The organism is Brevundimonas sp. FV1ye4L (assembly GCF_058681255.1).
On record NZ_CM178734.1, the window covers coordinates 1133732 to 1189479 of the forward strand.

Consider the following 55748-nt stretch of genomic DNA (forward strand, 5'->3'; position numbering starts at 1 on the left):
CAGCCTGCAGAATCGCGGCGGCGTCTGGGTCTGCGACACCTGCGGCGACGCGCGGGCGGTTCACGGCGGCGATCAGGGCTAAGTTAACGGCTGGGGTATAGGCTGCCGCCACGCGACGTTTTCGCTGGAGCGACCCCATGTCCCGCCTGACCGCCCTGTCCATCGCCGTCGTCATGCTGGCGGCCGCCGCGAGCCCTGCTCTGGCGCAAAACGCCGGCCAGATCGCCAATGTGAAACGCGGCGCCTCCTGCCCCGGCTGCAACCTGTTTCAGGGCGATTTCTCAGGGCTAGAGGCGCGCGGCCTGAACCTGACCGGGGCGCGCCTGCGCCAGGCGGACCTCAGCCTCAGCGTGATGAACCGCACCCGCTTCTCCAACGCCGACCTGCGCGACGTCGAGGCCTATGGCGGCGTCTTCTCCAGCTCCAACTTCTCGGGGGCCGACCTGACCAACGCCAGTTTCGTCGGGGCCTATCTGCGGGGCGCAAGCTTCTCGGGCGCCAAGCTGACTGGAACCAACCTGTCCGGCGCGGACCTTTCGCGGGCGACAGGACTGACCCAAGGTCAACTTAACCGCGCTTGCGGCGACTCATCGACGATTCTGTCCGGAAACCTACGTATTCCCGCCTGTTGATTGCCTTTCACCTTGCCTCGTTTTAACGAAATTACCTCGATTTAAGTAGGTATGCCCAGCGTTTCGGGGCATTCAGACTGCGTGAAACAGATCGCCCGCCTCACCCCCATCCGGTTGAAAACCGCCCTGATCGCGGCGGCCGGTTTGATGCTCGCCACCCCCGCCTTCGCCGGGGTCGAGATGTCTATGCAGGATCGCGACGTGGCCCGATCGGTGTCCCTGGGCGGGTCCTGCAACCGCTGCGAACTCTCCGGCCGCAACCTGACAGGGGCCACCTTCACCGGCGCCAGCTTCATGAACGCCACCCTGGTCGGGGCCAATCTGCGCGGCGCGGAAATGGTCGGTTCGAACTTCACCGGCAGCGATTTCAGCCGGGCAAATATGCAAGGCGTCGAGATCGTCGGCGCCAACTTCACCTCGGCCAACTTCACCGGCGCCGTCCTGACAGGGGCAGAGGCCCAGGGCTCATCCTTCGTTCGCGCCAACCTGTCGCGTGCGGATCTCTCGGGAGGAGAGCTGCACGGGGTGAATTTCAATGGCGCGACCCTGGCCGGCGCTGACTTCTCGGGCAGCGAACTTTTCGGGGCGACCCTGGCCAATGTTCACGCCGTCGGGGCCGACTTCAGCGACGCCGAGATCAATGCTTCCAACCTGTCCGGCGGCGACTTCTCGAACTCTTCCTTCCGCGACGCCAGCCTGGACGGCGCGCGCCTGACCGGTGGAACCTTCGCACGGGCGGACTTCAGCGACACCTCGATGCGACGCACCGACATCCGGGGCGCAGACCTTTCTGGCGCGCGCAACCTGACCCAGGACCAGATCAGCGAAGCCTGCGGCGACGGCTCCACCCGCCTGCCCGGCCGGCTGACGGCCCAGGCCTGTCGTGGGACCATCCGGGTTATCCGCACCCCGCCGGCGCCGCCGGCTCCCCCTGCCGTGCGCCACATCGTCAACGCCGACAACTAAGCCGCACCCGAACGCGAACCGCAAAAAAGGGGACGCCTCGCGGCGTCCCCTTTGTCGTCTTCGGCCATGTCAGCCCATCACACCTTGATCGGCACGGCCGTGCGAATGTGGACGTCCTTCAGCTGGCGCTCTTCCGCCTCGGTCGGGGCGTTCATCAGCAGATCCTCGCCCTGCTGGTTCAGCGGGAAGGCGATGACCTCGCGGATGGCCGTCTCGCCCGCCAGCAGCATGACGATCCGGTCGATGCCGGGGGCCAGGCCGCCGTGCGGCGGGGCGCCGAAGCGGAAGGCGTTCAGCATGCCGCCGAACTGCTCCTCGACCACCGAGGCGTCGTAGCCGGCGATCTCGAAGGCCTTCAGCATGATCTCGGCCTTGTGGTTCCGGATCGCGCCCGAGCACAGCTCATAGCCGTTGCAGACGATGTCGTACTGGAAGGCGCGGATGGTCAGCGGATCCTGGGTCTCCAGGGCCTCCAGCCCGCCCTGCGGCATCGAGAAGGGGTTGTGGCTGAAGTCGACCTTCTTTTCTTCTTCCGACCATTCGAACATGGGGAAGTCGACGATCCAGCAGAATTTGAACTGGTTCTCGTCAATCAGCTTCAGCTCCGTGCCCACGCGGGTGCGGGCCAGGCCGGCGAACTTGGCGAAGACCGAGGGCAAGCCGGCGGTGAAGAAGGCGGCGTCGCCCTTACCCAGGCCCAGCGAGGCCATCAGGGTCTCGGTCGGCTCCTGACCCAGGTTCTTGGCGATGGGACCGCCCCAGGCGCCCTGGTCGTCCGACCAGAAGATATAGCCCAGGCCCGGCTGGCCCTCGCCCTGAGCCCAAGAGTTCATGCGGTCGCAGAAGGCGCGGCTGCCGCCGGTCGGCGCCGGAATGGCCCAGACGGCGTTCTTCTCGTCCGCGCCCAGGATCTTGGCGAACAGGCCGAAGCCGCCGTCGCGGAAGTGGTCGGAGACGACCTGCATCTTGATCGGGTTGCGCAGGTCCGGCTTGTCCGAACCGTACCAGGCCATTGACTGGGCGTAGGTCAGGCGCTCGAAGCCCTTGTGCTCGAACGTTTCGCCGAAGTCGTTGGTGAAGGTGTGGACGCCGTCGATGGGCGAGACCGGCTTGCCCTCGCCGAACTCCTCGAACACGCCGTGCATCAGCGGTTCGATGGCGGCGAAGACGTCTTCCTGGGTCACAAAGCTCATCTCGACGTCGAGCTGGTAGAATTCCAGCGAACGGTCGGCGCGCAGGTCCTCGTCACGGAAGCACGGCGCGATCTGGAAATAGCGGTCGAAACCCGAGACCATCAGCAGTTGCTTGAACTGCTGCGGCGCCTGCGGCAGCGCATAGAACTTGCCGGGGTGCAGACGCGACGGCACCAGGAAGTCGCGCGCGCCCTCCGGCGACGAGGCGGTCAGGATCGGGGTCTGGTATTCCAGGAAGCCCTGGGCGACCATGCGCTGGCGGATCGAGGAGATGACCCTGGAGCGCAGCACGATGTTCTTGTGCAGCCGCTCGCGACGCAGGTCGAGGAAGCGGTTGGCGAGGCGGATATCCTCCGGATACTCCTGCTCGCCGAAGACCGGCATCGGCAGTTCGGCGGCTTCCGAAAGAACCTCGACGCCCTGGACGCGGACCTCGACCTCGCCGGTCGGCAGGTTGGAGTTCACCACCGAGGCGTCGCGGGCGACGACTTCGCCGTCGATCTTGATCACGCTCTCGGCGCGCAGACGCTCGACCGCGGCGAAGCCCGGCGTCTCAGGGTGCAGCACCAGCTGGGTCAGGCCGTAGTGGTCGCGCAGATCGATGAACAGCAGGCCGCCGTGATCGCGCTTACGGTGCACCCAGCCGGACAGGCGGACGGTGGAACCGGCGTCGGAGGCGCGCAGGGCGCCGCAGGTATGGGAGCGGTAGGCGTGCATGAACAGACCGTCTGGAAATCTGGCGGTGGAATCCGACGCCTCAGGCGCCTGAAATCGAAGCGGCGTAGGGCGCATCATCGCCCCGGAAAGTCAAGGTTTCAGCCGTTGCAAACCCCGCCTCCGCGCGCGATAGCGGTTCAGTCATCCGTTCGAGGCCGCGCCATGTTCATCGTCACCATCACCTACACCCAGCCCATCGAGGCCATCGAGGCGAAGACGGTCGAGCATCGCGAGTGGCTGGACATCCATGTCGCCAGCGGCCTGATCATCGCCGCCGGCCCCATGGTTCCGCGCACCGGCGGCATCCTTGTCGTGCGTAGCGGCGGCACGAAGGAAGCGCTGGAAACCCTGCTGAAGGACGATCCCTTCCAGGTCCACGGTCTGGCCGACTACAAGGTCACCGAGTTCAAGGCCGGCAAGCTGAACCCCGCCCTGGTCGAATTCGCCTGATTTCATCCACAGTGGGGACTGTCCCTCCCCGCTACCAACAGGTCCAGCGTGACGCGGTTCGTCCGGGCCTCTGCTATGACAGTCCCATGTCCGCGCAGAGCGCCCTGATCCGACCGAACGCCGAACAGTTGCGCCTGCCGCTGGAACGCCCGCTCGTGGGCGAAGCCCTGGTCGCGTCAGACAGCAACGCCGAGGCCGTGCGTGTCCTGTCCCGCTGGCCGGACGGCGCCGGGCCAGTCCTGGCCCTTTACGGCCCTGCGGGCTCGGGCAAAAGCCGGATCGCGGCCGACTGGGCCGAACGGGTCGGCGCCGTGCCGCTGAACGGCGTCGAAGCCGCCCTTGTCGATCCGCTGGAGCTGGAGGGCCGGCCCATCCTGCTGGATTGCGCACGCGACGCCGACGACGAGAGCCTGTTTCACCTGATCAACCTGGCCCAGGCCGGCGGGGGCGCACTGCTGCTGGTGGGTCGCGCGCCGCCCAGGGCCTGGTCGGTGGATTTGCCCGACCTGCGCTCGCGCCTCGACGCGGTCCGCACTGTCGCGATCGAAGCGCCCGACGACGTGGTTCTGTCCGCCATACTGCGCGCGCGCTTCGCCGAACGCAGTATCACGCCATCCGACGATGTCATCGACTATCTGGTGCGTCGTCTGGATCGCTCCGCTGACACCGCCGCGACTGTAGTCGCCCGCCTCGACGCGCTCCACCGCCCCGTCACCCGTGTTCTGGCCCGCCAGGTGGTTGACCAGATGGACGCTGACGCCGGAACGGACTGACGCTCGTCAGGCGCCCCGCCTCCGCCGACGCTTCCATTTGCGATAGATGCGCTTCGGCGTCGGCTGTCCCAGCATGTCCCAGCCGATCACGAGAGCCGCCGTACCGACGACCAAGGCTATGAACATCAACGCCACGAAGGCCTCCACGTCGATCCGCTTAACGGGAGCCCAAATCTTAACCACAAGTTCGCAGTTGCGAGAACCCCCTTCGCACTTGCGAAGGACAGCTCATGAAAATGTCAGAGCCCGCTTGCGGCCGTCACAGTGGCGCGCGAGAACCGGATCATGACCGACGCCGCGATCCACGACGCCACACGGGGTGAAGAAGTCCCCGCCTCCCGCGCCCCTCAATTGGCGCTGAATGAGGAGCTGATGGCCTCGCCTACACGGTTCTTCAACCGCGAAATCTCCTGGCTGGCCTTCAACGAGCGCGTGTTGGAGGAAGCCGCCAATCCGAACCATCCCCTGCTCGAACGCCTACGGTTCCTGTCGATCTCGGCCAACAATCTGGACGAGTTCTTCATGACCCGCGTCGCCGGCCTGAAGGGCCAGTTGCGCGAACGTGTGCGGGTACTCTCCGCCGACGGCCTGACACCCGCCGAACAGGTGGAGCGAATCAATATCGCAGCCGGCGAACTGATGGCCGAGCAACAGGTACGCTGGCGCCTGTTGAAAAAGGAGCTGGCCGCCGCAGACATAGAAGTGGTCGATCAGAACCGCCTGACCAAGACCGAGAAGGAAAGGCTGGAGCCCGAGTTCCTGAACCAGCTCTTCGCCGTTCTGACCCCTCTGGCGATCGACCCCGCCCACCCCTTCCCCTTCTTGCCCAATCTGGGCTTCTCCCTCGCGCTGAAGATGAGGCGAAAGGGCGAGGCCAAGACCTTCTACGCCCTAGTGCCGGTGCCGACTCAGGTGCGGCGCTTCTGGGAGCTGCCGACCGACGGCCGCTCCGCGCCGGGTCGCAAGCGGTTCATCACGCTGGAAAACGTGCTGCTTCTGTTCATAGACCACCTCTTCCCCGGCTGCGAGGTTCTGGAGAAGGGCCTGCTGCGCCTGATCCGCGACAGCGACATCGAGATCGAGGAAGAGGCCGAGGATCTGGTGCTGGAGTTCGAAGAGGCGCTGAAACAGCGTCGCCTGGGCTCGGTCGTACGGGTCAAGATCGAGGCCTCAATGCCCGACGATCTGCGCGATTTCATCATCGGCGAACTGCACGCCAAGCCCCAGGACGTGGTGCTGGTCGATGGCATGCTGGGTCTGGCCCAACTTTCAGACCTCATTCCCGGCGGCCATCCCGACCTGAAATTCAAGGGCTATGAGCCCCGCTATCCCGAGCGGGTCCGCGACAACGGCGGCGATGTCTTCGCCGCCATCCGCGAGAAGGACATGTTGATACACCACCCGTTCGAGAGCTTCGACGTGGTGGTGCAGTTCCTGCGTCAGGCGGCGCGGGATCCGAACGTCATCGCCATAAAACAGACCCTGTATCGCACCTCCAAGGACAGCCCCATCGTCGCCGCCCTGATCGAGGCGGCCGAAAACGGCAAGAACGTCACCGCCCTGGTCGAGCTGAAGGCCCGGTTCGACGAGGAGGCCAACCTGCGCTGGGCCCGGGCCATGGAGCGGGCGGGGGTCCACGTCGTCTTCGGCTTCGTCGAATACAAGACCCACGCCAAGCTGAGCGTCGTGGTGCGGCGCGAGGGCGAGGCCCTGCGCACCTACTGCCACTTCGGCACCGGCAACTATCATCCGGTGACGGCCAAGATTTACACCGACCTGTCGCTGTTCTCGTGCGACCCGGTCCTGGGCCGCGACGCCAGCCGGGTGTTCAACTACATCACAGGCTACGCCACGCCGGACGAGCTTGAGGCCCTGGTGGTCTCGCCGCTGAACATGAAGTCCACCCTGATCGAGCTGATCGGCAAGGAGATGTCGGCCGCCGCCATGGGCAAGCCGGCCGCCATCTGGGTCAAGCTGAACTCGCTGGTCGATCCCGAGATCATCGACGCCCTGTACCGGGCCAGCCAGTGGGGCGTGCGCATCGACCTGGTCGTGCGCGGCATCTGCTGCCTGCGGCCGGGGGTCACGGGCCTGTCCGAGAACATCCGCGTCAAATCCATCGTCGGCCGCTTCCTGGAGCACAGCCGCATCGTCTGTTTCGCCAACGGCAGGGACCTGCCGCATGACAAGGCCAAGCTCTTCATCTCCTCGGCCGACTGGATGACGCGCAACCTGGACCGCCGCGTCGAGCTGATGACCCCGATCCGCAACGCCACCGTCCACGACCAGGTGCTGGACCAGATCATGGTCGCCAATCTGAAGGACGACGCACAAAGCTGGGTGCTGGACGCCGAAGGGCGCTATACCCGCGTCATCCCCGCCGATCCGGAGCGGCCGTTCTCGGCCCACAAATATTTCATGACCAATCCCAGCCTGTCGGGCCGTGGACGCAAGGTGAAGACCCTGCCGTCCGTTCTCAGCTACGAGCGTCCCGGCCGCTGATGCCGGATCTGGCGCTCATCGGCCGCGACGTCGCGGCCATCGACATCGGCTCGAACTCGGTCCGTCTGGTGCTCTACCGGCTGGAAGGCCGCGCCATCTGGACCGTGTTCAATGAAAAGGTCCTGGCCGGCCTGGGCCGCGACCTGCCGACCACCAACAGACTGTCCGCCGAAGGCGTGGTCATGGCCATGACGGCGCTGCGCCGCTTCGCCGCCGTTCTGGAAGGGGTCCGTCCCGACGCCACCCTGATCGCCGCCACCGCCGCCGTGCGCGAGGCCCAGGACGGGCCTGAATTCTGCCAGCGCGTCGCGGCGGAAACCGGCCTGCAGATCCGCGTCCTGTCCGGCGAGGAAGAAGCGAAATACGCCGCCATGGGCGTGCTCGCCGGCGCGCCCGACGCCCGCGGCGTCTCGGCCGACATGGGCGGCGCCAGTCTGGAACTGACGCGCCTGAGCGGTGATGGGGTGGAACATGGCCTGACCCTGCCGCTCGGCCCCTTCGCCCTGGCCGAGGGCAAGGGTTTCGACGCCGACCGGATCAAGGCCCGCATCGACGAGCGGCTGAAACCCGTCGCGGACCGGTTCCAGAGCGACCGCCTCTACGCCGTCGGCGGCGCCTGGCGCACCCTGGCCCAGGTCCATATGGCGCTGAAATCCTATCCGCTGAAGGTCGTCCACCAGTACGAGATGACGGCGGACGAGGCGCTGGAGACCGCGCGGCTGGTCGCGCACCAGTCGGCGGCCGGACTGGCGAAGCTGCCCGGCGTGTCCAAGAAACGCGCCGAGACCCTCCCCTACGCCGGCCTCGTGCTCGAGGGTCTGATCAAGCATCTGAACCTGAAGCGGATCGAGATGTCCGCCTGGGGCGTGCGCGAGGGTCTGCTGTTCGACACCCTGGACGAGGAGACCCGCGCCGCCGATCCCCTGCTGGCGGGATGCGCCGCCCTGGGCGGACGACAGGGCATCGACCCGGCTCTGCCCGGCGCCCTGAAGGGCTGGATGTCGGATATCACCGCCGCCCTGCCAGGGGCCTTCGGCGAGACGCGGGACTCCGTCCTGACCGCCGCCGCCTGTCGTCTTTCCGACCTGGGCGCCCGCCTGCACCCCGACCACCGGCTGGAGCTGGCCTTCGACCAGGTGCTGCGCGCGCCCGTCGCCGGCGTCAGCCATGCGGAACGCGCCTTCCTGGCCGCAGTGATGAACGCCCGCTACGGCGGGGGGGCGGCGACGCCGCAGCCCGAGGTCATCGGCCGCCTGCTGGACGAAAACGCCGTCAAACGCGCCCGGGCCCTGGGTCTCGCCATTCGCCTGGCCTGTGACCTGTCGGGCCGATCGTCCCAGCTCCTGGCCAATGCCACGGCGACGGTGAAGGGCGGCGATCTGAACCTGACCGCGACGGACGGCTACGCCGACCTCCTGCTGGGCGAACAGACGAAGAAGCGCGCCAAGGCCCTGGCCGAAGCGATGGGGCTGGGTCTGTCGATCTAGACAGCTGGCCGAACAGAGTTCAGCCTCTCGTCGAACGAGGGGAACACTCATGTCCGTAACCGGAATCGGCGGCTTCTTCTTCCGCGCCCAGGATCCCCAGGCGCTTTCGGCCTGGTACCTGAAACACCTGGGCGTCGGCGCGCCCGAGGGCCAGTTCCTGTGGGATCAACAGGCCGGCCCCACCGTCTTCTCGCCGTTCAAGGAGACGACAGATTATTTCGCCCAGGACAAACGCTGGATGCTGAACCTCCGCGTCGAAGGCCTGGACGCCCTGCTCGCCGCCCTGAAAGCCGCCGGCGTGGAGGTCGTCACCAAGGAAGACTGGGACGCCAGCCCCGAGGTCGGACGCTTCGCCCGCATCCACGACCCCGAGGGCAATCCTATCGAACTGTGGGAGCCGCCAGCCGGCGCCTAGCCTTCGATCTCGACGACCTCGACCCGCGCCCCGCTCAGCACCAGGGCGATCTCGCCCCGCTTCAGCTTCAGCGCATCCTCGCCGAAGATCTGGCGACGCCAGCCCTTCAGCGCATCCACATCGGCGTCGTCGCTGACGGCGATCTTCTCCAGATCGGCGACGGTGGCGATCAGTTTGGACGCCACGCCTGCGTTGTCGCTCTTGGCCTTCAGCAGCACCTTCAGCAGTTCCACCACCGACGGCGGCGCGGGCTGACGATGCGCCGGCCGCTCCATGTCGGGGGCGTGTGATTCGGGATCGGCCAGGACACGCTTCAGTTCCTCCGCCAGCTCCAGGCCCAGGCGCGAGCCGCCGAAGCCCTTGGGCACCGAGCGCAGGCGGTTGAAGGCCTCGGGGTCCGTCGGGGTCTGTTGCGCGACCTCGTCGATGCCCTCGTCCTTCAGGATGCGGCCGCGCGGCTGGTCGCGTTCCTGGGCCGCACGCTCGCGCCAGACCGCGACGGCCTTGAAGGCCGCAAGATATTTGGCCGAGAATTTCTTGGGCTTCAGACGCTTCCAGGCGTTCTCGGGGTTGGTGTCGTAAAGGGCCGGATCGACCTGGCTCTCCATCTCGGACATCACCCAGTCCAGCCGGCCCTCCTTCTGGAGACGGTCGCGCAGCTTGGGATACAGGGCCGCCAGATGGGTCACGTCGCCCAGGGCATAGACCAGCTGGCTGTCCGACAGCGGGCGTCGCGCCCAGTCGGTGAAGCGGCTGCCCTTGTCCAGTTCGACGCGCAGCATCTGCCGCACCAGCGAATCATAGGCGACCTGTTCACCGAACCCGGCGGCCATGGCCGCGACCTGGGTGTCGAACATCGGCTTGGGCATGGCGCCCAGACGCACGAAGATTTCGACGTCCTGTCGGCAGGCGTGGAAGACCTTGATGATGTTGGGATCGCGCAACAGGTCCAGGAACGGCTCAAGGTCCAGGCCCTCCGCCATCGGATCGATGATCCCGGCGTGATCGGCGGACGCGGCCTGGATCAGGCACAGCCTGGGCCAGTAGGTCGTTTCCCGCATGAACTCGGTGTCGACCGTGATGAACGGGGCGGTGGCGAGGCGGGCGCAAAAATCGGCCAGCGCCTCATTGGTGGTGATCGGCGTCATTCCGATGCTATAGCCCCCCGCAACCCACCTGTGGCAAGAGCCGCGCTGCATTTCCGCCCCGATTCCAGGCCTGATCACTATGAGCGACACCCAAAAGCCTCTCGAAAACGGCCTGACCTACGCCGATGCAGGCGTGGACATCGACGCAGGCGAAATGCTGGTCGAACACATCAAGCCCCTGGCCAAGTCCACGGCGCGCCCCGGTTCGGAGCCCTCGCTGGGTGGATTCGGCGCCCTGTTCGACCTGAAGGCCGCCGGGTTCCAGGATCCGCTGATCGTCACCACCACCGACGGCGTAGGCACCAAGCTGAAGATCGCCATCGAAACCGGCCGTCATGACGGCGTCGGCATCGACCTGGTCGCCATGTGCGTCAACGACCTGTTGGCCCAGGGCGCCGAGCCCCTGCTGTTCCTCGACTATTACGCCACCGGCCGTCTGGAGATCGACGCCGCCCGCCGCGTGGTCGCCGGCATCGCCGAGGGCTGCCGCCAGGCCGGCTGCGCCCTGGTCGGCGGCGAAACCGCAGAAATGCCGGGCATGTACACCGACGGCGATTATGACCTGGCCGGCTTCAGCCTGGGCGCCGTCGAGCGCGGCCACGCCCTGCCCTATCTGGATCGTCAAGCGGCCGGCGACATCATCATCGGCCTGGGCTCCACCGGTCCGCACTCGAACGGCTATTCGCTGGTCCGCAAGGTGGTCGAGAAGTCCGGTCTGGCCTGGGGCGACGACGCCCCCTTCGCCAAGGATCGCTCCCTGGCCCAGGCCCTGATGGAGCCGACCCGCATCTATGTGAAGCCGGTCCTGCCCCTGATGAAGGCGGGCCTGATCAAGGGCGCGGCCCATATTACCGGCGGCGGCCTGATCGAAAACCCGCCCCGTTGCATCGCCGAGGGGCTGAAGGCCAGCTTCGACTGGAACGCCTGGCCCATGCCCCACGTTTTCCAGTGGCTGGCCGAAACCGGCGGCATCAGCGACCACGAGATGCGCCGCACCTTCAACTGCGGCGTCGGCTTCATGCTGATCGTCTCGCCCGAGAATGCCGAACCCGTCCTCGCCGCCCTGCTCAACGCGGGCGAGGTCGCCTTCGTCTGCGGACAGCTGGAAGCGGCCTGATCCCGTGAAGACGCGCGTCGCGGTCCTGATCTCCGGGACCGGCTCCAATATGGCGGCCCTGATCGACGCCAGTCAGGGCGCCGACAGCGGCTATGAAGTCGCCCTTGTCCTGTGCAACGTCGAAGGCGCGGGCGGCCTAGCCATCGCAGCCGCCAAGAACGTCGAAACGGTCACCATTCCGCACAAGCCCTTCGGCAAGGACCGCGAGGCGCACGAGCGCGTCGTGGACGAGGCTCTGCGCGCCGCCAGGATCGAAGTCATCGCCCTGGCCGGCTATATGCGCATCCTGACGCCCTGGCTGGTGCGCGCATGGGACGGTCGGATGCTGAACATCCACCCCAGCCTTCTGCCCCTCTATCCCGGCCTTGACACCCACGCCCGCGCCATCGCCGCCGGCGACGCCGAGGCCGGCTGCACCGTCCACCTGGTCACCGAAGGCATCGACGAAGGCCCGATCCTGGGCCAAGCCCGCCTGCCCATCTTGGCCGACGACACGCCCGCCAGTCTGGCCGAACGGGTCAAGACGGCGGAACACACGCTGTATCCACAGGTGCTCGGGGGCTTCTGCAAGGGTTTGGCGCGGATATGAGGCTCGCTCCCGCACCCGCCTAACAGCCCGTCATCCTAGGCTTGTGCCCGGGATCACGATTGATGGGACGCGGCTGTTTCCGCCTTTCGCCTGTCTGCCCAGGCGATCAGCTCGCGTCGCGGCCAAATCATCAGCCACGACCGCGCGGTGTATTCGCCGCTGTCGATCAGCGCCTTGCGCGACGCCGAGGCGGCGCCGGCCCTTTCCGTGTGGATATCACCCGGCCCCTGGTGAACCATAAAGGCGCCGCCCTTCAACGGATTGAGCCGCAGGTGCGCCAGACGCGGACTGATCTCGGTCAGGGGCGGGTCATAGAACCAGCTGGAGCCGATCATGCCCGCCAGCTCCGGTCGCGTCCGGCAGAGTTCCGCCGCGGTGGCCCAGGCCTCGTTCCAGCCCTCTTCATTGAAGCCGCGCAGCCACCGGCTCTCGGTATGAACCTCCAGCCACGGCTCCCGCTTGGCGCCCGCCGCCAGATAGCGAAACAGAGGACCAAAGCCCCAGCCGTCGCGCACATGTTTGACGATCTGGCCCGGCCCCACCGGGGAACTGAGGTCGATGACCTGACTCTTGGCCGCCGGCACGCTGAGCGCCAGGGTGAAGCGAACATCCTTGGCCCAGTGATCGAAGTCATAGCCGCCCTCGGCCTTGATCAGAAAAGCGGCCAACTGTTCGATCCAATAGGGATAGAGAGCCAGAACCTCAGCCGGCAGCGCCATGGCCGCGACCCGATCGGGCAATTGCAAGGCCCAAGAGGCAATCAGGCCGCGCCGAACCTCGTCCGAAGCCCCTGCCCCCAGCACGGCGTCCACGGCCTTGGCCGGCATTTCGAAATCCCAGTGCGGCGCGGCCTCCGCAGCCTTGGCCGCAGCGATCGTGGCGGCGGCGTCGACACGCGCCCAGTCCTCGGAGGAAAGGCGCGCCAGCACGGCCTGGAAGGCGGCGACGTCGGGGGTCAGGTGCAGATCCATGGCGACGATCATACGACGGCGCGATTGGCGAAGACTTAAGACGCCGACGGGTGACGCCGCCCTTGCGCCGCGCTAAACCGCCGACAAGATCAAGGAGCCTCCATGACCATCGAAGCCCGCATCGCCGAACTCGGCATCACCCTGCCGGAACCCGCCAAGGCGGTGGCCAACTATGTGCCCTTCGTCCAGACGGGCGCGGTGGTCCATATTTCTGGCCAGCTGTCGAACGACGCCTCGGGCGGGATCAAGGGCACGGTCGGCGTGGACGTGACGCCGGAACAAGCCAACGCCGCCGCCCGCCTGTGCGGGATCAATCTGCTGGCCCAGATCAAGGCCGCCTGCGACGGCGACCTGGAGCGGGTGGTGCGGATCGTGAAACTGGGCGGCTTCGTTCAGGCCGGTCCGGACTTTGAAGCCATTCCCGCCGTCATCAACGGCTGCTCGGACCTGATGGTCGAGGTGTTCGGCGACGCCGGTCGCCACGCCCGCTCTGCCGTCGGCGTCTACAAACTGCCCCTCGGCTTCGCGGTCGAGATCGACGCCATCGTGGAGATCCGTTGACCTTCACCCTCACGGTCCATGACGGGATCGCCGACATCGGCCGCGAGGCCTGGGACGCCTGCGCGCGTCCCACCGGCGATCCCTTTGTCTCCTACGACTTCCTGCACGCCTGCGAAGCCTCCGGCAGCGCATCCCTCCAAGAAGGCTGGGCGCCGCGCCATCTGGCCCTGCGAGACGAGGACGACGCCATCCTCGGCGTCATGCCCCTCTATCTGAAGGGCCACAGCCAGGGCGAATACGTCTTCGACCACAGCTGGGCCGACGCCTATGGACGCGCCGGCGGCCGCTATTATCCCAAGCTGCTGGGCGCCGTGCCATTCACCCCGGCGACCGGGCCGCGTTTCCTCAATCATCCCGACACAGACGCCGCGACGGTGCGGCAGGCCCTGCTTCAGGGCGCCCTGACCCTTGTCGAGCGCCTTGGCGTCTCATCCCTGCACATCAACTTCCCGACCGAGGTCGAGTGGACGGACATGGCCCAGGCTGGCCTACTGCCCCGCCAGGACATCCAATACATCTGGCGCAATAACGGCTATCGGACCTTCGACGACTTCCTGGCCGCCCTGTCGGCCAACCGGCGCAAGACCATCCGCCGCGAACGGCGCGACGCCCAGGCGGATCTGAACATCCGCGTCCTGACCGGCGCCGAGATCACCAAGGCCCACTGGGACGCCTTTTTCGCCTTCTACCTGGACACGGGCGACCGCAAATGGGGGCGGCCCTATCTGACCCGGGACTTCTTCACCCGTGTCGGCGCGACCATGGCGGACCGCATCGCCCTGGTCATGGCCTTCCGAGATGGAACGCCTATCGCCGGCGCCCTGAACTTCATCGGCCGCGATGCCCTGTACGGTCGCCAGTGGGGCACGCTGGAAGAGGTGCCCTTCCTGCATTTCGAGCTTTGCTATTATCAGGCCATCGAATTCGCCATTGCGCGCGGCCTGTCCCGCGTCGAGGCCGGGGCCCAGGGCGAGCACAAGATCGCCCGGGGCTATCTGCCGTCGCCTGTCTATTCGGCCCACTTCATCGCCGACCCCGCGCTGCGCGGTCCGGTGGCCGACTATCTTCGGCGCGAAGGCCCGGCTGTCGAGGCTCAAAGGCTGGAGATGACCGAGGAACTGTCGCCCTTCAAAAAGGACGGCTGACGTCCGCCTCTAAGCCGGCTTCTGCGCCCACAGATGGTACATGCCGGCGAACAGCTCGGGCCGCCGCGCTTCCAGCCGATCCCATAGGCCGAGGTCTAGCGGATCGGCCGGCCCGAACGCCGCTGCAAACGCCGCCCTCGCCTCAGGCGACGCCTCGAAGCCGACCAATCGAAGCCCGGATCCCGCGATCAGTTCGCCGAGCTGGGTCGGAGTGTAGCGGTGCTCCTGAACATGGAAGACCAGATCACGACAGCCGCTGAGGCTGTAGAAGTCCGCGCTCTCCTTCAGCGCGGCCAAGGGCTCCACATCCGGCTGAGCCAGAACATAGGCGCGAAACGCCCGAATGTCCGCCTCGACCGGCGTCCAGCCGCGCGCCCGGATCAGGTCATGCGCGGCCTTCACCACCGCCCGCGCCCGCTCGCTGTAGAGCCCCAGCCGCACCACGCCGCCCGGCCGCAAAACACCCGCCAGCCGCGCCAGCCCGTCCTCGGGACGCGCCATATGGTGGATCACCCCGGTGCTGGTGACGACGTCGAACCGCACCTGAACCTTGTCCAAGGCTAGTATGTCGCCCTGGACGAACCGCACCCCGCTCAGCCCCAGATCTTCCGCCACCCGCATGCCGTGGGCCAGGCTGGCGCGGCTCAGGTCCATGGCGGTGATCGCCAGCGAAGGGTCCATCCGCGCCATGTCGATAGGCTCGAACCCCGTGCCGCACCCCGCGACCAGGACAGACTCCGCGCGGCCTCCGAGAGCCTTACCGTCAAGCCCCGGCAGGGCCGCGATCGCATCTGAGAGTCTTCGCGGCGTTGGCGCGGGGGGCGCTGACCAGCGCGGATAGGGGTTGGCCTCGTACTGATCCTTGACCGCTTCGGAAATGGCGTCGGCGCCGTCGGGCGTCAAAGCTGGCACGGACATGGCCAGGGCGCGCTCCCGCGCGGGTTCGTCAATGGCTCGACGGATCAGTTGCGCCTGGATCTCACCCTCGCCCAAGGCCGCGGCCTCTGACCGGGTCGGCGACCGGAACAGCAGGGCGACCGCGCCATCAGTTGCCTGTACCGGTGCAACATATTCGGACGCGAGGCCGCTGATCCCAAGGGCGGCGACCAAGTCGCCAACAGGAGATTCAAATGCGCCGGCCGCCTCGACCACCGCCGTTCGCACTGCGTCGAGACGCATCTCCATGGCGGCGCTGACGTTCAAGCACCGCGACAGGAAGGCCAGCCACAAGGGGTCGCGCCCCATGGCCTCCAGCATCGCCGACGTTCCGTCGAACCGCCCCTGTTTCAACAGCAGGGTCTCCGCCGTGACGCGCGCCAAGGTCTGCGGATCTACGGTGTGCGAGGTCAGACAAACGAGCAGATCGCGGTCCAGCGCCGGATCCCAGGCGCTGGGCTTTAGCCCTTCCAGCAGGCGCGCGAACGCCGGCGCGACCCGCACCCGGACCGCCGCATCCCCCTCCGCCATCGCCTGGCTCAGAAGTTGGGCCGCCGTTCCCGGATCGCCGTGCTCAGCGAGGAACAGACCCATGCCCGCAAGTCCGGGCGCAAAATCGGGCGCCGCCTTCAGGCACGCTTTGTTGGCCGCGAAGGCACCGTGCAGATCCCCATCCGCCAGCCGCCGCTCCGCCTGAACGAGCAATGCCGCCGCCAGATCAACCTGTTCCGTCTGCCCCATCGGTCCAGTATGCCGCCCCCGAACGCCATCCGCATGAAAAAAGGCCCGGGCGTCTCCACCCGGGCCCTCAGTTCATTCTGGATCAGGCCCGATCAGGCCGTCTCTTCTTCCTCCGACTTCGCAGGAACGCCGCCGGCGCTCTTGATGTCGAAGTCGATCTTGCCGTCCTTCAGCTGGACCTTGACGTGTCCGCCGCGCGTCAGACGCCCGAACAGAATGTCGTCGGCCAGCGGCTTCTTGATCGAGTCCTGGATGACCCGCGCCAGCGGACGCGCGCCATACAGTTCGTCGAAGCCGTTCTTGGCCAGCCAGTCGGCCGCCTCGTCGGTCAGTTCGATGGTGATGTTCCGGTCCGCCAGCTGAGCTTCCAGCTGAAGGATGAACTTGGTCACCACCGAGCGGATCGTGTCGGCCTGCAGCGGCTTGAAGGCGACGATGGCGTCCAGGCGGTTGCGGAACTCCGGCGCGAACAGGCGTTGGATGGCCTTGTCGTCCTCGCCCTCGACCTTGCCCCGGCCGAAGCCGATGGAGGCGCGGGCGTTGTCGGCGGCGCCGGCGTTGGTGGTCATGATCAGGATGACGTTCCTGAAATCGACCTTCTTGCCGACCGCATCGGTCAGCATGCCGTTGTCCATCACCTGCAGCAGGATGTTGTAGACATCCGGGTGCGCCTTCTCGATCTCGTCCAGCAGCACCACCGAGTGCGGGTGCTGATCGACGGCGTCGGTCAGCAGACCGCCCTGGTCATGGCCGACATAGCCGGGAGGGGCCCCGATCAGCCGGCTGACCGTGTGGCGCTCCATATATTCCGACATGTCGAACCTCTGCATCTCGATGCCCAGGGTCGCTGAGAGCTGTTTGGCCACCTCGGTCTTGCCGACGCCGGTCGGACCGCTGAACAGGAAGCTGCCGATCGGCTTGTTCGGGTCGCGCAGACCCGCCCGCGCCAGCTTCATCGCCGCTGACACCTGTTCGATGGCCTGCTCCTGGCCGAACACCGCCCGCTTCAGATCGACGTCCAGCTCACGCAGGCTCTCGGTGTCGGACTTGGACACCGACTTGGCCGGGATCCGGGCCATCTTGGCGATGACGGTCTCGACCTCTTTTTGGCCGATCACCTTCTTGCGCTTGGACTCGACCACCAGCATCTGCGACGCCCCGGCCTCGTCGATCACGTCGATCGCCTTGTCCGGCAGCTTGCGGTCCGTCATGTACCGCGCCGACAGTTCGACCGCCGTTCTGATGGCGCTGTCGGTGTAGCGGACCTTATGGTGCTGTTCGTAATAGGTCTTCAGACCCTTCAGGATCTTCACCGTATCCTCGACCGTCGGCTCATTGACGTCGATCTTCTGGAAGCGGCGCACCAGGGCGCGGTCCTTCTCGAAGTGCTGGCGATATTCCTTGTAGGTCGTCGAACCCATGCACCGCAGCGAACCCGAAGCCAGAGCCGGCTTCAGCAGGTTGGAGGCGTCCATCGCCCCGCCTGACGTCGCGCCGGCGCCGATCACCGTGTGGATCTCGTCGATGAAGAGCACGGCGTTGTCGTGGCTCTCCAACTCCTTGACCACCTGTTTCAGGCGTTCCTCAAAGTCGCCGCGATAGCGGGTGCCGGCCAACAGGGCGCCCATGTCCAGCGAATAGATGGTGGCGTCCTTCAGGACGTCAGGCACCTCGCCGTTGACGATCTTGCGGGCCAGACCTTCGGCAATGGCAGTTTTGCCGACGCCGGGATCGCCGACCAGCAGCGGATTGTTCTTGGTGCGGCGGCACAGGATCTGGATCGAGCGTTCGACCTCGGCCTGACGGCCGATCAGCGGATCGACCTTGCCCTGGCGCGACTTCTCGTTGAGGTCGACGCAATAGGCTTCCAGCGCCTCCCCGCCCGACTTGACCGCCGTGGCGTCTTCGGACTCTTCGGGCGAAGCGCCCTTGGCCGGCCGGGTCTCTCCGCCGCCCGCCTTCTTGGCGATGCCGTGGGCGATGAAGTTGACCGCGTCATACCGGGTCATGTCCTGCTCTTGCAGGAAATAGGCGGCGTGGCTTTCGCGCTCGGAGAAGATGGCGACCAGCACATTGGCGCCGGAGACGTCCTCGCGACCGGAAGATTGAACATGGATCACGGCGCGCTGGATGACCCGCTGGAATCCAGCCGTGGGCTTGGCGTCCTCGCCGTCAGCCGTGGCCAGGGCGGCGAGATCATTATCGACATAGAGGGTCAGCGCCGCCTTCAGGGCGGTCAGATCGACGTTGCAGGCGCGCATGACGCCCGACGCATCAGGATCGTCGATCAGCGCGAGCAAGAGGTGCTCAAGCGTCGCATACTCATGCCGGCGCGCGTTGGCGTAGCCGACGGCGCGGTGCAGGGTTTCTTCGAGAGGACGGGAAAATGAAGGCATAGGGAGGTTCCTCTCAGTCCTTTTCCATCGTGCATTGCAGCGGGTGCTGGTGGCGGCGCGCGGTTTCGATGACCTGCGCGACCTTGGTCTCGGCGACCTCGTAGGTGAAGACGCCGCAAACCCCCACGCCGTGCTGATGCACATGCAGCATGACGCGGGTGGCCTCTTCCCGGCTCTTTTGGAAGAACCGCTCCAGCACGTAGACGACGAATTCCATGGGCGTGTAGTCGTCGTTCAGGATCAGCACCCGGTACAACGAGGGCTTCTGAAGCTTCGGCTTGGTTTCGGTGATGGTGGCGGCGCCTGCGCCGCCCCCGGTTTCACCGGGCCTTTGTATGGGCATTCGTATTCCGTAATCGGGGAGTCGTCTTGGCTATCAGATAGGGAATGATGGCCTGAATTGAAGCGGCGTCCAGTCACAGGTTTCGTGAAACCCAAACCCTTGTCGCCAAAACGAAAAAAGCCCCGGGGCGACCCCCGGGGCTTTCAGATCATTAATGATGCGGCGATCAGCGAGCGGCCTGGAAGGTCTCGACCGACTCGGTCACGCGTTCGTTGATCGGCTTCAGGCTGTCCTTGACCGTCGAGGTGAGGATCTCGTTGGTCTTGGTCAGTTCGGCCATGTAGCGTTCCATGGACTTCTTGGCCCAGGTGGTCTGGAGTTCGAAGAACTCCTGCACCGAACGGGCGGTCGACAGTTCCTTGCTGGCGGCGACGCCGTCTTCCCAGGACGTCTTGGCGAAGCCGAGAGCCTGCTGCGAAAGGGCTTCGGCGCCCTTTTGGGCGACCGTGGCCGACTCGACCATGGCGTCCAGGTTCTTCTTGCCGTGAGCGTTCAGTTCGCTCAGCGAAGCCACCGACTTGTCGATGCCTTCGCGCAGCGCCTTGGCGCCCGCGACTTGGAAGGTCTCAGCCTGGGCTTTCGCCTTGGCGGCGGTCTGCTCTACGGTCTTCTTCACGGTTTCGACGCTGTCGGCCATGGTCGTGTCTCCAGAGTTATGAGCCTGCAGGGGAATAAGGCACGGCGGCATTCAATCACGAGGCGAACCTCGTTCGGCCGTTTTATGCTGCAAGCGCGAAGAGCAATCAAGTTAATTTTGTGCGCCGCAACACGCGAACACCGATAACCCGGTTCTTCGCTTCAAATTCGCGTTGACGACCGGTTAACCACCATGAAACCCCCAGTTCCTATGCTAGGTCTTCAATCGCGTAGGCCGGGGGGCCTGTCGCACCCTGAGTTCCAAGCGAGGGTCGTAACCGCCCATGATTTCCTTCGTCCGTCGCGGCCTATTCGCCCTGCTCGCGCTTTCCATAGCCCTGGGCGCCAACGTCCGCTCGATCGAGGCGCAGTCGCAAGAAAATAGCCGCTACGCCGCCATTGTGATCGACGCCGCCTCGGGCGAGGTCCTGTTTGCGCGCCACGCCGACAGCCGTCGTTATCCGGCGTCCCTGACCAAGATGATGACCTTGTATCTGGCCTTCGAAGCCCTCTCCCAGGGCAAGGTCAAGGCCGACGACGTTCTGACCGTATCCTCACGGGCGGCTTCGGAACCGCCGTCCAAACTGGGACTGGCGGCGGGCCAGACCATCACCCTGGACGACGCCATGCGCGCCACAGCCGTGCGGTCCGCCAACGACATGGCCGTCGTCATCGCCGAACATGTCGGCGGGTCGGAAGCCCGTTTCACGACCTTGATGACCCAGAAGGCGTCGCAGCTGGGCATGACCCAGACCCGCTACTACACCGCCAACGGCCTGCCCGACGCGCGACAGGTCACGACGGCGCGCGACCAGGCCATCCTGGCGCGGGCCATCATGCGCGACTTCCCCCAATATTACAGCTACTTCGGCCTGCACGACTGGGCCTACAACGGTCGCAACTATCGCAACACCAACGGCCTGCTGCCGACCGGAAACGGCTATGACGGCATGAAGACCGGCTACACCAACGCCTCCGGCTACAATCTGGCGGCCTCTGCGGTGCGCGACGGCCGTCGCCTGATCACGATCGTGCTGGGCGGTCGCTCCAGCGCCAGCCGCAACGCCCATGTCGCCGAACTGATGGACACGGGCTTCGAGGTCGAACGCCGCCGCAGCCAGGGCGAAAACATCCAGATCGCCCAGTCCTTCTTCGAGCAACGCGGCTTCGGCCTGGGCGAGACCAGCGCTCCGATCGCCTATGCTTCGCTCGGCAATGACGACGAGGACGGCATGGGGGCGGAGTCCAGCGCCGTCGCCTACACGGCGGCCGCGGCGCCGGCGGTTCTGCCGAACCGGGTCACCCCCTCCCCGTCCGAACGCACTGCGGCCGCCAGCCAGCGCGCGGCGGCAACGGCCCAGGCGGCCGGAACGACCCAACGCGCGCCCGCCAACGTCACCGCCTCTCTGAACGGCGCCCCGACCGGCGCCGCGGTCGGCGCCTCCACCACCCCACGCCGCGCGACGCCCCCGCCCGCACGCGAGCCGGCGCGCGCCGCCCGTCCCGCCGGCCGCTGGGCGGTCCAGGTCGGCGCCTTCAAGGATGAGAAGGTCGCCACGGACTGGCTTACGGAAGTCAATCGCCGCTTCCGCACCCAGTTCGCTAGCGCCGAACGCAATGTTCAGACGGCCGGCGACTGGTACCGGTCGCGCTTCACGGGGCTGACCGAGGACGCCGCCAAGGCCGCCTGCGACGCCCTGTCCCAGCGCCGCGTTACCTGTATGGTCGTTCGCCCGGACTAAGTCTCAGGCCTTGGCGATCCGGCCGCCGCCGCCTTCTATGGCGTCCAGCAGATCCATCACGTCCTCGATGGTGTTCGCCTCGCGCGCCGGCTTGTCCCAGCGGATCCGGCTGATCCGGGGAAAGCGCATGGCGACGCCTGACTTGTGCCGAGTCGATCTCTGCAAGCCTTCGAAGGCGACCTCCAGCACCAAGCCGAAATCGCGCGCAGCCCGAACGGATCGCACCGGTCCGAACCGCTCGACCGTGTGGTCGCGCACGAACTTGTCCAGCTGCTTCAGTTCCTCATCGGTGAACCCGAAATAGGCCTTGCCCACCGGCGTCAGCGCGCCCTCGGGGGTCCAGACGCCGAATGTGTAATCGGAATAGAAGCTGGATCGTTTGCCGTGCCCCCGCTGGGCGTACATCAGCACGGCGTCAATGATGTGGGGATCGCGCTTCCACTTGAACCACGGCCCCTTGGGACGTCCCGCCAGATACGCGCTGTCCCACCGCTTCAGCATCAGCCCTTCGGCAGCCGCGCCGACCGGCGGATCGGCGCGCAGCCGGGCCAGTTCCTCCCAGTCGCGATAAGGGACAAGGGGCGACAGGTGCAGGCGCGTTCCTGAATGTCCCTGGACCAGCGCCTCGAGGCGCGCCCGCCGAGCCCGCAAAGGCAAGGCCCGCAGGTCCTCGCCCCCCTCGGCCAGGATGTCGTAGGCGACCACCGCCGCCGGGAAGGCCGCCATGGCCTTGGCGTCAACCGTCTTGCGGTTCAGCCGCTGCTGCAAGTCGCCAAACGGCGCGATCGCGCCGTCACGCCAGACGACCAGTTCGCCGTCCAGCGCGCCTTCAAAGGCCAGCGCCTCCACCACGTCGGGGAAGGCGGCCGAGATTTCGTCGCCGGTGCGGGACCACAGTTTCCGGACGTCGCCCTCGACTACCGCCTGAACGCGGATGCCGTCCCATTTCCATTCTGCGGCATAGTCGTCCGGGTTCATCTTCGGAAAATCGACCGCCTCGTCCACGGCGACCGCCAGCATCACGGGGCGGAAACGTCCCGGCGCATCCGGGCTGGGTCGTTCCGCCCTGCCCTCCAGCCAGGCGAACAGATCGCCATAGGGCGGCGGGACCGCATGCCAGACCTCCTCAATGGCCGAGACATCGACCGGCTCGAGAACCACGGTCGCCTCGGCGCCATCCGGCGAGGGAGCTCCGGTGATTTCCGTGGGCCGGATCATCGCCGCCGCCGTCTTGGCGAGCCGCGCCGACAAGCCAACGCGCAGGCCGCCGGTCATCAGCTTCAGCAGCGCCCATCGTCCCTTGGGCTCCAGCGTATCGAGCCAGCCCTCCAGCAGCGCCTTGACCTCGGACCGGCCTGCCGTGCGCAGCGCCTCGACCACCTCCGCCAGTTCCGGCTCGCGGTTTGGCCGGAGGTCGGGCGGGGCCGGCCAGATCAAAGCGACCGTCTCCGCCAGGTCGCCGACGTAGTCATAGGACCAGCCGAACAACACTCCATCCACCCGCACCTCGACCGCCTTGCGGATCATGGCGGGCTTGGCCGCGTCGAAGGTCAGGTCGCCAGTCAAGGCCGCCAAGGCCCAGCCCCGGTCGGGATCGGGGGTCGCCCTCAGGTAATCCCTGAGCAGCACCAGTTTGGCGTTCCGCGAGGCGGTCAGCGACAGACGATCCAGAAGCTCGGCGAAGGCGCGCATGATGATCCATCTTGGGCGTCCGCAGCGTCGCCGTCAGCCCAGAACGAAAAACGCCCCGGAGGTTTCCCTCCGGGGCGTGTTCGATCGGTCGGGGATCAGACGGGGGATCAGTTGAACAGGCCGGCGATGACGGCGGTGATCAGCCCGCCGGCGACCGCCGCCAGCACCACATCGTTTCCGCTGCGGACATATTGATAGCCGCGCGGCGGCGCGCGCAAACCGTAACGGCCGTAGTCGTTCACCACATAGGCGTTGGAACGATAGTAAGACGGCATCCGCTGGCCGTAGCTCCAAGTCCGGACCGTATAACCCCGGGGAGGCGCGTATCGCGGCGCATTATAGCGACGCTGGGCCTGCTGCCAGCGGGCATACTGACGCTGATCCTGACGCGCTTCCTGGCGCTGGTGCTGGCGATAGTCGCGCCGCTCGTCGCGACGGTCATCTCGCCTATCGTCGCGTCTGTCCTGACGCTGCTCGTAACGGCGGTCGTCGCGGGACTGCGCCGATGCGGCGCCGGCTGCGCCCAATGCGCTGGTGGCCAGAACCGCGGCCATGGTGGCGGTGAGAATCTTCTTCATCGGGATGTCTCCATCTGCGGTCGAACCATTCGACTTGCCCGCACTATGGAGATCTGCGGCTGAGGACGGTCTGAACCAGCCTGGTCGTCCGCCATTCAGACCAGGACCGAGTTTCAGCCTCAATCAGGCAGCGACCGAATGCTCCGCGTTTGAGCCCGACCGCCCCACGGCTTCTCGTCCGCCGGGAACCCGACTCATCATTTCCGCCAAGGCGCCGAAGTCGATCGGCTTGGTCAGATAGGCGTCCGCGCCGGCGTTCAGCCCCGCCTGATGGTCTTCCTTGCGGGCCGAGGCGGACAGCACGACGATCGGAGTCTCAGCATTGGCTCCTCCGCCCTCGCGGATCAGGCGAGTCGCCGTCAGGCCGTCCATCACGGGCATATTGACGTCCATGATGATCAGGTCGAACGGCTGCGTCTGCGCCGCCTCGACAGCCAGTTGGCCGTCCTCCGCCGTAACGGTGACATGCGACGCCGTGCTCATCCAGGCTTCCAGGATCATGCGGTTCACCGGGTGGTCCTCGACCACCAGCACCCGCAGGCACTCGACGCATTCAGCCGGGGCTTCGACGACTTCGGCGGTTGCGGGACGGGCCCATTCGACGACGTCCGCTTCAACGGTCAGTGTGAAGCATGAGCCCTCGCCGACCGTCGAGGTCACAGCGATGTCGCCGTGCATGATGTTGGCCATTCGCCGCGCAATGGTGAGGCCCAGCCCCGTGCCGCCGAACCGGCGCGTCGAGGAGGCATCGACCTGGGTAAAGGGTTGGAACAGCCGCTCCAGATCGGCCGGCGATATGCCTGCTCCGCTGTCTTTCACGGAAAACTCGAAACCAACCCTCCGGTCGGAAATACGATGCCCGCGAACCAGGTAACGAATTTCGCCCACGTCGGTGAACTTGACGGCATTGGACAGAAGGTTCTGCACCACCTGGCAAACTCGCAGGGGGTCGCCGCGCACGACCGAGGGAATTTCACCTTCCCATTCCGACACGAAAGTCAGGCCCTTGGCCTCGGCCTGGGCTTCAAACGGACCGGTGATCCGGCGATGCAGATCCTCCACGACGACATCGACCACCTCGAAGGTCATCTTGCCGGCCTCGATCTTGGTCATGTCGAGAATGTCGTTCAGCAGCGACAGAAGATTGTCGCCGGAATTGCGGATGATCGACAGATACTCGCGCTGCGCACCTTCAAGACGGGTCGCGCTGAGCAGTTGGGCGGCGCCCAGCACCCCGTTCATCGGGGTGCGGAGTTCATGCGAAATGACGCCCAGGAAGTTCGACTTGGCGTCGTTGGCGGCGTTCGCCTTGTCGCGCGCCGCCTCCAGCTCCTCGATCAGATGGGCCTGATGGGCCTGGAAGGCGTCAATCCGCCCCTCCCTCAGCATGGTCATGGTGACGAGAACGAACAGGCAGGCGGCGGTGAACGGCAAGACCGCCAGCATCGACCAGAACTCGGGCTCGCCCCACAGGCTGAGCAAGATGATCCCCGCTGCACCGGCATAGGGCGACGAGATGATCATGGCCTGACGAGGCGAACTGCGTAGCTGGGCGAAGACCAGCACGAAGCCGGAAATGATCAGGGCGATGGCGAGTGGACGGCCAAACGCAGTGTCAGAGAACCAGGCCATCAGTGGGGCGATGGCCCATGCCGCGGTCGTAGCGGCGCCGACGGCCGGGAAAACCATGCCCCAGCCGACATCAACCCTATGGCTCAGCTTGTGTTCGACGACGCCACGGATTGAACCGGCGGCGACTGTGATGACGAACCACAGCATGGCCTGCCACCACGCCACAGTCCCCAGCAAACCCAGGGCCCATGTGGCGATGATGATGTAGCGCAGATACTGCGTCTGCAGGATCGCCGTCAGGGCCTGAGCGGGATCGCCCGCGCGTCGATCACCGGCAAAGGCCTTAGCCACCCCGTCAGATTCCACCATGTCCCAGCCGTCCCCACGTTCTGTTTGGTCGCATGACGCTAGGACGAAGGTTCTAAGACGGAGTGAACGCTGGTTTTTGCGCAATCACACGCTGTGGACAATCTCGCTCGGCGCCAGCGCCTTGATCGACAAGGCGTGAATCGGCCCCGCCAGTTCATCCTTAAGCAGCCCGTTGACCGTTCTTTGCCGGAGCACCCTGGACTGCCCCTCGAACGCGGCGGACACGACCGTCAGATTGAAGTGGGTTTCCCCTCCCGGCTGGGCGTCCATGCCGCCTTCATGGTGATGGCCGGCGTGCCGCCAGCTGTCGTCCTCGATCTCCAGCCGTTGCGGCGATAGCGCGGCGCTCAGTTTTTCGCGGATAATCTTCGCCACGGGGCCGTCTGACATGATCGTTTCCTTGAAGAGGTCCAAATCCGCACTACACTTCGTGTGATGTCCGCCTCCTTTCAATACAAGCCGCGCTTCACCGACATCCGGGTGAAACCGCCGAAGGCTCAGGAGGAGGAAGCCGCCCAGGCGGACGTCCTGCACCTCAAGCCCGGCGAGAAGCCTTGCCAATGGCCTGACTGCCGCAAGGCCGCGACGGCAAAGGCGCCCAAGTCGCGCGAGCGGCTGAACGACTTTTATGAATTCTGCCAGGCCCACGCGGGCGAGTACAACAAGGGTTGGAACTTCTACGCGGGTATGAGCGAAGGCCAGATTCGCAGCATTCAGGAAAACGAGGCCATGACGGGCGGCCGCCCGACCTGGGAGATGAAGGCCGGCAAGTTCACGCGCGAGGCCGCCGCCTTCTCCGCCAAGATGGGCACGGCGAACAATACCGGCGCCGGTTCGTGGCGTGACAGCTTCGGCCTGTTCGGGCGCAAGGGCGATCAGGCGCCGCAATCGCCGACCGAGGATCGCCGTATCGGCAAGCTGGAACGCGCCGCCCTCGCCGATCTGGATCTGGAACCCGGCGCCGACAAGGCCAAGATCAAGGCCCAGTACCATGGCCTGCTGAAACGCTTTCACCCCGACACTAACGGCGGCGACCGCGGCGCCGAGGCCAAGCTGCAACGCGTGATCAAGGCCTGGAAGACGTTGAAAAAGGCCGGGCTGGCCTAAGGCGGCGTCGCGCCTATTTCGACGGCCGCCCAGGCACGGGCGTCAGGTTTTTCAGGCTGGGCTGCGACGCGTTCTTCTTGGGCGGCGCCGCCTTCTTGGTCTTGCCCTTGCTCTCTTTCATGCGGATCGGTCTTCCTGTTCAAAGACCCACCCTAACAGCCGCTGGACCGGCAAATGAGGCCGAGGCGCGTTCGCGCCCATGGCGTTTTCGCCAAGACTTCCCAAATAGGAGGATGGTCGCCGAGGCGCGAACCGCCGACAGGCGGTTGATCGGATCCGGTTTGACCACCATGCGAAACCAGTCCTCCCCATGACATGGCTCATCGAGCTGTCCGTCACGCACGTCGCGACGGCGCTTTCTCTCTCACTCGAGGGGAGCGAAAAAGCATGATCGGTTATCTGATCCTGGTCCACCGCTACCCCGAACAGTTCAAACGCCTGTTCGAAGCCGTCTATGACCCCGCCAACCACTATGTCGTCCATGTTGATCGAAACTCAGGCCCAGAGCTGGAGCAGCAGATCCGCGACCTCCTGGCGCCCTACGCCAACGCCGCCGTGATCGAGAGCCGCCGCGCGCTTTGGGGCGGCTACAGCCTGATCGACGCGGAGCTGCGCGGGATGAAACGTCTGCTGGAGATGAGCGACGACTGGTCGGTGTTCATCAATCTCAGCGGCCAGGATTTTCCGCTCAAATCCCAGGCCGACATCAAGGCCTTCCTGGCTCGCCATCCCGGCCAGGAGTTCATTCGCGCCGTCGATCAGAAGAAGATCCGCCCCGACACCATGAACCGGGTGCGCAATCTGGTCTTCGAACGCCCCAAGGGCATTGTCCGAACCCTGCTGCGCCGTCCGTTCCTGCGCGGCGCGACCCCCTATATCGGCAATCAGTGGATGATGGTGAGCCGGCGCTTCTGCGAATTCGTCTGCCACGACAAGGCGGCGGACCGGTTCAAGGCCTTCTACCGCCACACCTTCATCGCCGACGAGGGCTTCTTCCAGACCGTGATGAACAATACCAAGGTCCACGGGCCGATGGTCAACGACGACATGCGGATGATCGACTGGATCCCCGACGGCGACATCAAATTACGGCCCCGGACCTATACGATAGCGGATACGGCGGCGCTGAAAGCCAGCCCATCCCTGTTCGCGCGAAAGTTCGACCAGGAGACCTGCCCGGACGTACTGCCCATGCTGGAACGTTGGATCGCCCCGCCCCGTGCCGCGATCCGCAGCATCTCGACACCGGTCGCCCATAGAAAAGACGCCGGCGTCATCGCCGCCTGAAGCCCGATCCTGAACAGGCCGAGCGGGACGCCCTCAGGGCTGTCCCGCTCCATCGTTCGACGCGGTCATCAGCGGGGCCGCCGGCTCGCGGAAATAGCGGTCGATGCCGTCGGCGACCGACTTCATCAGACGACGACGCGCGCGCTCGTCGGTCAGCAGCCGCTCATCCTCGGGATTGGTGATGAAGCCCATTTCCAGCAGCACCGCCGGCACGTCGGGCGCCAGCAGCACAGCCAGGCCCGCATCGCGGTGGCTGCGGCGCAGCAGCGGATGGTCCGAGCCTTCCAGGTGGGTCAGCAGGACGCGCGCGAACTGGGCCGAGCGGTTCTGGGTGGCGCGCTGGGTCATGTCCAGCAGGATACGGTCCACCGAGGGATCGCGGCCCGGCAGGTGCAACTCGCGGTGCCAGTTGTCGGTCCGCGTGAACTCACGCACCGCCCGGCCGGCGCCCTGTTCGGAAAGAGTATAGACGCTGGCCCCGCGTACGGCCGGATCGCTTCCGGCGTCGGCGTGCAGAGAGATGAACAGGTCGGCGTCCGCCTGACGCGCAATGGCGACGCGGCGGTACAGATCGACATAGGTGTTGGTCTCACGCGTCAGACGCACGCGATAACGGCCGGTCCGCTCCAACTCGGCCTTCAGGGCCAGGGCGGCGGCCAGGGTGACCTGGCTTTCGCTGATCTTGGCCCCGCTGGCGCCGGGGTCGCGTCCACCATGGCCGGCGTCGATAACGATCAGCGGCCGTTCGGCGCGACGCGGCGTCGGCGTCGAACGCGGCGTGGCTCGCGGCGCGGGCACAGCCCCGCCCACGGCCTTCAGGTCCACGACATAGCGATAATGGGCCACTCCGTCGCCGGGGGGCAACAGGAAGCGGCGCTCGATCTCGCTTCCGCGCGCCAGCTCGAGCTGAACGCGCGAGGCGCCGCCCGCCGCGCTGACCTGATAAGACCGGACCAGCCCCGACCCGCCGCCGTTCAGACCCCTGCCGGGCGCGACCCCATTCAAAGCAAGGGTGACGCGGCCGTCCGCGCCTGCATCGATCACCCGACCCTGCGTCGACTTGTCCAGATCAATGACCACCCGGGTCCGGTCGCCGTCGGCGCCGAAGCGAATTCCCCGGACATCGCCCTGGGCGCCCCAGGCGAAACCACGCGTCGCGAACAGCGCCACGGCGCATATGACGACGAAGGCCAGGGCGGTCATCGCCCATTCCCTCGCGCCCCAGCGCACCACATCTGTCAAAAAGCGACCGCCCATAACGCCGTCGAACCCATCCTACGCGAACTTGAACCTCATAATGCCAGAGGCTCGTATTCAGGGGGTTAAGGCCGAACACCTTTTAATTCGCGTACAGCGTGACTATGCTGTGAACCGTCCGCGAACCGATCGCGCCTTTTCGCCTTTGCGAATCCCGGCGCGCCCTCCTCGCGGCGCTGACTTTCACCAATCCTAGAACCGTTCCGGCGCCGCCGGTGGTTCGAAGAGCGGACCAGGGTCGCGGCCTTCCCCAGGGATTGGCGCGCCCGGTTCAGGACCGACGACCTCCATGGGCCTTTCCGCCTGCGCTCCCCAACGGCTTGATCAAGCCTGCTTCGCCCTCCCCGGCGAAGGGATGTCGTGTGCGCCGGCCCTTCCCCCCGTTCGGCGAGCCGCCATGACCCTACCCGGTGTTCCGGGACGGTCGGCCTGTGCGCGCCAGAGAGAGACTTTCAATGTCAAAGACCATGCTGATCGACGCGGCCCACCCGGAAGAAACCCGGGTCGCGATCGTTGACGGACGCCAGATCGAGGAATTCGATTTCGAGTCCCGTGCGAAGCGTCAGCTTCGCGGCAACATCTACCTCGCCAAGGTCACCCGCGTAGAGCCCAGCCTGCAGGCCGCCTTTATCGAGTATGGCGGCAACCGCCACGGTTTCCTGGCCTTCAACGAAATCCACCCGGACTACTACCAGATCCCGGTCGCCGACCGCGAAGCCATCATGGCCGAAGCGCACGACGACGACGATGACGACGATCTGGGTCGCGAATCCGACGACGACGCCGATCCCGAAGCCGCGCTGGCCGACGAAGAGCGGCTGAAGCGCCGCCTGATGCGCCGCTACAAGATCCAGGACGTCATCAAGCGTCGCCAGATCCTGCTGGTCCAGGTCGTCAAGGACGAACGCGGCGCCAAGGGCGCGGCCCTGACCACCTGGCTGTCGCTGGCCGGCCGCTACTGCGTCCTGATGCCCAACACCGGCAAGGGCGGCGGCATCAGCCGCAAGATCACCAACACCTCCGACCGTCGCCGCCTGAAGAGCGCCGTCTCGGCCCTTGAAGTGCCCAAGGGCATGGGCCTGATCATCCGCACGGCCGGCGCCAAGCGCACAAAGGCCGAGATCAAGCGCGACTATCAATATCTGCTGCGCCTGTGGGAGACGATCCGCGAGACCACCCTCGCCTCTCACGCCCCCTCGGTGATCTACGAGGAAGAGAACCTGGTCCGCCGCGCCGTGCGCGACATGTTCGACAAGGATTTCGACGGCATCCAGGTCGAGGGCGTCGAGGGCTTCAAGGAGGCGCGCGACTTCATGCGCGTGCTGATGCCCGCCCAGGCCAAGAAGGTTCACCTGTATCGCGGCTCGCGGCCCCTGTTCGCGGCCAACGGCATCGAAGAACTGCTGACCCAGATCCATCAGCCGGTCGTGCCGCTGAAGTCCGGCGGCTATCTGGTCATCAACCAGACCGAAGCCCTGGTGGCCATCGACGTCAACTCGGGGCGGGCCACCAAGGAACGCAATGTCGAACAGACGGCGTTCAAGACCAATATGGAAGCGGCGGAAGAAGCCGCCCGCCAGCTGCGTCTGCGTGACCTCGCCGGCCTGGTCGTCATCGACTTCATCGACATGGATGAGGGCAAGAACAACCGCGCGGTCGAACGCGTGCTGAAAGAGGCCCTGTCGGCCGACCGCGCCCGCATCCAGATGGGCCGTATCTCGCCCTTCGGCCTGATGGAGATCAGCCGTCAGCGCCGTCGCCTGGGCGTGATCGAGGGCGCGACCGAGGCCTGCCCGCACTGCCAAGGCACCGGCCGCATCCGCTCCGCCGAATCCGCCGCCCTGATGACGCTGCGCGCGGTCGACATCGAAGCCGGCAAGAATGGCGCGGGCGTCGTGGTGCTGAAGGTCTGCACCGCCGTCGGCCTGTATATCCTGAACCACAAGCGCGCCTATCTGCAGTCGCTGCTGGAGCGTCGCGGCCTGAACGTCGTCGTCCAGATCGACGACAGCCTGGGCCAGGGCGAGCACAACATCGATCGCACCGAGACGAACGAGGACTTCGTCGCGCCCGAGATCGAGATGCCCAACCTCGACGACGACTTCGATCCGTCCCTGTACGAAGACGAGGATGAAGACGACGACGAGGAAATCGTCAGCGACGACGATGACGACGACATCGAGGCGCTGGACCGCGAGGACAGCGACGACGACGAGCCGCGCGAACGGGCTGAACGCAGCGAGTCGGGCGGGCGTGACCGGGGTCGTGGTCGCAATCGCCGCCGTCGCGGCGGTCGTCGCGACGAGGAAACCGCCGAGGTCTCCGACGCCTCGGACGCCGCCGATACGCTGAATATCGACGACGCCTCGGACGACGAAGAAGACGAGAACGGCCGCCGCCGTCGCCGAGGCCGCCGGGGCGGCCGCCGCGTCCGCGAGGATGGCGAACGCGACGTCTACACCTGGGTCCGCGGCCGCACCCCGTCGCTGGACGATCCTTACGTCTGGTTCGACCCGCTGAACCCGGGCCGGCCCGAGCCGCGCAACGAACGTCCCGAACGCGCTGAACGTCCTGCAGGGGCTCAAGCCGAGATTGAGGGCCTGGACGCTGTCGCAGGCGAAGGCTCCGGCGAGGAAGGCGGTCGTTCGCGTCGCCGTCGTCGTCGCGGCCGGGGTCGGGGCGGTGACACCGTCGGCCAAGAAATCAAGGTCGAGAACCGCGCCACCAACGAAGGCATGCCGCCCGACGGCTCGCCCCACACGCCTATGGCGGTGATCGATGAACCCGCCGCCGACACGGTCGAGGTTGACGTCCCCGCCGTTGCGCCGGAGCCCCAACGTCGTCGCGTCCGCCGCAAGTCGGCCGACGCCGTGGCTCAGCCCGCGCCGACCGTCGAGGTCGAGGCCCACGTCGAACCGCACCCGGACACGGCGATCGAGCCGAACGAGGCCTCCGTCGAAGGCGGCCCGGTCGAACTGGACGTTACGCCCGAGGAAGCCCTGGCCGCCGAGCCGGTCGAGCTCGCGCCGGTCGAACAGCCCAAGCCGCCGGTCACGCCCGAACCTCAGCCCGCCGTTTTGGCCGAGCCCGCCGCTCTTGCCGAGCCCATCGTCGCCCCGACGCCCGAAATTGATGTCCAGGCGATCATCGCTGAAGATCCCAACCAGATCGTCGCCCCGCCCGCAAAGCCCAAGCGCGGGTGGTGGCGCCGCTGATCGGTCACGATTAGACTGTCAGGATACCGGCGGGGGGGTCGGTCGTTTTTGGAGTACGCCATGACGTGGCTTCCCCGATCCGCATCCCGCGTTCTGACGGCGGCGGCGGTGGGCTTTGCAGCCCTCGTCGCCGCCGGCCAGGCCTCGGCACAGAGCCTGATCCGCGACACCGAGATCGAAGGGATCATCCGCGACTGGGCCGACCCGGTCTTCGTCTCCATGGGGCTGAACCCGGCGGATGTCGAAGTCCTGCTGGTCAATGACAACGATTTGAACGCCTTCGCCACGCGCGGGCGGATCATGGGCGTCAACACCGGCCTGATCCTGCGGACCAAGAACGCCAACGAACTGTTGGGCGTAATGGCGCACGAGGCGGGCCATATCAAGAACCGCCACACCCTGCGCGACGGGGCCCAAAACGCCGCCAAACAGCCGATGTTCATGACCATGGCCCTGGGGGCTCTGGCCATCGCCGCCGGCGCCCCGGACGCCGGCGTCGCCCTGCTGGGCTCCAGCCAGTATTTCGGCACGATCGGCGCCCTTCAATATATGCAGAGCCAGGAAGGCGAGGCCGACCTGACCGGCGCACGGGCGCTGGAAGGCGCCGGCGAATCCGGCGCGGGCCTGGTGTCCTTCTTCGAGAATTTCCGCGCCCAGGAAGTCTTCTCCGACGCGCGTCGCTATCCCTATTTCCGCAGCCACCCCCTGTCGTCGCAGCGGATCGAATCGATGCGCCGCTACGTCCAGGACCAGCCCCACTATGGTCACCGCGACAGTCCCGAGCGGATGGCCCAGCACGCCCTGATCCTGGCCAAGATCCATGCCTTCATGGATCCGCCCAACACCACCCTGCGCGCCTATCCTTCGACCGACGCCAGCCTGCCCGGCCGCTACGCCCGGGCCATCGCCTGGTACCGCGACGGCCAGACGGACAAGGCCCTGACTGCGGTCGACGCCCTGATCGCCGAAGCCCCGCAGAACCCGTATTTCGCTGAGCTGAAGGGCCAGATCTTCTTCGAAGAAGGCCGCCCGGTCGAGGCCGTGGCCGCCCACCGCGAAGCTGTGCGGCTCAAGCCCGACGCCCCCCTGCTGCGCGTCAACCTGGCCCACGCCCTGATCGGCACCGACGATCCCAAGAACCTGGACGACGCCATCGACCAGCTGAAGCACGCCACCGTGGCTGAGCGCGAGAACACCATGGCCTGGCGTTTGCTGGGTCAGGCCTACGCCGCCCAGGGCAAGGAGGGCGAGGCCCGTCTCGCGACGGCCGAGTATTATTTCGCCGCCGGCCAGGAGCGTGAGGCCACCCAGTTCGCCCTGCGCGCCCGCAGCATGCTGGATCCCAACTCCATGGAATGGCGCAGGGCTGTGGACATTGTTCTGGCCTCCGGGGCTACGCCTGACGATCTGCTGGACCTCGACCGCCGCGACGCCGCGCGCAAGCCGACCACGCTGAACTGACGCCCTACCCTTCCTGACCGCGAGCCTTCATGACCGACGACGCCCCCGCGCCTGAGCCCCAGACCCCGCCGCCCGCCCAAAGCAGCCGCCTCACCGGCGCCGTCGCTGGCTATGTGGCCCTGGGCGTCTCGGTCGTGGCCCTGGGTCTGGCCGCGGCCCCCTATTTCGGCGGCGGGTCAGGCGGCGATGTCCGCGCCTATTTGCTGGAACACCCCGAGGTGCTGCAGGAGGCAAGCCTGGCGCTGCAGACCAAGGCGGAACAGGCCCGCGTCGAGGAAACCAACGCCGCCGCCACGGCCAACGCCGCCCTGCTGGCCCCCGACAATCGCGATCCCGCCTTCGGCCCCGCCGACGCCAAGGTGACAGTGATCGAGTTCTTTGACTTCCGCTGCCCCGGCTGCAAGGCCGTGGCGCCCCAGTTCCGCGCCCTGATGGAGGCCCATCCCGATGTGCGCTTCGTCTTCAAGGACTGGCCCATCCTGGATCGCGGCGAGGAGATCACGTCCCAGTACGCCGCCCGCGCCGCCCTCGCCGCGCATCAACAGGGCAAGTATCTCGAGGTCCATGACGCCCTGATGCGCGAACGGGCCCTGACGCCCCAGGCCATCGACCGCATCCTGGCCGAGCACGGCGTGGACCTTCCCCGCGCCAAGGCGACCTTGGCCGCCCCCGAGACCACCCGCCACATCGCCGACATCCACACCACGGCGGCGACCCTGAAACTGCAAGGCACCCCCACCTTCCTCGTCAACGGCAAGGCCGCCGCCAGCATCGACCCCGCTGAGATCAACAGCATGATCGAGGCGGCCAAGCGCTGATCTGACCGCCTGATCCCCCCAAGACAGCAAAACGGCCCCCGGATGTCTCCGGGGGCCGTTCTGTTACGCAGACTACATCCGTCTGGCCTCAAGTAGCGCGAGAGCGCGTTAGGCCAAAAGAATGATTACTCGATGATCTTGGCGACGACGCCGGCGCCGACGGTGCGACCGCCTTCACGGATGGCGAAGCGCAGGCCCTGATCCATGGCGATCGGGGTGATCAGTTCGACGTTCAGCTCGGCGTTGTCGCCGGGCATGATCATTTCGACGCCTTCCTTCAGTTGCACGATGCCGGTCACGTCGGTCGTGCGGAAGTAGAACTGCGGGCGATAGTTGGTGAAGAACGGGGTGTGACGGCCGCCCTCTTCCTTGGTCAGGATGTAGGCTTCAGCCAAGAACTTGGTGTGCGGGGTGATCGAACCCGGCTTGCACAGAACCTGACCGCGCTCGACGTCTTCGCGCTTGGTGCCGCGCAGCAGAACGCCGACGTTGTCGCCCGCTTGACCCTGGTCCAGCAGCTTGCGGAACATTTCGACGCCGGTGCAGGTCGTCTTCTGGACCGGGCGGATGCCGACGATTTCGACTTCTTCACCGACCTTGACGATACCCTTTTCGACGCGGCCCGTGACCACGGTGCCGCGGCCCGAGATCGAGAAGACGTCTTCGACCGGCATCAGGAAGGGCAGGTCGACCGGACGTTCCGGCTGCGGGATGTAGGCGTCGACGGTTTCCATCAGGGCCAGAACGCGCTGTTCGCCGATTTCCGGGTTCACGCCGTCGGTCGCGGCCTTGGCCGAGCCCTTGGTGATCGGAATATCGTCGCCCGGGAACTGGTACGACGACAGCAGCTCGCGCACTTCCATCTCGACCAGCTCGAGCAGTTCTTCGTCGTCGACCAGGTCGACCTTGTTCATGAAGACCACCAGGGCCGGCACGCCGACCTGACGGGCCAGCAGGATGTGCTCGCGGGTCTGCGGCATCGGGCCGTCAGCGGCCGAAACCACCAGGATCGCGCCGTCCATCTGCGCCGCGCCGGTGATCATGTTCTTCACATAGTCGGCGTGGCCGGGGCAGTCGACGTGGGCGTAGTGACGGTTGGCCGTCTCATATTCAACGTGCGCGGTGTTGATCGTGATGCCGCGCGCCTTTTCTTCCGGCGCAGCGTCGATGTCCGCATAGGCCATCGCCTTCGCGCCGCCGGCCTTCGCCAGCGTCATCGTGATCGCCGCCGTCAGCGTCGTCTTGCCGTGGTCAACGTGACCGATCGTGCCGATGTTGCAGTGCGGCTTCGTGCGTTCGAACTTTTCCTTGGCCATGGCCAAACTCCTGATGGCCCGGGTTGAGGGGCGCGATGCTGATCAAAAAACCTGGAGCGGGTAGACGGGATCGAACCGACATCCTCAGCTTGGAAGGCTGCTGCACTACCATTGTGCTATACCCGCGCGGAGACTGCGGAAGTTCTTTGGGAACGCCGCAGCCGGTTCCTCTCCGTCGTCCTGATCCATCGTATCCGATAAGGCGCGTGGTGGGGGAAGAAGGACTCGAACCTTCGAAGCTTACGCAGGGGATTTACAGTCCCCCCCCTTTGCCACTCGGGACATTCCCCCAGCGCGCCTTGTCGAACCGATGGACCCCTCGTTCCGCCCTTAATCAAGCGGGACGAAACAAAAGCCTTCGGCTTGTCGCCTCCTCTAGGATAGAGGGGGCGCCCAGACCCGAAAGCCCTTGGGGCTCCAAATCGGAGGGCGTCTTATAGTGTCGTCGAAAACAGAACGCAACGACCGTAAAAGCGGTAAAAAACCAATCTTTGGAAGCCGGGCTTCCGGGCCCCGCGAAAAGGGTCAAAAGCCCGTGGCGCAAGGGTTTTCCGGACGCGAGGACGCGCCCCGCCCGCCCCGTTCGCCTGATCGGGGCAAGGCGGACGCCGATAATTTTCTCTGGGGGCGTCACCCGGTTTTGGCTGCGCTGGCGAATCCCGCGCGTCGAGGCATGGGCCGTCTTCTGGCCACGCCGGATCGCGCCGCAGAGATCGAAGAGGGCAAGTTGGCCCATGGCCACAAGATCGAGGTCGTGGACGCCGTCGCCCTGAACCGAATGCTGCCCGCCGGCGCCGTGCATCAGGGCCTGGCCTTCAAGGTCCAGCCGCTGGAGGGCGTGTCGCTGGAGGAACTCGCCGAGCCGGCCCAGGGCGTCATCGTCATGCTGGATCAACTGACGGATCCCCAGAATGTCGGCGCCATCTTCCGCTCGGCCCTGGCCTTCGGCGCGCGGGGAATCATCGTGCAAGACCGTCACGCGCCAGCTCTTGCCGGCGCCCTGGCCAAGGCGGCGGTCGGCGCCACCGAACGCCTGCCCCATGCGCGCGTGACGAATCTGTCGCGCGCACTGGAGCGCCTCGCCGACCTGGGCTGGCGCGCCGTCGGCCTGGACGGCGCCGGCGAGCAGACGCTGGAAGAGGCGTTGGACCGACAACCGACCGTACTGGTCATGGGATCAGAGGGCGACGGCATCCGGCGACTGGTCGCCGAACACTGCGATGTCCTGGCCAAGATCCCCATGCCGGGCGGATTCGAAAGCCTGAACGTCTCCAACGCCGCCGCCGTCGCACTTTATGAAGCGGCGCGCGCGCAACGCGGCTGACAGACGATCGCACCGGCGTTAAGGAGCGGACATGGAATTCCTCTCTTCTCCCGAACTCGCCAGCCAGGCCACCGCGCTTGGCCAAGTCCTGCTGATGGACCTGGTCCTCGCCGGCGACAACGCCGTCGCCGTGGGTCTGGCCGCGGCCGCCCTGCCCCAGGAACAGCGCAAGAAGGCCATTCTGATCGGTCTGGCCGCCGCCGTCGTCATGCGGATCGGCTTCGCCCTGATCACGGTCCAGCTTCTGGCCCTGGTCGGTCTGCTGCTGGCCGGCGGTCTGCTGCTGCTGTGGGTCTGCTGGAAGATGTGGCGCGAACTGCAGGAACAGCGCACCCACGATCAGGCCGAAGCCGAAAAGGAACTCGAGCTCGCCCTGAGCATCGAGCACGGGTCCGGCCCCTCGCCCGAGGAACTGGGCATCAAACGCAAGTCCTTCGGCGCCGCCCTGCTCCAGATCATGATCGCCGACATCACCATGTCGCTGGACAACGTCCTGGCGGTCGCCGGCGCCGCCCACGACCATCCCTGGATCATGGTCTTCGGCCTGATTATGTCGATCGCCCTGATGGGCCTGGCCGCCACCTACATCGCCAAGCTGCTGCACCGTTATCGCTGGATCGGCTATGTCGGCCTGGTCGTCGTCCTGTATGTCGCCCTGCACATGATCTGGGACGGCGCCCGCCAGGTCGTGGTCCGCACCGGCAATATGGACGCGTTCAACGCCTCGGCCCCGGCCTTCATCGAGATCAGCCCCGAGGAAGCGGCCAAACACCTGGGCCAGAAGCGCACCGAGGACAGCCCGACCCCGGCGCCCGCCGAACCGGCTGCGCCTACAGCATGACGGTCGCCACCGTCACGGTCGAGGAAGCCGCCGCCTGGCTGCAATCGGGCGAAGCGATCCTGATCGATGTGCGCGAGCCGGATGAGTTCGCCGCCGCCCGAATCAACGGCGCCATCCTGGCCCCGCTCAGCCAGATGCCTGCCGCCTGGGAGGCGCTGGACTTGCCGGCAGACAGGAAGATCATCGTCCAGTGCCTGAAAGGCGGCCGCAGCCACCAGGTCTGCGCCTTCGTCGGCCCGACCGGGCCGGAAGGCCAGCCGCTGTTCAACTTGAACGGCGGCATTCAGGCCTGGCACGCGGCGGGCCTGCCGATCATCGAAGGCTAGTCAGCCTCTGCGAACTGGTCGTATGCGCGCAACGCATCGGCGGCGTACATCAGGGCGGGCCCGCCGCCCATATAGACGGTCATGGCCATGACCTCGGCGATCTCTTCCCGCGTCGCGCCCAGATCCTTCAACGCCTTGGCGTGAAAGCCGATACAGCCGTCGCACCTCTGGCTGACGCCGATGGCCAGGGCGATCAGCTCCTTGGTCTTCTTGTCCAGGGCGCCGTCGGCGGTCGCCGTCTTGGCCAACTCCGAAAACGCCTGCATCGGCCCCGGCTGCGCCCGGCGCAGTTCACCGATATAGGCCGAGATGTCGCGCGTCAGCGCCGCATAGTCCTTGGCCATGACGGCCTCCTTTTCAGTTTCGGTATTTATGATATGATCGAAATATGAAATGTAAAGACCTCCCGATGACCGATGTCTTCGACGGCCTTCCGGCCCGAGCAGATCAAGCGGCGGCTTTTCTAAAAGGGCTGGCCAGTCCGCACCGGTTGCTGATTCTGTGCGCCCTTGCTCAGGGCGAGCGCAATGTCTCCACCCTGATTGCGGAAACCGGCATGGCCCCGACCTCCATGTCGCAGCATCTGGCCAAGCTGAAGGACGAGGGGGTGATCGACGTTCGCCGTGACCACCGTACCCTGACCTATTTCATCGTCCATGCGGCGGCGTTCCAGGTCATGGACGTGCTGCACGCCCATTTCTGCGGGAACCCGTCGGCAGAGTGAGGCGGCCGCCCTACTCCGCTCCGCCAAAGCGTTCGGACCATTCCGCCACCTGGGCGTCCTCGATCTTGGCGAACAGCACGCCCTGAGCCGCGACCGCCTGCCCCACGGTCAGGACGTTCAGCACATCCTCGTCCGCGCCGGGCCAGCTCAGGTCGCTGACGCCCACAGAGGCCGCGATCTTCTCCGCCGAGAACGGCAGGATCGGCGCCGCCAGCCGCGCGAACAACGCGACCAGATTCAGCCCCGTGCGCACGCCGACAGCCGCCCGGTCGCGGTCGGTCTTCAACGCGGTCCAGGGCGCCGCGACCTGCAAATATTCGTTGCCCAGCACCCAGACGGCGCGCAGGGCCTGGGCGGCCTTGCGGAACTCCATGGCCTCGAACTGTTCGGTCGCCTCGGCGATCCCCGCCTTGATGTCGGCCTCCAGCTGGATCTCGACCGGCCCGGCCTCCCCGCCCTCTGGCACGACGCCGTCGAACTTGGACTCGGCGAACTTGACGATCCGGTTGACGAAATTGCCCAGCACATCGGCCAGGTCCTTGTTCGTCGAGGCCTGGAAATCCTCCCAGGTGAAGGCCGAATCCGCATGTTCCGGCCCATAGGCCGTCAGGCGCCAGCGCCAGTAGTCTGCCGGCAGCAGCTCCAGCGCTTGATCCATGAAGACGCCGCGCTTCTGGCTGGTCGAGAATTTGCCGCCGTACCAGTTCAGCCAGTTGAAGGCTTTCAGCTGGTCCACGGTCTTCCACGGCTCGCCCGAACCGATGATGGTCGCGGGGAAGCTGACGGTGTGGAAGGCGACGTTGTCCTTGCCCATAAACTGGACATAGCGAACTTCGTCCGCCCCCTCGTCCAGACGCCACCAGTCGCGCCAGGTCCGGCCTGTGGCCTCGGCCCACTCCTCGGTCGCGGCGATATATTCGATGGGGGCGTCGAACCAGACGTAGAAGACCTTGTCCTCCATGCCCGGACGGGGGAAGCCGTCCTTCAACACCGGCACGCCCCAGGCCAGGTCGCGGGTGATGCCCCGGTCGATCAGCCCTTCGTCCAGATGCTTGTAGGCGATGGACTTCGCCAGCACCTGCCAGCCGGTCTTGCCGTCCACCCAGGCACGGATCTCGGGTTCGATCTTCGTCTGCAGCAGATAGAGGTGACGCGTGTCGCGAACCTCAAGGTTCTTGGAGCCCGACACCGACGAATAGGGATCGATCAGGTCGGTCGGATCGAGCAAGCGTCCGCAGTTGTCGCACTGGTCACCACGCGCGCCGACATGGCCGCAGTGCGGGCAGGTGCCCTCGACATAGCGGTCGGGCAGGAAACGGGCGTCGTCGATCGAATAGATCATCCGATCCACCCGCTCCTCGATCAGGCCGTTCTTCTCCAGCGCCTCGGCGAAATACTGGGTCAGACGATGGTTCTGTGGGTTGGACGACCGGCCGAACCAGTCGTAGCTCAGGCCGAAGGCCTGACCGGCCGCCTTCTGGATCTCGTGCTGCTCGTCGCAATAGGTGCGCACGTCCTGACCGGCGGCGGCGGCGGCCAGCTCGGCCGGGGTGCCGTGCTCGTCGGTGGCGCAGATATAGAGGACCTCATGACCCTGGGCCCGCTTGAACCGCGCCCAGACGTCGGCCGGCAACATCGAGCCCGCCAGATTCCCCAGGTGCTTGATGCCGTTGATGTAGGGCAGCGCCGAGGTGATGAGGATGCGGGCCATGATCGTCCAGGAGTTCGGGGAAGCGCAGGGATATAGAGCGGCTAGGCCGTTTCCTCAAACGCCTTGCGGCAGACGGCGCGCAATACGGATGAAACGCCCCGTCAGCAGAACCGAAGACGCCAGACTGGCGATCACGATCGCCCAGACCAGACCGTCGACGCCCATCCGGTGCGCCAGCACCCAGCCCAGAGGCATCATCACCGCGCCATAGGCTACGAAATGCATAATCGTGGGCCACCAGACGTCGCCCGCCGCCCGGTTCGCCTGGGCCGCCACGACCTGGATTCCGTCCGCGACGAAGAACAGGGTCGCCAGCACCAGGGCCGGGGCGGCGATGGCCAGCAGGACCGGGTCGCGGTTGTAGGCGCCCACGATCAGATGCGCGCTGGGCCACACCAGCAGGGCGACGATGAAAGTCAGGCCCGTCACGACGCCCAACCCGACCAGACCGGCCCTTAACACCCCCTGCCCGTCGCCCGCCCCATAGCTGCGCCCCACCAGAACCGCCGTCGCCGACGACAGACCCATGGGCAGCATGAAGACGATGGCCGAGACGTTCAGCACCACCGCCCAGGCCGCCGTCTCCGCCGTGCCGATCTGGCCGGCGAAGAAGGTGAAGCCCGAAAAGGCCCCGACCTCGATGAAATAGGATGCGCCGGCGCCCAGGCCGACCTTGACCTGTTCACGCGCCGCCTTTGGGTCACGCTCAGGCTTGTCGAAGATACCCAGCGCCCGCGCCTCGGGCAGGCGCAGGATATAGATCACCAGAAACAGGGCCAGCGCCGCCCGCGCTCCGAACGTCGCCCAGGCCGAGGCGAAGGCGCCGTCGAAGCCGATGCCCAACAGGTCGGGCACCAGCATGATGTTCAGCACCAGGTTGACCCCGTTCGCCACCCACATGGCGACCATGCCCGGCTTGGGCCGCCCCAAGGCCTCAAGGAAGAACTGGCCCGTCACCGAGATCAGATAGAAGGGCATGGACAGGGCGAAGACGATCAGGGCCGGCCCCGCGCCTTCGGCCAGACCGTCTTCCAGGCCGATGCGGCCGAGCCCCCAGGGTCCGACCACGATCAGGGCGATCATCGACACCACGCCGATCTGCAGCGAATAGGTCATGCCCCGGCGCAGCACCGAGCCGACCGCGTGCCGCCGCCCCTCGCCCAGCATCCGGGCGGTCATCACCTGGACGCCCAGCATCAGGCCGACCGCCGTGGTCACGACGATGGAGGTCGGCGCCCAGGCCAGGGAGTGGAAGGCCAACTCGCGGCTGGAGAAATTGCCCACCACGATGGCGTCGGTCAGACCCATGGTCATGATGCCGATCCGCGCCAGGATCACCGGCCAGGCCAGGTGCAGCAGGTCGTGGAAGGCGGTGCGGGTCTGGGGGCTGAGCGCGATCATCGGACGCGGCACAGGCCATGCGCGCGGAGCCGGGTCAACTCCCAAAAACTTTGGAGGTTTTGGCTACCAGGCGCCCAGTTCGCGAAGTTGCCGCACAAGGTCCTCCGGCGCCTCGCCCGCATCCAGTTCGGCTAGGTCCGCCGGCGCGTCCTTGGGCTCAAAATAGCGCCAGCCCTGGAAGGGTCGCCGCGCCATGGGGGCGGTGCGGATCACCTGGGGCGCCAGGGTGATCTCGCACCGGCTCTCCTTGCCTTCGCCCAGGCTCGTGATGTCGGTGATCGGCTGGCGGCAGGCGATCACGCCCTTGATTACCCAGTACAGCGACCCCCCGTCCTCGATCTCGGCCGCCCGCTTCGGCGTCATCCGCGTATGGACCACCAGCGGCCCGCCCCTGGCGGCGCGGTTCTCCAGCCATTCGACGTCCGACACCCCGACGCAGAGTTTGATCATATTTAGCGGCATGGCGCCCACGTAGTCTCCCTTAGACGCCTTGGCCACATTCTTTAATCTGTGAGCATTATCCAAGATCGTGCGCGTCGCTCCATCAGGCGCCACGGGACCAGTATGTACGGATTAATCACGCGCCTGACGGCCTACCCCGGCCGTCGCGACGAGCTTGCGCTTCTGCTGATGGACCCCGCCGTCAGAAAACATGGCTGTCATTCCTATATCGTCGCGCACGATCTGACCCACGATGACATCCTCTGGGTCACGGAAGTCTGGGTCGATCAACCGACCCATCAGTCGTGGAGCGAAGGTCTGCGCGAAAGCGGCGCCTGGCGGCCCATCTACGGCCTGATGGCCAAGATGGACGACTCGATCCAGACGCGCCCCCTGGGCGGTCTCGGGCTTTAGTCCGCCGCCTTCACCACCGCCAGAACGGCCGCCTCCACCACCTGATCTCCGACGCTTGCGACGCTTTCGACCACCCCGTCGAAGGGCGCAGTGAGGGCGTGCTCCATCTTCATCGCCTCAAGCACCACGACAGGCTGGCCCTTGGTCACAGCGTCGCCGGCCTCGACCGGAGCGGCGACGACCTTGCCCGGCATGGGCGCGCGGAGGGAGCCGTCAGAGAAAGCTCCGGTATCCCCGCCGCGGTTGGCGCGAACCCACGCCACAGGGTAAGCGTCGCCTTCCGCGAAAATGACGGTCTCCTCCACATCGAAAAAGCCGAGGCTTTCGTCTCCAACCGTGACCCGATTGACCGCGCCTGTACGACGGCTGCTAGGATGGATCGCAATCGGACGATTTGCATCACCGTCGGTGAACTCAAACTTACCGCTTCCTAGAAGTTGGACCGCGTCAGGTACTCCGGCGACGCTGATGTACTGTCGACCGGCGGGAGCGTTCATTCTGAGCCCTAGAAGCCCGTCCGACCTGCTGCTCCAGGGAGATGGCTTATCTTCATAGTAGAGTTCAGCCCACTTCATATTCTGCAAAAGCAGAGCCGCTCCTGCTAAGCCGACCTCACGAAGGCCTCTCCCGGCCACGAGCGTCCCCTCCTCCGCCGCGATAAAGCCCGTGTCCACATCCCCCGCCACGAAGCGCGGATGGTCCAGGCAACGTTTCAGGAAGCCCGCATTGGTCTTGACGGGCCAGACCTCAACCTCGCCCGCCGCCTCGGCCAGCCGCGCAGCGGCCGCCTCGCGGGTGTCCTCATGGACGATCAGCTTGGCGATCATCGGGTCGTAGAACTGGCTGACCTCGCCGCCCTGCTCCACGCCCGTATCGACGCGAATTCCGTCCGGCATGACGAAATGCTCCAGCCGCCCGATCGACGGCAGGAAACCGTTCGCCGGATCCTCGGCATAGAGGCGCGCCTCCATGGCCCAGCCGTTCAGGCGGATCTGATCCTGCTTCAGCGGCAGCGGCTCGCCCGCCGCGACGCGGAACTGCCATTCGACCAGATCGACGCCGGTCACGCTTTCGGTCACCGGGTGCTCGACCTGCAGACGGGTGTTCATCTCCATGAACCAGATCCCGTCCGCCTTCAGCCCGTCCGAGGCGTCGGCGATGAACTCGATGGTCCCGGCCCCGACGTAGTTGACCGCCTTTGCGGCCTTGATCGCCGCCCCCGTCACGGCGGCGCGCACGGCCTCGCTCATGCCCGGCGCCGGCGCCTCCTCGATCACCTTCTGGTGGCGGCGTTGCAGGGAACAGTCCCGCTCGAACAGGTGCACGACATCCCCGTGCCGGTCCCCGAACACCTGCACCTCGATATGGCGCGGGCGGGTGATGTAGCGTTCGATCAGCACCCGGTCGTCGCCGAAGGCCGCCGCCCCTTCCCGCTTGGCGCTGGCCAGGCCTGCGGCGAAATCGGCCGGATCATCGACCCGTTTCATCCCCTTGCCGCCGCCGCCCGCGACCGCCTTGATCAGCACCGGATAGCCGATCCGCGCCGCCTCGGCCGTAAGGGTCGCCTCCGACTGGTCCGCGCCCAGATAGCCCGGCGTCACCGGCACCCCGGCCTCGATCATCAGCGCCTTGGCCGCGTCCTTCAGCCCCATGGCGCGGATCGAAGCCGGGTCCGGCCCGATCCAGATGAGGCCCGCCGCCGCCACCGCCTCGGCGAACTCGGCGTTCTCGCTCAGGAAGCCATAGCCGGGATGGATCGCCTCGGCCCCCGTCGCCTTGGCCGCCGCCAGCACCTTGGCCCCGTCCAGATAGGAGTCGCGCGCCGCCGCCGAGCCGATCAGCACCGCCTCGTCCGCCTCGCGCACGTGCAGAGCCCTGGCGTCGGCCTCGGAATAGACGGCGATGGTGCGTATTCCCATCCGCTTGGCGGTACGGAAGACACGACAGGCGATTTCGCCGCGATTGGCGACAAGGACGGACTTGAACATGCGGGAGTCTTAGCCGGATCGTGCACGCCTGCCCAGCCGTTCTCCCTCCCCTTCATGGGGAGGGACGGCGAAGCGCAGCGGAGCCCGGGTGGGGCGGTCATGGCCATTTCGCTCACGCCCCTTCGGGCCCCACCCCGATCGATGCGCGATCGCCCCTCCCCAAAATGGGGAGGGAGAGTTTTCAGCCGGGCTCACAGGCTTTAAGCCCCTCCCCATGTCCCTGCGCCCCCTCTTCGTCACCCAGGTCTATGAGGCCTCCCTCGCCGACAGCCGAGGCTGGGCCGAGTTGAATGAACAGTTGATCAACGTGGTCCGCATGATGGCGGAAGAGGACGCGGCCGGACGCCGCTGGTGTCGCGACAACGCCTATCGCGGCTACACCTCCTACGCCTCGCTGAACGACTTGCCCCAGCGCTTCCCCGAGTTCGCCGATCTGAAGCGTCACCTGGACCGTCACGCCCTGGCCTATGCCCAGGCCCTCAACTTCGACCTGGCGCGCAAGCCGCGTCTCGATAATCTCTGGGTCAATATCCTCAAGCCGGGCGGCGGCCACACCGGCCACATCCACCCCCACGCCTATCTGTCGGGCACCGTCTATATCGACGTTCCGGACGGCGCCTCGGCGCTGAAGCTGGAAGACCCTCGCCTGCCCTTCATGATGGCCCGGCCCGGCGTCACCGACGACGCCGGCGAGGCCGAACGCCCCTTCGTCTATCTGAAGCCCCAGGCCGGCACGATTCTGATGTGGGAAAGCTGGCTGCGGCACGAGGTGCCGACCAACCAGGCCAAGTCGGACCGCATCTCGATCAGCTTCAACTACGCCTGACCGATGATACTTGGCGTCGCCCGCAGCCATGCGAGATCCCTCGGGTCCGCCTACGGATTGACGGTTCTGGCCCATCTTTCAGGCCAGCTTTATCCCCTGGTGACGGCTTTCGCGATCAATGGAGTGCTGGCGCAAGACTACCGCCCCATCATGGCTTTGGCCGCGTGGCATCTGATGATGATGGCCACGGAAGTCGCGGCGAAGATGTACGACACCCGCGTCTTTACGCGTGTCTACGCCAATCTAGCCGGTCAGTTCGTGATCCGCGCCCATGCCGAAGGCTTACCTCCCGCCCTCATCACAGCCCGCGCCATGCTCTCGCGCGAATATGTCGATTTCCTAGAAAAGGACGTTCCCGGAGCCCTCACCGCTGCGGTCGGACTGATCACCGCGATGGTCGTGCTGATCTCGCTGGACCATGTTGTCGGCCTGATCTGTCTTGCGCTCATCGTACCCCTGACCTTCATCAACATTGCGCTGGGCCGACGCGCGACCGTCCTGAACAGAGGGTTAAATGATCGGTTGGAACGCGAGGTAGCCTTGCTGGGCCGGGGCCGCACGAGCACGGTCGTTCGTCATTTTAACGCCTTGGCGTGGTGGCGTATCCGGTTGTCAGATTCTCAGGCACGCGCTTTCGGTCTGATGGAACTCAGCGTCATCGTATTGATCGGCGCGGCTTTGTGGCGGTTAGCGGCAAGCCACACGGTCCAGGCAGGCGATGTCTACGCCATCTTCTCCTACGTCTGGCGGTTTGTCCTCGCCCTAGATCAGGTGCCCGAAACCGTGCAGCAGCTCGCAAAGCTGAAGGACCTGAACCGCAGAATGCGGCAACCCCCAAAATCCGCAAGATGACCCCGTCCAAAACTAGACGACATCGTTGACAGGCCGAGCCGTTTAAGGCGCGGTGATCGGCAGCGTGTCCTCCGGCCGGCCGTCGCCCTCCGGCGCAGCGATCCCCAACATGCGGGCCAGGAAGGGCTGAACATCCACGCTGTCGAGGTCGCTCAGCCGGCGCCCGCGAACGACGCCGGGTCCATGGGCGATGAACAGGGCCTGCATCTCGGGCGCCTGGTTATCATAGCCGTGGGCGCCGCCGGGCCGTGTGACGGGCCGGTCGCGGGTGGCCGTCAACCAACCGGTTTCGACCAGGCAGACGATCTGGGCGACGCGGGGGTTCGAGCCATAGACCAGGCGAGCGGGGACGTCGGCCTTGTTCCAGCACTCCATGTGCGGATGACGGCCGATCAGCTTCTGCTGCACCTCGGCCTCTCGACCCGGCGCGGGATCTGCGGTCAGGACGGCGCCGCCATAGCCGATCTGCAGCGCCTTCGGGTCGATGATGTCGTCGATCCACACCACCCGGTCAGGCGAGGTAGCGGCCATGCCGTGATCGGAAACCAGAACCAGCAGGGTGCGCTCATAGAGGCCCCTCGCCTTCAGCCCCTCGACCAGTCGGCCCAGGGACGCGTCCACTGCCGCGACAGCGGCGCGCGTTTCAGGCGCAGCAGGGCCGTGCCGATGGCCGGCCGTATCGACGATGTCGAAATAGAGGGTCTCGAACTTCGGTCGCTGGTCGGCCGGGAGGTCCAGCCAGGCCAAGACCCGATCCACCCGAGCGTCGCCTGACATGGACTGGTCGAATGGCATCCAGCGGCTGGGGCGGACACCAGCAATTTCCACCTCGGAGCCGGGCCAGAACAGGGTCCCGGTGCGAACACCGGCCTTCTCGGCCGAAACCCAGATGGGTTCGGCCTGATCCCAGAAGCCGCTCTCCTTGCTGGCCATGGTGAAGACGCCCAGTCGAGAGTCGGTGAACCGATTGCCCACGATTCCATGATGGTCCGGGTGCAGCCCCGTCACCACGGTGTAGTGATTGGGGAAGGTCACGCTCGGGAAAGAGGGGCGCATCGGACCGAACGCGCCGTCCGCGACCAGATCGTCCATGACCGGCGTCGCGCCCTGACCCAGATAGTCGGGACGGAAGCCGTCGATCGAAATTAGAATCACCTGCTCCGGCCGCCCGTCCTCAGGCGAAACCGGCGCGACAACCATGGACTGTGTGGCGGGCGGGGTGGGGACCTGCACGCCCGCACAGGACGCAACCGCCAGTGCGGCGGCGAGGATCAGGCTGGAAACCAGGAAGCGGGACATGAGCGAACTCCGAAGCGACATGGAATCATTGCGTAAACTTAATCCGCGACAACCCCGCGACGCCTTGTGGGAACACCGTTCTCACGCCAAGCTTGCGCCCATGGAAACCGTCATCGAAATCCGCGGCCTCACCAAGACCTACGGCACGGTGAAGGCCCTGGACGGCCTGACCCTGTCGATTCCGCGCGGCGGGGTCTATGGCATCCTCGGCCCCAACGGCGCCGGCAAGTCGACCCTGTTCCGCACCCTGCTGGGCCTGATCCGCCCGACCGAGGGCGAGGCGACAGTCATGGGCGGCCGGATCGGCGATCCGGCGGCGACGCGGCGGATGGGCTCGATGATCGAGACGCCCCGCTTCCCGCCCTTCATGACCGCGCGTCAGGTCCTGGTCTGGCTGGGCCACGCCCACGGCGGCGTGGCGACTGCGGATATCGAGGCCTGGCTGAAGCGGGTCGGCCTGACCGAGGCGGCGGATCGCCGGGTGCGCGGCTTCTCGGTCGGGATGCTGCAACGCCTGGGCGTCGCCGCCGCCCTGATGACCAAGCCGGACCTGGTCATTCTGGATGAACCGACCAGCGGCATGGATCCGCCCGGCATTCAGGAGATGCGCGCCCTGATCCGCAGCCTGGCCGACGACGACGGCGTCACCGTCATCCTGGCCAGCCACCAACTTCAAGAGGTCGAGCGCGTCTGCGACCGCGTCGCCATCTTCAACAAGGGCAAGGTGATCACCGAAGGGCGGGTCTCGGACCTGACCGCCTCAGGCGAACGCCTGCGCCTGTCGGTCACGCCCCTGGCCAAGGCCATGGGCGTGTTGGGCGAACGGGCGACGCTGGACGGCGACGCCCTGGTGGCCGCCGTGCCGCGCACAGAGGCGGCGGCGACGATCCGCGCCCTCGTCGAGGCTGGCGTGGATATCGAAGAAGCCCGCTGGATCGGCGCCGACCTGGAAGACGTCTTCATGAGCGAGACCGGCTGGACCGGCGTGCAGGGCACGCCTGCGAAGGGGACCGACCATGCTGGTTGATGCGCTGAAATCCGAGGCCTATCGCGTCTCGCGGAACCGGACGGCGGTCTTCTGCAGCGTCTTGCTGACGCCTCTTCTCATCATCGTCGGCGGCTTGATCTATCTGCTCATGACCAAGGCCAAGGGCGACGCCCTGGCGGCCAAGGCCAATCTGCCGGCCGAGATGGGGAACCAGCCGGTCAATCTGGTCGAGGCCTTCAGCTTTGCAGCCGGCAACGGCGCCAACGGCGTGCTGCTGGTCTTCATGTTGCTGGCGGCGGCGGCGGTCTACGCCGGCGACTATCGCTGGGAGACTTGGCGACTGATCAGCGCCCGCAACGCGCGTCCCTGGCTGATCCTGGGCAAGATCGGCGTGATGAAGGCCCTGGCCATGCTCGCCATGCTGGCGACCCTGGTCGCGGCCTTCATCTACTTCATCTCCCAGGCCCTGGTGACCGGCCGGCCGATGAGCTTCGACCTGAGCGACTTCAACCTGGTCGAGTTCCTGCTCACCTGGCTGCTGTCCTATATCCGCATCGTCCAGTACGGCCTCATCGCCCTTCTGGCGGCGGTGGTCAGCCGGTCCCTGCTGGCAGCCCTGTTCGTGCCCTGGGCCCTGGGATTCGCCCAGACGATCCTTGGAGGGCCGTTGTTGCCCATTATCGGCTGGTCGCCCGCAGACTGGGCCTCCCAGCTGCTGTTGCCCGGACTGGCCTATGACACGCTGAAGGCGGCGGTTTCTCCCGGCCCCATGCCCTTGCCGGAAGGCGTGGTCACCAAGGCGATCACCAGCCTGGTCCTGTGGTGCGTCGTGCCGGTCGCGGCGGCGATCGCCTGGTTCCAACGCCAGGATTTGTCCAAGGAATAGTCGTCTGCAGACGCCGGTCAGTTCTCCAGCGAGAACTCGACCGGCGTCCGCATCTCGATCCGCGCCCCAGGCACGCCCGCCGGGGGACGCGGCACCGGACTGGCTCGCGCCAGCATGTCTATCGCCTCCTCGTCCAGGGCAAGTACGCCCGACGGCGAAACGATACGGGACGAGATCACCCGCCCCTCCCGATCAATCACGAACCGCACCGTGACCACGCCGGTCTGGCGCAGCCGCCTCGCGCCGCGCGGGTAGATCTTGTGCGCCTCCAGATGGGCGCGGACACGGGCGCCATAGGCGTCGCCCTGGGCGCCGCTCAGCGACACGGGGGCGTTGACGGTTCCGCCGGCAGGCGGAGCGGGCTTGGACGGCGGCGCGACGACCGCACTGGGCGGAGCGTCGGCTGAGCGTCCCGCCGACGGCGGAGGAGGCGCGCTCTCGGCGGCGATGGGACGCGCTGGCGTCGGCGGCGCCGCCGTCTTGACCTCCTGCGGCCTAAACACGAGGGGGTCGGGCGCCGGAAAAGGACTGAGGCGCGTGGGTACGGGCGTCGGCGGCGTCGGGGGAGCCGACGCCGCCGTCTTGCTCGGTTGATCCTTGGGCGTCTCGGACTTCAGGCTGTCCGGCACGGCGATCCCGTGCTCCGGCCCGATCAGCTCAACGACCATGGCCTGGGGCTCGATGACCAGGCTTCGCTCCATCGGCTGGCTGACAGCGGCCAGCAGCAGGCCTCCGTTCAACAGAACGGAGGCCGTAAGGGCGCCCAGACGCCCTTTGCGCGACAGGACCAATGGCGTCAGAAGGTCTTGCCGAGGCTCAGCTTGAAGCTGCGCCCCTGGCCCGCGAACGAGGCCAGATTGTTCTTCACATACTCGTCCAGCACGTTGTCGACCGAGACGCGGACATCCATGCCCGCCAGGCTGCCGCTGCGGGGCCGCCAGGTCGCATAGAGGTCGTGGACATTGTAGCTGTCCACCGTCGAGGACACTGCGCCGGTGGTGGCGTTGTAGTTCTTGATCCCGCTGACGAATTCGCCGCGCCAGCCGACGGTCAGATCCAGGCTGTTCAGAACATAGCCCAGGTTCAGGTTCAGCTCGTCCGCCGGACGGGTGTTGAGCAGGACGCCGGTCGTCTCGTTGGTGGCGTCCACCGTGGCGTAGGACGCCCGGCCGAACAGGCTGCGGGTCGCATATTCCGCTTCGATCTCAAAGCCTTCGTACTTGGCCTCGCCCACATTGAAGAAATAGCCCGAGGTGGCGGAGGCCGAGGTGATCAGGTTCTCCACGGTGTTGTTGAAGGCCGTCAGCTTGGCGTTCAGGCGGTCCGACGAGGTGACCAGACCGCGCAGGGTCAAGGATGCGCCCAACTCGTAGTTGTCGGACTTCTCCGGATCCAGGTTCAGGTTGACCGGAGCGGCTCCCGAGCGGCTGTAGACCTCGTCCAGGATCGGCATACGCTCGGTGTGGGCCACCGAGCCGAACACGTTCAGATAGTCGGTCAGATTATAGAGCACGGCCAGCTTGGGCGAATAGCCGGTGTTGGTCGCCTCCTCCGGCACGGCGGTCGATCCGCCGCCGACCACGACGCCGGCGCCGGGGCTCAGCTCCGTATGGTCGATCCGCAGGCCGGGCGTGATCACCAGCTTGTCGCGCCACAGAATCTCCGCCTGGACGAAGCCGCCGTACCGCGTCGTGTCGCCTTCCGGGTGGGTGGTCGCCCCATTGCTCAGCGGGCTGCCGTCAGCCTTGTAGCGGGGGTTGCGCCGTTCCTGGCTGTAGTACTGCAGACCCGCGGTGACGAAGGCGGTCCAATCCGGCGACAGGGTGAATTTGGAGGTGTTCTCCAGACGGGCCTGAACGGTCGAATAGCTGTATTCAGACGCATAGCCGAGGCTGCTGGACAGGGCGATGCCGTCCTGGTCGGTCAGGGTTTCCGAGTAGGAGACCTGCGCCTTGACGTCCAGCAGGTCGTTGCCCTCGAACGCGTTGTCATAGCCGACGGCAAAGGCCTCGTCGCGGGTGCGGCGGCGCACGGTGCCGAAGGCCGTGAAGCCCGTGATCTGATCATACAGCTGATAGCTGTCGGTCTCCCACACCTGGGCCGAGGCCCAGACGCTGTGCTTGCGATCGCCGCCGATATAGTAGCGCGCCTTGGCCAGGACGGAGTTGGCGCTGGCGTCCGAAGGCGTAACGACGTCGCCGTTGCCATCTTCATAGTCGTCGCTGGTCCGGCCGTTCAGGGCGATCAGCAGGTCCAGGTTCTCGGTGGGGCGGGTGGCCATGATGATGGAACCCAGCTTTCCGTCGCCGTTCGATTCATATCCGAACCGCGTCCGAAGCGCGAAAGTGTCGTCGCCCTTCAGGAAGTCCGACGCGTCCTTGGTGGTAAAGTTGATCACCCCGGCCAGGGCGCCCGAGCCGTAGAGGGTCGAGGAACTGGGACCGCGCAGCACTTCCACCCGCTTGTAAAGTTCGGGCTCCGAGAAGAAGGCGCCCATGCGGTAGCCCTCGAAATAGTTCTCGACCCCGTCCACCAGCATCAGGACCTCGCCCCGATTGCTGGTCATGCCGCGGATGTTGAAGGTCTGGCCCAGGTTGCTGGCGCCGCCGGCGGTATAGACGCCCGGGACATCGTCCAGCATATCGCCGATGGTCGAGGCCTGGGTGTCGTCGATATCGTCCTGGTTCAGCACGGTGACCGCCTGGGGCGTGTCGGTGGCGATCTTCTCGACACCAGCGGAGACGACGATCTTGCCCAGCGACAGCTGGGTCGTGGCGTCGTCTTCATCGTCGGTTTGCGGCGTCGTCTGAGCGAAGGCCTGGCCAGAGACGGACAGAACCAGCGCCATGGCGGATGCGCCCAGCAGCCGGCGGTTCAAAGAATTGGCGAGAGGAGAGGTCATCGGAAGTTGGTCCTTCAGTTGCCGGTTGTACCGACTAGGTTTGCGTCGCATTTGCAGGTGTTGAATAGAATAGGGCCTTGAGCAGCGGCCAGCTCAGGTCATCGGAGAACGGCGACCGTCAGCGCGCCGAGTTCGCTCGAGCCGGCAGCCCGCGTTTCGGTTCGAGCCGCGCGCGTCCTGCTCCGCCATTTGAACGGCGCCCGCACCACTTCGCGACCGCCCTGCTCTCGCGCCGCCTCGACGACCAACTGATAGTCGCCGTCAGGCAGGCCTGCGAGAACGCCCTGGTCGCCCTTGAAACGCAGGGTCTGTCGGCCCGGCGCGCGGGTCGCGCCACTGACGCCGTCCGCCGGCAGGGTCAGGGACTGCCCCCCGCTGCGCCACCAGCTGCGCAGGTTCCGCAGCCAGACGGTGCCGTTGCCGTGCCGGACACGAACATCGTACCAGACCGACAGGGTTCCGACCGGGGCGCCGTCGGCGCGCTCGATCCACATGGCGACATAGGGCTTGTGATAGGCGGCCGAGGTCTGGGTCGGCACATCCAGTTCGACGCTGAGCTCCGCCGCAGACGCGCCGGTCGCGGCGAGGACGGCGACCGCCGCCCCGACGCCGAGCGAAACCCTGGTCATGACCGGGGCGCGGCGGGTGCGGCGTCCCCATCGGTTTCGGGCTTGGGCTCGGGATCCTCGGGGGAGACCACGCCGTCCTTGTCGGTGTCGTGCTCCTCAAAGGTGCGAAGGGCCACAGCCTGGTTCTCTTCGGGGGTCAGCAGGCCGTCGCGGTCACGGTCGATCACCGAGAAGCGCACGACCGCCTGCTTCAGCTGGCGTTCGAACATCTCGTCCGACGGACGCGAGGCGTCGGCGTATTGCGAGCGCAGGCGACCGGCGTACTCGGCCACATACTCATCCTCGGACAGCACGCCGTTGCCATCGGCGTCGGCGGCCTTGAAGCGGGCCTCGCGCAGGGTGTCGTACTCGGCCCGGTCCACACGGCCGTCGCGATCGGCGTCATAGCCCTGGATGAAGGCCGTGCGGCTGTGGCCGCCTGCGGGACGGATCGGGCCGCCGGCGGTCTGGGCCAGGGCGGCGGACGCCGGCAGGGCCAGGCTGATCAGAAAGGCGGCGGCGAGTGGTTGGGGACTGCGCACAGGATGAACTCCACGATCCGGAAACGGCCGCGCGCGAGGAGCGCTGCGGCGCGACCAAGGGAGTCGGAACATCCGAGACACCTTGACCGTTGGCGCCCAATTGCCGCGAACGACTCGCAATTGCAACCCATTTCAGCCTTGATATGGAGGGGCTCAGCCGTGGTCGAAATGGACTCAATCCACTGCGATTTTTTGGAGTCTATTTTCGTCCATTCTTCCGGGCGCAGGCGAAGGCGCAACACTCGCCCGTGCCGTATGCGCCCTGTCCGGCTCGTGCTTAGAAGATGAGGGCAAGACGAGACCAAGGCGTTGAACGCCTTAGTCTTATTCCTGACAATTGGGCGCGCTGGGGGGCGTCTCCCCTCAACCGACCCGAGCGGGCCCCGGCGGCGGAGGGCTGGTCTCTCCTTGCGCAACCAGCCAGTCCCGGAAGGCGTCCACGGCGGGATCCCGGCGTCCTTCCGGGCGCAGGAAAGCGAACCACGACGGCCGTTCGACAAAGCCGAAAGGCGCCGCCAGCCGGCCCGCCGTCACGTCCGGCGCCACAAAGGCCCAGGGCGCTATGGCGACGCCCATGCCCGACACGGCGGCCTCGACCATCGAGTGATTATGCGCGAACTCGCGCTCCACCTTGGCCGGCGGCAGGTCCAGCCCCGACAGAGCGGCCCAGGCCGGCCAGGCCCGGCGGAAGGTGGCGGATCGCAGGCGTGGAGCGCCGGCCACCGCCGCCAGGGTCGCAAACTGCGCCATCACCGCCGGAGCCCCGACCGGCCCCTGATACTGGGGCAGGAAACGTGTCGCCTCGGCGCGCGGATGAACCTGGTCCGGCTCAACAATCCGGATCGCTCCGTCGAATCGATCGCGCCGATAATCGACCGGCGAATAGGACTCCGACAGCCGCACCCGAACCTCGGGATGGGCCTCGAGAAAATCCGGCAAGCGGGGGATCAGCCATTTCAACGCAAAGGTGCCCAGGCAGGAAATCTCGATCTCTCGCGCGGCGCCGTGGCGGGTCGCCTGGACCGCATCGGCTATGGCGCCGAAGGCCGGGGTCAGCCGCTCGGCCAACCGCACCCCCGCCTCGGTCAGGACCAGAGCATGACGAGGGCCGGACACCAGCACCACGCCCAGGGAGGCCTGCAAGGCCGCGATCTGGCGACTGACCGCGCCATGGGTGACGCAAAGCTCAGCGGCGGCGCGGGTCATACTGCCGTGGCGGGCGAAGGCCTCGAAGGTGCGCAGAGCGTTCAGGGGCGGCGGCGCGGCGGACTTCATGTGACTTCCCCTCACAGACCCCTGCCCGCATAATCGATTTCCGCCTCGAGGGAAATCGGCTCCAAGCTGGTCATGCCTCAGTTCGAACCGCCGCCGCGCCCGCCCCGACGCACCCGCCTGGACAAGTTGGTCTACGGCCTGTGCGTTCTGCTCATATGGATCCTGGCCCTCGGCGAGGCCTTCACCGGCTAAAGCCGCTTCTCCATGAAGACGTCGGCGCGGGCGTAGGGGGTCGGGCGGGACGGCAGGTGGAGGAAGCCGAAACTTT

The 55748-nt window shown here is 66.3% G+C and carries 53 protein-coding genes and 2 tRNA genes (2 of these 55 running past the window's edge); 27 read left to right on the forward strand and 28 right to left on the reverse strand.

What is annotated here, in order from left to right; genetic code table 11:
* The 3 genes from ACW17X_RS05360 to ACW17X_RS05370 form a co-directional block, all read left to right on the forward strand.
* On the forward strand, positions 1–82 hold the end of the coding sequence (locus tag ACW17X_RS05360; RefSeq protein WP_492099998.1) for a TSCPD domain-containing protein. The gene continues 2549 nt to the left of window position 1, outside the view; 82 of the gene's 2631 nt are visible here — the last part of the coding sequence; the start codon falls outside the window, past its left edge; its stop codon occupies positions 80–82.
* Positions 83–137: 55 nt separating this feature from the next.
* The gene (locus ACW17X_RS05365) at positions 138–632 is read left to right on the forward strand and encodes a pentapeptide repeat-containing protein (RefSeq protein ID WP_492099999.1); all 495 of its coding nucleotides are present in this window, start codon (positions 138–140) and stop codon (positions 630–632) included.
* Positions 633–713: 81 nt separating this feature from the next.
* Positions 714–1598 (forward strand): pentapeptide repeat-containing protein, encoded by an 885-nt coding sequence (locus tag ACW17X_RS05370; protein WP_492100000.1) that lies wholly within the window; start codon positions 714–716, stop codon positions 1596–1598.
* Between the two features lie 77 nt (positions 1599–1675).
* Here the strand turns inward: ACW17X_RS05370 and aspS are convergent, their stop codons facing one another.
* Entirely contained in the window at positions 1676–3508 is a 1833-nt protein-coding gene (gene aspS, locus ACW17X_RS05375) for an aspartate--tRNA ligase (RefSeq protein ID WP_492100001.1), read from the reverse strand.
* Positions 3509–3670: 162 nt separating this feature from the next.
* Here aspS and ACW17X_RS05380 point away from each other — a divergent pair, with 162 nt between their 5' ends.
* Together ACW17X_RS05380 and ACW17X_RS05385 are read left to right on the forward strand one after the other, a co-directional pair.
* Complete coding sequence (locus ACW17X_RS05380) at positions 3671–3958, forward strand: YciI family protein (RefSeq protein WP_492100002.1); 288 nt, start codon at positions 3671–3673, stop codon at positions 3956–3958.
* An 86-nt stretch (positions 3959–4044) separates the two neighbouring features.
* Positions 4045–4731, forward strand: a complete 687-nt coding sequence (locus ACW17X_RS05385; RefSeq protein WP_492100003.1) for a P-loop NTPase family protein — start codon at positions 4045–4047, stop codon at positions 4729–4731.
* 6 nt (positions 4732–4737) lie between these two features.
* On the opposite strand, the gene ACW17X_RS05390 is transcribed toward ACW17X_RS05385, so the two are convergent.
* Positions 4738–4866 (reverse strand): hypothetical protein, encoded by a 129-nt coding sequence (locus ACW17X_RS05390; RefSeq protein WP_492100004.1) that lies wholly within the window; start codon positions 4864–4866, stop codon positions 4738–4740.
* 150 nt (positions 4867–5016) lie between these two features.
* Here ACW17X_RS05390 and ACW17X_RS05395 point away from each other — a divergent pair, with 150 nt between their 5' ends.
* The 3 genes from ACW17X_RS05395 to ACW17X_RS05405 are packed head-to-tail and all read left to right on the forward strand — an operon-like array spanning position 5017 to position 9135.
* A complete protein-coding gene (locus ACW17X_RS05395; RefSeq protein WP_492100005.1) occupies positions 5017–7233 on the forward strand; it encodes an RNA degradosome polyphosphate kinase in 2217 nt (738 codons plus the stop codon).
* Positions 7233–8720: a Ppx/GppA phosphatase family protein gene (locus tag ACW17X_RS05400; protein WP_492100006.1), complete on the forward strand. Its 1488-nt coding sequence runs from the start codon at positions 7233–7235 to the stop codon at positions 8718–8720. Before ACW17X_RS05395 ends, ACW17X_RS05400 begins: the two co-directional genes overlap by 1 nt.
* Positions 8721–8769: 49 nt before the next feature.
* Positions 8770–9135 (forward strand): VOC family protein, encoded by a 366-nt coding sequence (locus tag ACW17X_RS05405; protein ID WP_492100007.1) that lies wholly within the window; start codon positions 8770–8772, stop codon positions 9133–9135.
* On the opposite strand, the gene rnd is transcribed toward ACW17X_RS05405, so the two are convergent.
* The gene (gene rnd, locus ACW17X_RS05410; protein WP_492100008.1) at positions 9132–10283 is read right to left on the reverse strand and encodes a ribonuclease D; all 1152 of its coding nucleotides are present in this window, start codon (positions 10281–10283) and stop codon (positions 9132–9134) included. The two genes, ACW17X_RS05405 and rnd, sit on opposite strands and share 4 nt — an antisense overlap.
* A 79-nt stretch (positions 10284–10362) precedes the next feature.
* On the opposite strand from rnd, the gene purM reads away from it, so the two are divergent.
* Both purM and purN read left to right on the forward strand, forming a co-directional pair.
* Positions 10363–11400: a phosphoribosylformylglycinamidine cyclo-ligase gene (gene purM / locus ACW17X_RS05415; protein ID WP_492086561.1), complete on the forward strand. Its 1038-nt coding sequence runs from the start codon at positions 10363–10365 to the stop codon at positions 11398–11400.
* Positions 11401–11404: 4 nt separating this feature from the next.
* On the forward strand, positions 11405–11989 hold the full coding sequence (gene purN, locus ACW17X_RS05420) for a phosphoribosylglycinamide formyltransferase (RefSeq protein ID WP_492100009.1): 585 nt from the start codon (positions 11405–11407) through the stop codon (positions 11987–11989).
* 53 nt (positions 11990–12042) lie between these two features.
* On the opposite strand, the gene ACW17X_RS05425 is transcribed toward purN, so the two are convergent.
* On the reverse strand, positions 12043–12972 hold the full coding sequence (locus ACW17X_RS05425; protein ID WP_492100010.1) for a hypothetical protein: 930 nt from the start codon (positions 12970–12972) through the stop codon (positions 12043–12045).
* A gap of 90 nt (positions 12973–13062) precedes the next feature.
* Between ACW17X_RS05425 and ACW17X_RS05430 the strand changes: the two genes are divergently transcribed.
* Both ACW17X_RS05430 and ACW17X_RS05435 read left to right on the forward strand, forming a co-directional pair.
* Complete coding sequence (locus ACW17X_RS05430) at positions 13063–13521, forward strand: RidA family protein (RefSeq protein WP_492100011.1); 459 nt, start codon at positions 13063–13065, stop codon at positions 13519–13521.
* Positions 13518–14666: a GNAT family N-acetyltransferase gene (locus tag ACW17X_RS05435; protein ID WP_492100012.1), complete on the forward strand. Its 1149-nt coding sequence runs from the start codon at positions 13518–13520 to the stop codon at positions 14664–14666. Before ACW17X_RS05430 ends, ACW17X_RS05435 begins: the two co-directional genes overlap by 4 nt.
* Before the next feature lie 9 nt (positions 14667–14675).
* Here ACW17X_RS05435 and ACW17X_RS05440 read toward each other — a convergent pair whose 3' ends face one another.
* The 4 genes from ACW17X_RS05440 to ACW17X_RS05455 form a co-directional block, all read right to left on the reverse strand.
* Positions 14676–16343 carry a class I SAM-dependent methyltransferase gene (locus tag ACW17X_RS05440; protein ID WP_492100013.1) on the reverse strand — a complete coding sequence of 556 codons (1668 nt, stop codon included), beginning with the start codon at positions 16341–16343 and terminating at the stop codon, positions 14676–14678.
* Between the two features lie 92 nt (positions 16344–16435).
* Positions 16436–18739 carry an ATP-dependent Clp protease ATP-binding subunit ClpA gene (clpA, locus tag ACW17X_RS05445; RefSeq protein ID WP_492100014.1) on the reverse strand — a complete coding sequence of 768 codons (2304 nt, stop codon included), beginning with the start codon at positions 18737–18739 and terminating at the stop codon, positions 16436–16438.
* Between the two features lie 13 nt (positions 18740–18752).
* Positions 18753–19082: an ATP-dependent Clp protease adapter ClpS gene (clpS, locus tag ACW17X_RS05450; RefSeq protein WP_267516200.1), complete on the reverse strand. Its 330-nt coding sequence runs from the start codon at positions 19080–19082 to the stop codon at positions 18753–18755.
* Positions 19083–19248: 166 nt separating this feature from the next.
* The gene (locus ACW17X_RS05455) at positions 19249–19719 is read right to left on the reverse strand and encodes a phasin family protein (protein ID WP_492100015.1); all 471 of its coding nucleotides are present in this window, start codon (positions 19717–19719) and stop codon (positions 19249–19251) included.
* A 283-nt stretch (positions 19720–20002) separates the two neighbouring features.
* On the opposite strand from ACW17X_RS05455, the gene ACW17X_RS05460 reads away from it, so the two are divergent.
* Positions 20003–21460: a serine hydrolase gene (locus ACW17X_RS05460; RefSeq protein ID WP_492100016.1), complete on the forward strand. Its 1458-nt coding sequence runs from the start codon at positions 20003–20005 to the stop codon at positions 21458–21460.
* Positions 21461–21463: 3 nt separating this feature from the next.
* Here ACW17X_RS05460 and ACW17X_RS05465 read toward each other — a convergent pair whose 3' ends face one another.
* The 4 genes from ACW17X_RS05465 to ACW17X_RS05480 form a co-directional block, all read right to left on the reverse strand.
* Positions 21464–23152 carry a cisplatin damage response ATP-dependent DNA ligase gene (locus tag ACW17X_RS05465; protein WP_492100017.1) on the reverse strand — a complete coding sequence of 563 codons (1689 nt, stop codon included), beginning with the start codon at positions 23150–23152 and terminating at the stop codon, positions 21464–21466.
* A 107-nt stretch (positions 23153–23259) separates the two neighbouring features.
* The gene (locus tag ACW17X_RS05470; RefSeq protein WP_492100018.1) at positions 23260–23730 is read right to left on the reverse strand and encodes an RcnB family protein; all 471 of its coding nucleotides are present in this window, start codon (positions 23728–23730) and stop codon (positions 23260–23262) included.
* A gap of 123 nt (positions 23731–23853) precedes the next feature.
* Positions 23854–25653 carry a response regulator gene (locus ACW17X_RS05475; RefSeq protein WP_492100019.1) on the reverse strand — a complete coding sequence of 600 codons (1800 nt, stop codon included), beginning with the start codon at positions 25651–25653 and terminating at the stop codon, positions 23854–23856.
* Between the two features lie 102 nt (positions 25654–25755).
* Positions 25756–26061 carry a BolA family protein gene (locus ACW17X_RS05480; protein ID WP_492089166.1) on the reverse strand — a complete coding sequence of 102 codons (306 nt, stop codon included), beginning with the start codon at positions 26059–26061 and terminating at the stop codon, positions 25756–25758.
* 45 nt (positions 26062–26106) lie between these two features.
* On the opposite strand from ACW17X_RS05480, the gene ACW17X_RS05485 reads away from it, so the two are divergent.
* Both ACW17X_RS05485 and ACW17X_RS05490 read left to right on the forward strand, forming a co-directional pair.
* Positions 26107–26778, forward strand: a complete 672-nt coding sequence (locus ACW17X_RS05485) for a J domain-containing protein (protein ID WP_492100020.1) — start codon at positions 26107–26109, stop codon at positions 26776–26778.
* A gap of 387 nt (positions 26779–27165) precedes the next feature.
* Positions 27166–28065: a beta-1,6-N-acetylglucosaminyltransferase gene (locus ACW17X_RS05490; RefSeq protein WP_492100021.1), complete on the forward strand. Its 900-nt coding sequence runs from the start codon at positions 27166–27168 to the stop codon at positions 28063–28065.
* 33 nt (positions 28066–28098) lie between these two features.
* On the opposite strand, the gene ACW17X_RS05495 is transcribed toward ACW17X_RS05490, so the two are convergent.
* Positions 28099–29268 carry an N-acetylmuramoyl-L-alanine amidase family protein gene (locus ACW17X_RS05495; protein ID WP_492100022.1) on the reverse strand — a complete coding sequence of 390 codons (1170 nt, stop codon included), beginning with the start codon at positions 29266–29268 and terminating at the stop codon, positions 28099–28101.
* A gap of 509 nt (positions 29269–29777) precedes the next feature.
* On the opposite strand from ACW17X_RS05495, the gene ACW17X_RS05500 reads away from it, so the two are divergent.
* From ACW17X_RS05500 to ACW17X_RS05510, 3 genes are read left to right on the forward strand one after another with little or no spacing between them, the layout of a single operon-like run.
* Complete coding sequence (locus tag ACW17X_RS05500; RefSeq protein WP_492100023.1) at positions 29778–32537, forward strand: Rne/Rng family ribonuclease; 2760 nt, start codon at positions 29778–29780, stop codon at positions 32535–32537.
* Between the two features lie 60 nt (positions 32538–32597).
* Positions 32598–33998: a M48 family metalloprotease gene (locus ACW17X_RS05505; protein ID WP_492100024.1), complete on the forward strand. Its 1401-nt coding sequence runs from the start codon at positions 32598–32600 to the stop codon at positions 33996–33998.
* 29 nt (positions 33999–34027) lie between these two features.
* Positions 34028–34816, forward strand: coding sequence for a DsbA family protein (locus ACW17X_RS05510; protein ID WP_492100025.1), 789 nt, complete (start codon positions 34028–34030; stop codon positions 34814–34816).
* A gap of 125 nt (positions 34817–34941) precedes the next feature.
* Here ACW17X_RS05510 and tuf read toward each other — a convergent pair whose 3' ends face one another.
* The 3 genes from tuf to ACW17X_RS05525 all read right to left on the reverse strand — a co-directional run bounded on the left by tuf (position 34942) and on the right by ACW17X_RS05525 (position 36423).
* Positions 34942–36132 (reverse strand): elongation factor Tu, encoded by a 1191-nt coding sequence (tuf, locus tag ACW17X_RS05515; protein ID WP_008260274.1) that lies wholly within the window; start codon positions 36130–36132, stop codon positions 34942–34944.
* Between the two features lie 52 nt (positions 36133–36184).
* Positions 36185–36258 (reverse strand) — tRNA-Gly (locus ACW17X_RS05520).
* Between the two features lie 81 nt (positions 36259–36339).
* A tRNA-Tyr gene (locus ACW17X_RS05525) sits at positions 36340–36423 on the reverse strand.
* A 148-nt stretch (positions 36424–36571) separates the two neighbouring features.
* Between ACW17X_RS05525 and rlmB the strand changes: the two genes are divergently transcribed.
* From rlmB to ACW17X_RS05540, 3 genes are read left to right on the forward strand one after another with little or no spacing between them, the layout of a single operon-like run.
* Positions 36572–37456, forward strand: a complete 885-nt coding sequence (gene rlmB, locus ACW17X_RS05530; protein ID WP_492027870.1) for a 23S rRNA (guanosine(2251)-2'-O)-methyltransferase RlmB — start codon at positions 36572–36574, stop codon at positions 37454–37456.
* Positions 37457–37487: 31 nt separating this feature from the next.
* The gene (locus ACW17X_RS05535; RefSeq protein ID WP_492100026.1) at positions 37488–38297 is read left to right on the forward strand and encodes a YjbE family putative metal transport protein; all 810 of its coding nucleotides are present in this window, start codon (positions 37488–37490) and stop codon (positions 38295–38297) included.
* Positions 38294–38623 (forward strand): rhodanese-like domain-containing protein, encoded by a 330-nt coding sequence (locus ACW17X_RS05540; RefSeq protein ID WP_492100027.1) that lies wholly within the window; start codon positions 38294–38296, stop codon positions 38621–38623. Before ACW17X_RS05535 ends, ACW17X_RS05540 begins: the two co-directional genes overlap by 4 nt.
* On the opposite strand, the gene ACW17X_RS05545 is transcribed toward ACW17X_RS05540, so the two are convergent.
* Positions 38620–38967 (reverse strand): carboxymuconolactone decarboxylase family protein, encoded by a 348-nt coding sequence (locus ACW17X_RS05545; protein ID WP_492100028.1) that lies wholly within the window; start codon positions 38965–38967, stop codon positions 38620–38622. The genes ACW17X_RS05540 and ACW17X_RS05545 overlap by 4 nt on opposite strands.
* A gap of 65 nt (positions 38968–39032) precedes the next feature.
* Here ACW17X_RS05545 and ACW17X_RS05550 point away from each other — a divergent pair, with 65 nt between their 5' ends.
* Positions 39033–39347: an ArsR/SmtB family transcription factor gene (locus ACW17X_RS05550; RefSeq protein ID WP_492100029.1), complete on the forward strand. Its 315-nt coding sequence runs from the start codon at positions 39033–39035 to the stop codon at positions 39345–39347.
* 10 nt (positions 39348–39357) lie between these two features.
* Here the strand turns inward: ACW17X_RS05550 and metG are convergent, their stop codons facing one another.
* The 3 genes from metG to ACW17X_RS05565 all read right to left on the reverse strand — a co-directional run bounded on the left by metG (position 39358) and on the right by ACW17X_RS05565 (position 42921).
* Complete coding sequence (gene metG, locus ACW17X_RS05555; protein WP_492100030.1) at positions 39358–41058, reverse strand: methionine--tRNA ligase; 1701 nt, start codon at positions 41056–41058, stop codon at positions 39358–39360.
* Positions 41059–41112: 54 nt separating this feature from the next.
* Positions 41113–42459, reverse strand: a complete 1347-nt coding sequence (locus ACW17X_RS05560) for an MATE family efflux transporter (protein WP_492100031.1) — start codon at positions 42457–42459, stop codon at positions 41113–41115.
* Between the two features lie 63 nt (positions 42460–42522).
* Positions 42523–42921: a DUF1489 family protein gene (locus ACW17X_RS05565; protein ID WP_492100436.1), complete on the reverse strand. Its 399-nt coding sequence runs from the start codon at positions 42919–42921 to the stop codon at positions 42523–42525.
* A 102-nt stretch (positions 42922–43023) separates the two neighbouring features.
* On the opposite strand from ACW17X_RS05565, the gene ACW17X_RS05570 reads away from it, so the two are divergent.
* Positions 43024–43314, forward strand: coding sequence for a putative quinol monooxygenase (locus ACW17X_RS05570; RefSeq protein ID WP_492100032.1), 291 nt, complete (start codon positions 43024–43026; stop codon positions 43312–43314).
* Here ACW17X_RS05570 and ACW17X_RS05575 read toward each other — a convergent pair.
* The gene (locus ACW17X_RS05575) at positions 43311–45302 is read right to left on the reverse strand and encodes an acetyl/propionyl/methylcrotonyl-CoA carboxylase subunit alpha (protein ID WP_492100033.1); all 1992 of its coding nucleotides are present in this window, start codon (positions 45300–45302) and stop codon (positions 43311–43313) included. The genes ACW17X_RS05570 and ACW17X_RS05575 overlap by 4 nt on opposite strands.
* 214 nt (positions 45303–45516) lie before the next feature.
* On the opposite strand from ACW17X_RS05575, the gene ACW17X_RS05580 reads away from it, so the two are divergent.
* Positions 45517–46128 (forward strand): TIGR02466 family protein, encoded by a 612-nt coding sequence (locus ACW17X_RS05580; protein WP_492100034.1) that lies wholly within the window; start codon positions 45517–45519, stop codon positions 46126–46128.
* A 3-nt stretch (positions 46129–46131) separates the two neighbouring features.
* Positions 46132–46980: an ABC transporter six-transmembrane domain-containing protein gene (locus ACW17X_RS05585; protein ID WP_492100035.1), complete on the forward strand. Its 849-nt coding sequence runs from the start codon at positions 46132–46134 to the stop codon at positions 46978–46980.
* 42 nt (positions 46981–47022) lie between these two features.
* Here the strand turns inward: ACW17X_RS05585 and ACW17X_RS05590 are convergent, their stop codons facing one another.
* Positions 47023–48279, reverse strand: coding sequence for an alkaline phosphatase family protein (locus tag ACW17X_RS05590; protein WP_492100036.1), 1257 nt, complete (start codon positions 48277–48279; stop codon positions 47023–47025).
* Positions 48280–48379: 100 nt separating this feature from the next.
* On the opposite strand from ACW17X_RS05590, the gene ACW17X_RS05595 reads away from it, so the two are divergent.
* Complete coding sequence (locus ACW17X_RS05595; protein WP_492100037.1) at positions 48380–49306, forward strand: ABC transporter ATP-binding protein; 927 nt, start codon at positions 48380–48382, stop codon at positions 49304–49306.
* A complete protein-coding gene (locus ACW17X_RS05600) occupies positions 49296–50153 on the forward strand; it encodes a DUF2705 family protein (protein WP_492100038.1) in 858 nt (285 codons plus the stop codon). Before ACW17X_RS05595 ends, ACW17X_RS05600 begins: the two co-directional genes overlap by 11 nt.
* A gap of 17 nt (positions 50154–50170) precedes the next feature.
* Here the strand turns inward: ACW17X_RS05600 and ACW17X_RS05605 are convergent, their stop codons facing one another.
* The 6 genes from ACW17X_RS05605 to ACW17X_RS05630 form a co-directional block, all read right to left on the reverse strand.
* Positions 50171–50944 carry an energy transducer TonB gene (locus tag ACW17X_RS05605; protein ID WP_492100039.1) on the reverse strand — a complete coding sequence of 258 codons (774 nt, stop codon included), beginning with the start codon at positions 50942–50944 and terminating at the stop codon, positions 50171–50173.
* Between the two features lie 5 nt (positions 50945–50949).
* Positions 50950–53055 carry a TonB-dependent receptor domain-containing protein gene (locus tag ACW17X_RS05610; protein WP_492100040.1) on the reverse strand — a complete coding sequence of 702 codons (2106 nt, stop codon included), beginning with the start codon at positions 53053–53055 and terminating at the stop codon, positions 50950–50952.
* 98 nt (positions 53056–53153) lie between these two features.
* Positions 53154–53684 carry a DUF2271 domain-containing protein gene (locus ACW17X_RS05615; RefSeq protein ID WP_492100041.1) on the reverse strand — a complete coding sequence of 177 codons (531 nt, stop codon included), beginning with the start codon at positions 53682–53684 and terminating at the stop codon, positions 53154–53156.
* Entirely contained in the window at positions 53681–54205 is a 525-nt protein-coding gene (locus ACW17X_RS05620) for an EF-hand domain-containing protein (RefSeq protein WP_492100042.1), read from the reverse strand. Before ACW17X_RS05620 ends, ACW17X_RS05615 begins: the two co-directional genes overlap by 4 nt.
* Before the next feature lie 363 nt (positions 54206–54568).
* Positions 54569–55480: a LysR substrate-binding domain-containing protein gene (locus ACW17X_RS05625; protein WP_492100043.1), complete on the reverse strand. Its 912-nt coding sequence runs from the start codon at positions 55478–55480 to the stop codon at positions 54569–54571.
* Between the two features lie 188 nt (positions 55481–55668).
* Positions 55669–55748: the end of a GNAT family N-acetyltransferase gene (locus ACW17X_RS05630; RefSeq protein WP_492100044.1), read on the reverse strand. 379 nt of this gene lie beyond the right edge of the window; only the last 80 of its 459 coding nucleotides appear in the window; its start codon lies off the right edge, out of view; the stop codon is at positions 55669–55671.

Excerpts from the sequence above, each read along its gene's own strand:
- ACW17X_RS05365 (WP_492099999.1), top strand. The coding sequence starts at position 138 with ATGTCCCGCCTGACCGCCCTGTCCATCGCCGTCGTCATGCTGGCGGCC.
- aspS (WP_492100001.1), bottom strand. The coding sequence starts at position 3,508 with ATGCACGCCTACCGCTCCCATACCTGCGGCGCCCTGCGCGCCTCCGAC.
- ACW17X_RS05380 (WP_492100002.1), top strand. The coding sequence starts at position 3,671 with ATGTTCATCGTCACCATCACCTACACCCAGCCCATCGAGGCCATCGAG.
- ACW17X_RS05385 (WP_492100003.1), top strand. The coding sequence starts at position 4,045 with ATGTCCGCGCAGAGCGCCCTGATCCGACCGAACGCCGAACAGTTGCGC.
- ACW17X_RS05395 (WP_492100005.1), top strand. The coding sequence starts at position 5,017 with ATGACCGACGCCGCGATCCACGACGCCACACGGGGTGAAGAAGTCCCC.
- ACW17X_RS05400 (WP_492100006.1), top strand. The coding sequence starts at position 7,233 with ATGCCGGATCTGGCGCTCATCGGCCGCGACGTCGCGGCCATCGACATC.
- ACW17X_RS05405 (WP_492100007.1), top strand. The coding sequence starts at position 8,770 with ATGTCCGTAACCGGAATCGGCGGCTTCTTCTTCCGCGCCCAGGATCCC.
- rnd (WP_492100008.1), bottom strand. The coding sequence starts at position 10,283 with ATGACGCCGATCACCACCAATGAGGCGCTGGCCGATTTTTGCGCCCGC.
- purM (WP_492086561.1), top strand. The coding sequence starts at position 10,363 with ATGAGCGACACCCAAAAGCCTCTCGAAAACGGCCTGACCTACGCCGAT.
- ACW17X_RS05425 (WP_492100010.1), bottom strand. The coding sequence starts at position 12,972 with ATGATCGTCGCCATGGATCTGCACCTGACCCCCGACGTCGCCGCCTTC.
- ACW17X_RS05430 (WP_492100011.1), top strand. The coding sequence starts at position 13,063 with ATGACCATCGAAGCCCGCATCGCCGAACTCGGCATCACCCTGCCGGAA.
- ACW17X_RS05440 (WP_492100013.1), bottom strand. The coding sequence starts at position 16,343 with ATGGGGCAGACGGAACAGGTTGATCTGGCGGCGGCATTGCTCGTTCAG.
- clpA (WP_492100014.1), bottom strand. The coding sequence starts at position 18,739 with ATGCCTTCATTTTCCCGTCCTCTCGAAGAAACCCTGCACCGCGCCGTC.
- clpS (WP_267516200.1), bottom strand. The coding sequence starts at position 19,082 with ATGCCCATACAAAGGCCCGGTGAAACCGGGGGCGGCGCAGGCGCCGCC.
- ACW17X_RS05455 (WP_492100015.1), bottom strand. The coding sequence starts at position 19,719 with ATGGCCGACAGCGTCGAAACCGTGAAGAAGACCGTAGAGCAGACCGCC.
- ACW17X_RS05460 (WP_492100016.1), top strand. The coding sequence starts at position 20,003 with ATGATTTCCTTCGTCCGTCGCGGCCTATTCGCCCTGCTCGCGCTTTCC.
- ACW17X_RS05465 (WP_492100017.1), bottom strand. The coding sequence starts at position 23,152 with ATGCGCGCCTTCGCCGAGCTTCTGGATCGTCTGTCGCTGACCGCCTCG.
- ACW17X_RS05470 (WP_492100018.1), bottom strand. The coding sequence starts at position 23,730 with ATGAAGAAGATTCTCACCGCCACCATGGCCGCGGTTCTGGCCACCAGC.
- ACW17X_RS05480 (WP_492089166.1), bottom strand. The coding sequence starts at position 26,061 with ATGTCAGACGGCCCCGTGGCGAAGATTATCCGCGAAAAACTGAGCGCC.
- ACW17X_RS05485 (WP_492100020.1), top strand. The coding sequence starts at position 26,107 with ATGTCCGCCTCCTTTCAATACAAGCCGCGCTTCACCGACATCCGGGTG.
- ACW17X_RS05490 (WP_492100021.1), top strand. The coding sequence starts at position 27,166 with ATGATCGGTTATCTGATCCTGGTCCACCGCTACCCCGAACAGTTCAAA.
- ACW17X_RS05495 (WP_492100022.1), bottom strand. The coding sequence starts at position 29,268 with ATGACCGCCCTGGCCTTCGTCGTCATATGCGCCGTGGCGCTGTTCGCG.
- ACW17X_RS05500 (WP_492100023.1), top strand. The coding sequence starts at position 29,778 with ATGTCAAAGACCATGCTGATCGACGCGGCCCACCCGGAAGAAACCCGG.
- ACW17X_RS05505 (WP_492100024.1), top strand. The coding sequence starts at position 32,598 with ATGACGTGGCTTCCCCGATCCGCATCCCGCGTTCTGACGGCGGCGGCG.
- ACW17X_RS05510 (WP_492100025.1), top strand. The coding sequence starts at position 34,028 with ATGACCGACGACGCCCCCGCGCCTGAGCCCCAGACCCCGCCGCCCGCC.
- tuf (WP_008260274.1), bottom strand. The coding sequence starts at position 36,132 with ATGGCCAAGGAAAAGTTCGAACGCACGAAGCCGCACTGCAACATCGGC.
- ACW17X_RS05535 (WP_492100026.1), top strand. The coding sequence starts at position 37,488 with ATGGAATTCCTCTCTTCTCCCGAACTCGCCAGCCAGGCCACCGCGCTT.
- ACW17X_RS05540 (WP_492100027.1), top strand. The coding sequence starts at position 38,294 with ATGACGGTCGCCACCGTCACGGTCGAGGAAGCCGCCGCCTGGCTGCAA.
- ACW17X_RS05545 (WP_492100028.1), bottom strand. The coding sequence starts at position 38,967 with ATGGCCAAGGACTATGCGGCGCTGACGCGCGACATCTCGGCCTATATC.
- ACW17X_RS05550 (WP_492100029.1), top strand. The coding sequence starts at position 39,033 with ATGACCGATGTCTTCGACGGCCTTCCGGCCCGAGCAGATCAAGCGGCG.
- metG (WP_492100030.1), bottom strand. The coding sequence starts at position 41,058 with ATGGCCCGCATCCTCATCACCTCGGCGCTGCCCTACATCAACGGCATC.
- ACW17X_RS05560 (WP_492100031.1), bottom strand. The coding sequence starts at position 42,459 with ATGATCGCGCTCAGCCCCCAGACCCGCACCGCCTTCCACGACCTGCTG.
- ACW17X_RS05565 (WP_492100436.1), bottom strand. The coding sequence starts at position 42,921 with ATGCCGCTAAATATGATCAAACTCTGCGTCGGGGTGTCGGACGTCGAA.
- ACW17X_RS05570 (WP_492100032.1), top strand. The coding sequence starts at position 43,024 with ATGTACGGATTAATCACGCGCCTGACGGCCTACCCCGGCCGTCGCGAC.
- ACW17X_RS05575 (WP_492100033.1), bottom strand. The coding sequence starts at position 45,302 with ATGTTCAAGTCCGTCCTTGTCGCCAATCGCGGCGAAATCGCCTGTCGT.
- ACW17X_RS05580 (WP_492100034.1), top strand. The coding sequence starts at position 45,517 with ATGTCCCTGCGCCCCCTCTTCGTCACCCAGGTCTATGAGGCCTCCCTC.
- ACW17X_RS05585 (WP_492100035.1), top strand. The coding sequence starts at position 46,132 with ATGATACTTGGCGTCGCCCGCAGCCATGCGAGATCCCTCGGGTCCGCC.
- ACW17X_RS05590 (WP_492100036.1), bottom strand. The coding sequence starts at position 48,279 with ATGTCCCGCTTCCTGGTTTCCAGCCTGATCCTCGCCGCCGCACTGGCG.
- ACW17X_RS05595 (WP_492100037.1), top strand. The coding sequence starts at position 48,380 with ATGGAAACCGTCATCGAAATCCGCGGCCTCACCAAGACCTACGGCACG.
- ACW17X_RS05600 (WP_492100038.1), top strand. The coding sequence starts at position 49,296 with ATGCTGGTTGATGCGCTGAAATCCGAGGCCTATCGCGTCTCGCGGAAC.
- ACW17X_RS05610 (WP_492100040.1), bottom strand. The coding sequence starts at position 53,055 with ATGACCTCTCCTCTCGCCAATTCTTTGAACCGCCGGCTGCTGGGCGCA.
- ACW17X_RS05615 (WP_492100041.1), bottom strand. The coding sequence starts at position 53,684 with ATGACCAGGGTTTCGCTCGGCGTCGGGGCGGCGGTCGCCGTCCTCGCC.
- ACW17X_RS05625 (WP_492100043.1), bottom strand. The coding sequence starts at position 55,480 with ATGAAGTCCGCCGCGCCGCCGCCCCTGAACGCTCTGCGCACCTTCGAG.